Raw genomic sequence first — 55,671 nt, forward strand, 5'->3', positions numbered from 1 at the left:
ACCGTAGACCGACCGGAACCGAACCGCGTCGTGCGCGGCCGTAACAGCCCCACCTGGACACCGATATCCCGGAAAGGACAGCACCCGCCCGACCGAAGGAATACGGATGTCGACGCAACCTCCCCCCGATGGGTATGGGTACGGGTACGGACCGCCCCCGTTCGAGCAGCCACCCCGGCGGCCGAAGTGGCCGTGGGTTGTGGGCGGAGTGATCGTCGCTGCGCTCATCGCGACTGTCGCCGGCCTCGCCGTCGTGCTCGTTCGCGACTCGAACTCCGCGGGCGATGAGACGGTGGCCGCCGCTTCGCCGGCACGCACGGTCACCGTCACCGCAGACTCGCCCACCGCATCCGCGCCACCGCCGGCAGCGACCGAATCCACGACTGCGGAGCCGCAGACCCTGCCGACCGACGGGATCTTGAAAGTCGGGGTGGACATCGCACCGGGCGAATACGCAGTACGTCCCACCCGGTCCTACGGCGGTTACTGGGAGCGCCTGTCGTGCTTGACGGGGGACTTCACGTGCCTCCTGGCCAACGACAACGTGGAGGGCGACAGCTACGTGGTCGTCCTTCCGGAAGATGTCGCATTGCGGATCGACGGCCTCGAACTCGTTCCGACGGGCAATCCCGCCCCCGGCACGGCGCCCCCGGCTGCGGGAGCCGCGCCCTCGAGTCCCACGCTCGACAACACGGACGCCCAGGGGTTCGTCGGTGTCCCTCAGGCACGCTGCAACCACACCAATGCCGCTGTCGCCGCCGGGCAGACCACCGAGTCGCTCGTCGTGGTGTGCGAGACCGGAGTGGGACGGCTGTACTACAAAGGGGTGCGTGTCGCCGACGGAGCATCGATAGAGATCGACGACCCCGTCGCTTCCGGAAACGGTTTCACAGCGACCAACGGTGCTGTGCAATACCAGCTTTCGCCTGATGCGCTCGCCATCACCGAGGGCTCCACACTGCTCGGGGAGGAGCCTGTGCTCCAGTACTGGATTCGCTAGGCGCCCGCCACGTATTCGTTCTCACATACACGAATCCGGTCATGGCCGGAGGAAACAGACGGCATGCGCCGGTCGGTGAAGTAGATTTTCTCGCATGGCGAAGAACGAAATACCGCACCAAGATCTCAACCTTTCCCACATCGGCAAGTACGTGCGCGTAGACCTGAAGAACACGGTCACGGACCACGAGACCCTGGCGGCAGGTGTTCTCACGCGCATCACCCATCACCTGAGCATCGAAGAAGACAACGCGCTGATCACCCGGATCTCCGTCGAACTCGCCGGTACCGACGTGGACTTCGCGCTGCGCGACGACTGCCCCGTCCGGATCGCGGACACTCTGAAAGAGTTGTTCGGCAACACCTGAGCCGCCGTAGTGCACGGTCCCGGGGTTCCGCAGACGGCCGCCCCGGGACCGTGCCGGACGGGCACGACGTCGGCGAACCGCGTGGTTTCCGGATGCGACCGCTGGTTTCTTCTTGGATCCCGGGCGCCGCTAGGAGCGTGCGCGGGAGGGCAGTCGAGACGCGACCGCGGCAGTCGACCTGCCGAGGAGAACCGCGCCGGTGATCGCTCGTCGCATCAGGTTCGCGGCCCCTCGGTGAGGAAGCCCGGCGATGTAGCGCTCCATCCCTACCAGGGATCCGGACTTGTTGTCCGCCATCATCTTTGTCACATACACCGCGGCGAGCTGATGCGAATCCAGCGCACTGTGCCCCATGTCGGCGATCGGTACCAGCACCGCGTTCGGTACGAGATCTACGATCTTTTCCGCGGTCGGACGTGGCGTCCGCAAGTCGCGACCACCGGAGATCACCGCCGTCGGCCACGAGAATGACGAAATCTGCGAGGGAAAGTCGAACGGTTCCGCCACGAAGTGAGGATGTCGCGCGGCGGCAGCGACGAACATCGCCTGCGGGTCGAGCAGTTCACCGTCGGGCGGCAGCCCGTATCCGAGCTCGCGAAAGGCAATGCGAGAGACAAGATCGGGTTCGTAGTAGAACGGCGCTCCCCTGCCGTCTATCTCGGCCGATCCTGCCGTCGCCACCTTGTTCCAGATGCGCCGCGACCGCCCGTTGCTCCGCTGGGTGAGCAACTGCCGGAGAATCTCCGGACCCGCATACTCGTATGCGATCTGAACGACCACGCTGATCTCCTCCGCCGGCACGCCGCGCGCGAGTGCGGTACGCACCGCTTCGGAGACCGGTTCCAGGTCGCGGTCGGTGCCCTCGAGGAACAGACCACGCCGGTACGCGCGCGCTGCCTCGATATCTTCCGCCACGGACAGCATCGGCGAATCGAGGATCATTCCCGCCACCCGATCGGGGTAGCGGACCCCGAGGCCCTGCGCGAGGTACGTGCCGTAGGACGACCCGTAGACGATCGCACGCTCGACCCCTGCATGGTCGAGGACGGCCTCGAGGTCGTCGACGGCGTTGTCGATCGTGATGCCTTCGCTCGGCAGATCGTTGCCGTGCTCGTCGAGGCGCGACAACCCGACGCCGCGATGCTCCACCATCAGGACGTCGAGACCGTCACGCTCTGCTCGACGCCGCAGACGCTGATAAGGCACGACGGAAGCAAGGCCCGGCCCACCCGGCACGATGAGCACGGGCACTCCCCCGCTCGGCCCGATCCGGATATAGGTGAGGGGGAACTGCGTATCGGCACCGTCGCCGACAGGTCGCAGCACCACGTGTCCGTCGCGCTCGGCGTTCTTGCGCGCCGACCTCTTCAGCAAGGCCGCCTGGAGTGAAGCCATGCGCCCACTCAACCACGGTGGGCCGTCCTGCGACCAGAGGTGCACGGAACCGATACTCGACATGTGCGATGGGGGACCAATACAGTGGCGCCGTGAAGCCGTGCCTGGAACTTCTCTCGTACGCGGACCCTGCGGCGACGTCGCGTAACTCGTATTCGGCTCGGGGACAGCACTATAGCGGGACGGATCTCGTCCAGTGACCGGATCTGACCACTGGGGTCTGGAACACGGCACTCGAACAGGCGAGACGATCGTCCTACTCCACGGCAACAATGCCGGGGGCTGGATGTGGGGCCCGCAGATCGAACGCCTCCCAGATCGTCATGTGCTGACCCCGGATCTGCCGGCGCTCGGCGAGCGCTACGGTTGCCGGTGGCCCGGGATGCGCGGTGCGGCCGACGACATCGCCGAGATCATCCGTGAGCACGCGATCGGCGGTACCGCACACGTCGCCGGACTGTCACTCGGCGGGTTCGTCGCGGTCCATCTCGTTCACCGGCATCCTCGAGTCGTTCGGAGTTGCATGATCACGGGCGTCGCCCTCACCGGACTGACGCCGCTCGAGCGGTTCCTCATTCCGCCCCAGATCCCGTTGTGGCGCAGGCGATGGTACTGGCGAGCACAGGCTGCGGCCTTCGGCATTCCGGCCGAAGACCGGGATCTGTACGTCGATTCTGCCGTCCGTGTCGCCCCGGACACCAACCGTCGCATATTCCGGGAGGTCGCCGAAAGCGGGCTTCCTTCCGAGCCTTTCGCGTACTCCGGACCGATGTTGGCCCTCGCGGGCGAGAAGGAGCAGCGTTCCGTACGCGATTCCTTCGCTGCGCTGGGACAGGCGTTACCTCAACTGCAGACCTGGGTCGCACCCGGGATGCATCATCCGTGGAACATCGAGGATCCAGACCTGTTCACCTCGGTGCTCCGGACGTTCGCCGACACCGGCGTGCGGAACGAGGCGGACGGACCCACGCCCGGGCATATCTGACGAATCCGTCGCCCATCCGGAGAGGACCCGCAGCGCGGCGACGCCGGTCGACGGTGGGATGATGTTCGTGTGCCGATGCCCTCACCACTGCCCGTCAGAGACGGTGTGGGACCGACGCGGCTGCACGTCCCGATGTCAGGGCCGTGGGAGACGATCGCCGAGTACACGGTGACGAGATTCGGCCATCTGGACCCCGACGAGCTGTACCGGCGGTTCGATGCCGGCGAGATCGTGGGCCGCGACGGACACCCGATCCGCCGCCACACGGCGCTGGGTACACACCCGTTCATCTGGTACTACCGCGACCTCCCGGTCGAGGAGCCGATTCCGTTTCGCGAGGAAATCCTGCATCGCGACGACGACCTCGTCGTGATCGACAAGCCGCACTTTCTTCCGACCACTCCGGGTGGTCGGTACCTGCAAGAGTCCACACTCGTCCGGCTGCGGGTCCGTCTCGACAACCCGGACCTGACCCCCATCCATCGTCTCGACCGCGCCACGGCCGGTGTGGTGATGTTCTCTGCCCGGCCCGACACTCGCGGTGCGTACCAATCACTGTTCGAGAAGCGGCAGGTCACGAAGGTCTACGAGGCGGTGTCGGCCCAGCCGGCGGCGTGGGATCCCAGCGCACCGGTACTCGGCGAACACACGCTTCCTCTCCTCTACCGCAACCACATCGCCGTCCGGCGCGGAGAACTCCGGTGCGTGGTCGACGACGCCCGTGAACCCAACGCGGAGACGCTGATCGACGTGCTCGGGTCCGGCGTGAGCGTCTCCGGACGCGCTGTGCTGCATACGATCCTGCGTCCCCGCACAGGGCGGATGCACCAGTTGAGGGTGCATCTCGCGGCGCTCGGCATCGGGATTCTGGGCGATCGCTGGTATCCCGAACTGTTGCCCGAGGCGCCGGACGACTATTCCCTGCCCCTCCAACTGCTCGCGCGGGAAGTGGAGTTCACAGATCCCCTGACCGGCGTACCGCGTCGATTCGTCACGCGACGCACCTTGGATGAAGCACCGATTTCCTAGGCCCTGTCTGCCGACTCTGCTCCACGCGGCCTTTGTCGCGATATGAAACGCAACAGCTGCGTAGTCCGAAATTCCCCTGACAGCACCCGGCACCGGACGAAGAGGGCGGTCAGTGAAAGAGTTCCTGGGGCTTCTCCTCATCATCGTGGTCATCGGCCAGATCGTCGAACACTGGCACTATTGCCGACTGCACGAGGCAGCACTCGATCTGCCTGCAACCACAGCCGGTGTCAACCCGTAGCGGGGCCGATCCCCGCCACAGGTCGAAGCGGAGTGTCCACCGCATTTCAAAGCCGGACAGCGTGTGAAGCGATGCTACCCAGCAACATTCGATCGGGAAGCAGCTTCACACGCCACCTTGGAGCTACGTCGTGCCTCGACTTTCGCCGAAGACGACCCGTGATATCGGTCGCCGTCAACGAGGGCAAGACCTCGCTTACTCGACCACCGAACGAACGATCTCGGCGATGCGTTTCGCGGTGTCCTCGTCGACGGTCTCGAAGTACCACGCAGCGGGCATCAGCGCCCCGTCCACCCCGCCTGCAGGTCGGAACGCAGCCTTCTCGGTGATCGCGAGGTTCAAGCGTTCGTCATTGCGCAGCGTCACGAGCGCGGGGGTGCCGGCCGTTTTCGCGTAGGCAGGCATTCCGTACCAGATCCGCGGCTTCAGGGTGGGGGCCGTGGCCACGATGATGTCGTGCACCTGCTGCACGGCCGCCCGCCGCGGCTCTTCCATCTTCGAGATCTTGTCGAGCACCTGCGTCAGGTTTTTCTCGTCCTTCGAAGACATGTCACGTCCTTTCGTCAGCCGATGCCGGGCATCGGCGAAATGAAGTTGGCGTATCGATACGCCGCACTCCATCCGGACATGTCCTGACTGCTCAGGCCTCTCCGCGATGATTCACGTGGTCGTCACGTGGAAGCGCACGGTGGAACGTGCCACCGGAATCAGGATAGCGGTCATGCAGACAAATGCCCCCGATACGACGGATTCCAGTCACATGTTCGACCAGAACCCCACCCACTTCCGGCACGGAACAACGTCACTGTCCTTCGTCGGATCGCGCAACTCACGAATGACGCGCAAATCTCAGAGGTCAGGAACTACACGTTGAAGCGGAACTCCACGACATCGCCGTCGGCCATGACATAGTCCTTGCCTTCCATCCGGACCTTGCCGCGGGCCTTGGCTTCAGCCATCGAACCGGCGGCGTCGAGGTCGTCGAACGAGACGATCTCAGCCTTGATGAAGCCGCGCTCGAAGTCGGAGTGGATGACGCCGGCGGCCTGCGGAGCGGTATCGCCCTGATGGATGGTCCACGCGCGCGCCTCCTTCGGACCCGCCGTGAGGTAGGTCTGGAGGCCGAGGGTGTGGAAGCCGACCCGCGCGAGGGAAGCCAGGCCCGGCTCGTCCTGACCGATCGAGTCGAGCAGTTCCTGAGCTTCTTCCGGCTCGAGTTCGATCAACTCGGACTCGACCTTGGCGTCGAGGAACACGCAGTCGGCGGGAGCAACCGCATCACGCAGTTCCTGCTTCTTTGCGTCGTCGGTGAGCACGGCCTCGTCGGCGTTGAAGACGTAGAGGAACGGCTTGGTGGTCATGAGGTTGAGCTCGCGCAGCAGCGCGTAGTCGAGGGTGTCCTTCTTCGAGAACAGCGTCGCGCCCTCGTCGAGGACTGCCTGCGCCTTGACGGCTTCCTCGTACTGCGGCTTGAGATCCTTGTTCTTCTTCGCTTCCTTCTCGAGACGCGGCAGCGCCTTCTCGAGGGTCTGGATGTCGGCGAGGATCAGCTCGGTCTCGATGATCTCGATGTCGGCGAGCGGGTCGACGCGACCGTCGACGTGGATCACGTCGTCGTCGGCGAACACGCGGACGACCTGGCAGATGGCGTCGGCTTCACGGATGTTTGCGAGGAACTTGTTACCCAGGCCCGCGCCCTCGGAAGCACCTTTGACGATGCCGGCGATGTCGACGAACGACACGGTGGCGGGCAGGATGCGCTGCGAACCGAAGATCTCCGCCAGGCGATTCAGCCGCGGATCGGGCAGTTCGACCACGCCCACATTGGGCTCGATGGTGGCGAACGGATAGTTCGCAGCCAGCACATCGTTCTTGGTCAGCGCGTTGAAAAGCGTCGACTTGCCGACGTTGGGAAGACCGACGATTCCGAGGGTAAGGCTCACGGGTTCAATATTCTACGCAGACCCCGCGCAGTCATCTCATCCGCACGCAACCCGCACCAACTGTGCGATCCGCGCGGCCTGCTCGTCGTCGGGCACGGACGACCCGTCGGCGGCGAGTTCGCCGACCTTCTTGTTGACTTCCTGATCAGTCGCCCCGTCGTCGATCAACGGACACGTCTCGGTGACGATGGACTCGATCGAGGAGGTTTCCCGGTCGGCGGCCAACTGCGGGTAGCCGGCACGGAAGGCGCCCACGAACGCATTCATCTTGGCGTCGTCGAACACTTCCCCGGCTTTGTCGGCGGCATCGGAGGCTGCCTGCTGAACCGAGGACAGGACCCCGCCTGCTTGCTCCTGCACATTCGTCGCAGCCTCGCTTGCCGAAGAACGCACCCCGTCCTCCATCGGCGCGTCGTCCGAGCTGCACGCGGTGAGAGCACCGGCAACAGCCACCGCGACCAGCATTATCGAAGCCCGAGTTCTCCGGGACATGCCCGTTCCATACGTCACGTTTCGAGACTGCCACGAACGGGGACTCTCGATCGGGCAAATCCGACAACCCGCTCATGCTCCGCTTCCGGGCGTGGTGACCGTAGATTTACGGACGTCGGGCACGTCGACTCGCACAGACATGTCGGAAGGACCAGCGTTGACCGAATCGAAACCCAGCCCATGGGGTACGAACCCCGCCTCGACGTCGTCGAAGAAACCCGACCGCGGCAGCCTCATCGGTGCCGGGGGAATGTGGCTCGCGAAGTGGTCCGCGATCCTGGTTGTGATCGCGGCGGGTGCCGTCGTGCTGGGCTGGATCATCCAGAAGATGTGGGTGATCGTGCTGCCGGTCGCCCTCGCCATCGTGGTCTCGACCATTCTGTGGCCCCCGACCCGGGCGATGACCAAACGCGGACTCCCGCCCGCACCGGCCGCGTCGATCACGCTCGTGCTGTTCTTCGCGATCGTAGGCGGCATCATCGCCGGCATCGTGCCGTCGGTGGTCAACCAGGTGCCCGATCTGGCCAACAAGGCCACCGAAGGCATCAGCACGGTCCAGGACTGGGTGAAGGGCCCGCCCATCAACCTGCAGGACGACCAACTCGACAACGCTGTCGACGCGGTGGTCGAACGTGTCCAGGGCAGCGCTGCCTCCATCGCCGGGGGCGTGTTCTCCGGGGTCACCACCGCCGGGTCGCTGCTCATCACGTTCGCACTCGTCCTGGTGCTCACGTTCTTCTTCATCAAGGACGGACCACGTTTCCTTCCCTGGCTGTACCGGGTGAGCGGCACCAACGCCGGACGGCACCTCGAAGAAGTGATGACACGCATGTGGGTCACGCTGGGCGGGTTCATTCGGACCCAGGCGGTCGTGAGCCTCATCGACGCGGTGTTCATCGGCATCGGCCTGGTGATCCTCGGCGTGCCGCTCGCGCCGGTGCTGGCGATCCTCACTTTCATCGGCGGATTCGTCCCGATCGTCGGTGCGTTCGTGGCCGGCGCGCTGGCCGTGCTGGTCGCGCTCGTGGCCAACGGGTTCACCACCGCGCTCATCGTGCTGGCGCTGATCATCGCCGTGCAGCAGATAGAGGGCAACGTCCTGCAGCCCGTACTCCAGTCGCGAAGCATGAACCTGCATGCGGCCGTGGTGCTGCTCGCGGTGACCGCCGGATCGTCGTTGTTCGGCATCGTCGGAGCGTTCCTGGCGGTGCCGGTGGCTGCGGTCTCCGCCGTCGTCATCCGCTACATCGGTGAACAGATCGACAGCCGGGCGGCCGACGGCGACCAGGACGACGACGAGACGAAGGCCCTGCCTGCCCCGGGCGACACGGCATTTGCCGATCCGAAGGCGTCCCACGACACGGCGCCCGACCCGGATCAAGACTGACGCGGATCACCGCCTGAGCCCGTCGAGGCTCAGGCGGGTCAGCTCGCGACCTGCACAGTGGATCCCGACCGGCCACGGATGACGTGGAGCCGGCTCGGGATCCGCTGGCGCATCTCGTCCACGTGGCTGACCACCCCGACGACACGGCCGCCTGCGCGCAATTCGTCGAGCACACCCATCACCGCGTCGAGCGAGTCCGCGTCGAGAGTCCCGAACCCCTCGTCGATGAACATCGTGTCGAGCACCAGCCCACCGGCTTCTGCCGCGACGACGTCGGCGAGGCCCAGCGCCAGCGCCAGCGACGCCTGAAAGGACTCACCGCCGGAGAGGGTTTTCGTCGACCGCACCACACCGGTGTATTCGTCGTGGATGTCGAGTCCCAGGCCACCGCGTCGGCCCCGGGTGTCGGCCGCGTCGGAGTGCACGAACTCGTACCGGCCACCGGACATCCTGCGCAGTCTCTCGGACGCCGCTTCGGCGACCTCCTCGAGACGCGCCGCGAGCACATAGGAGCGCAACGACATCTTCTTGGCATTGGAGCCGCCACCGGCCACGACGTCCGCGAGGTCGGCGAGTTCGGCCTGCTCGTCGCGGAGAGGGACGAGTTTCGCGTACGCCTGCTCGAGACGCGCCGTGTAGGCGTCGATGTCGAGGTACCGGCGCGCTGCCTCGGTGGCGGCCGCGTGCGCCTGGTCGAGCGCGGCAGCGCCCGCGGTGACCGCTGCCCGTGCCCCGGGCACATCGGCCGTCTCGTCTCCGGTGAGAACGGCTATCGCAGGCTCGGCGAGCGTGGCCTGCGCGACCGCTCGTTCGTTGTCGGCCGCTCGGAGCACACGATCGATCTCGTCGACCCGCTCCCCCGGCCGAAGCGCCGCCCGTGCAGCGTCGAGGTCGGCGAAACCGGCCTCTGTCGCGGCGGCGTGTGCCTCGGCGGACCGCTGCTCGGCGACCTTCCTGGCATGGGAGGCCGTCGAGCGCGCGTCGAGCAGCGCGGTCGCAGCGGCGGCGAGCCCAGCGGCCCGGCGACGCCGCGGCGCGAGGGAGTCGGCGTCACCGACCGCAGCGGTGATGCGGTTGCGAATCTCCCCGGCTTCAGCCGAGAGCACCGCAGTGCGGCGGTCCAGGTCTGCGAGTTCGACCTCGACGCGGCGAATTCGTTCGTCGAGGTCGGTGGCGAGACCGTGCAGTTCGTCGACCGCGGCACGACGCCGAACCAGTTGTGCAGCGGTCGCTTTCGCTGCGTCGTGTGCGCGAACCGCGTCGGCGTGGCTGACGGTGAGGTCCTCGCGCGGAACGTCGCCGCAACGCTGGCGCAGCACCGCAACGGCGCCGGAGATCTCGGTTGCCGCGGTTCGCGCATCGGCGAGCGCTCGCTCCGCGCGCTGTTCCGCAGCCTGTGCGGCGGTCTCGTCGTCCTTCGTGACAGTGTCCGGCGCCGGGACGGCGGGAGCGGGATGCTCTGTGGCACCGCAGACTTCGCACGGCTCGCCGGGCGTGAGCCGGGCCGCCAGTTCGGCGGCCATTCCCTCGATACGGCGACGCCGGATGTCGAGATGCCTGTCGCGGGCGTCGTTGAACGCCGAGTGCAACGTCAGCACCCGTTGCTGTGCTCGTTCGAGGTCGGTGCCGAGCGCGGCGAGTTCGACTGCGGCACCGAGAGAATCAGCGGCACGGTCGCGGGCGGCGAGAAGTCCCGGGACGGACGCGGCAGCCTGCTCCGACTCGCTGACCGCGGCGACCGCGGCAGCGAGCCGGTCGGGTAGTGCAGCGCGCTCGGCGACCAGTTTCGTGTGGTCGTCGCCGAGGGCACGGCGACGCTCGGCCACACGACCCAGGTCCGCCTCGATCGTTGCCACGCGCCGGTGCTGCTCGAGCAGATCGTCGAGCCGCGCAACCTCCGCCGACCACTGTTCGCACCGGGGCCGGATTACGGCGCGGTCGGTGTCTGCGGGAACGTCACCGACCTCGCCGAGCAGTGCCCGGCCTTCGTCGTGTTCCTCGAGCGGAGCGCGGGCTGCGCGCGCCGCCCGGGCAGCGGCCTCCGCGTCCGCGACGGCCCGCGCCGCATCGAGATCGACGACCGAGACCGGAACCGCGCGGCGCGCGGCGTCGCGCTCGCTGCGCAACCGCTGCCGATCGGGTTCGGAGGCCGCGAGCGTTTCGAGCACCGTGAGGGCGCCGGTGCGGCGATGCAGATTCTGTTCCAGCGCGACGGTGGTGTCGAGCGCGCGGCGGTTCTCTGCGTCGACTTCGCGGGCGCGTTCGAGGACTGCGGCGGCGGCATCGCGGGTGTCGGCGGCTTCGGCGGAGAGCCGGTGCGCCCACTCGACGGGGTCCGCGTCGGCTCCCGCCTCGATACCCGCGGCGGCGGCCACCTTCGCGGCCAGAAGATCGACCGTTTTCTGTTGTTCGGCAAGGAGTTTGCCGCCCGTGCCACGGCGGTCGCGGAACCATTGCTCGACATCCCCGAAGCGGGTCGTGTCGAACAGTCGCTCGAGCAGCTTGCCGCGCTCGTCGCTGCCCGCGCGCAGGAACTTCGCGAACTCACCCTGCGGCAGAAGCACAACCTGGAAGAACTGTTCGGCGCTCATCCCCAGCAAGCCTTTGACGGCCTCGCCGATGTCGGGGATCCGGGACAGATTCTCGCCCTGCCCGTCGAGCCAGGTCAGTGTCGCTTTGGCCTGCTGCTTGACGGTGCCGGTGCCCCGCATCTTCGGACGTTCGTATTCGGGACTGCGTTCGAGGAGGATCCGCCGGCCCGAGATGGTGGCTTCGAGCCGGACCCGCGGTGCGACACCGGCCGGAGCGTGGTCGGAGAGGAGGCGCCGGCCGTCGGCGCGCGCCCCGGGGACAGTGCCGTACAGGGCGAAGGCCACGGCGTCGAGGATCGACGTCTTGCCCGCGCCCGTCTGTCCGTGGAGCAGAAACAAGCCGTCGGAGCCGAGTTCGTCGAAGTCGATCTCGACGGTGCCGGCAAACGGGCCGAACGCCGTGACCTCGAGCGTGTGGAGTCTCACGCGGGCACATCCGTCCGGGCGCGGTCGGCGCCGGGCAGTGAGTCGCCGACGCCCTGCTTGCGGTCGGCGTCGCGCAACGCCTGGTCGATCCACCCGAGTTCGCGAGGCGACGGTGCGGACCGCACGTCGCCCAGGAACGCCTCGGCGATCTGCACGTCGCTGCGACCGCGCACCTTGTCTCGGTAGGTGCCTTCGGAGAAGGACGCTGGGCGCTGCCACTCGACGTGTACGGCGTGCGGGAAACGTTCCTGCAGTTTGCGCATCGAGTCGAGCGGACGGACCTGGTCGGTGAGCGTGGCGGACACGTAGTGCTCGGTCGCCTCGGCGTGGGCGGGATCGCCGAGCAGCGTGTCGAGCGTGCCGGTCAACTTGGTCAACGGCCGGACCACCGGCAGGTCGATGCGTTCGACGGACCGGAGACCGGTCTCGTCGAGATCGGCAATCCACACCGCTTTGCGGTGGGTGCGCTCACCGAAGGAATAGGGCAGCGGCGATCCGGAGTACCGCACGTGCTCGGCAACGGTCTGCGGGGAATGCAGATGCCCGAGTGCCACGTAATCGGCGCCGGCGAACGACGCGGCCGAGACCGTCTCGACACCTCCGACGGAGATCGATCGTTCCGACCCGGTCGGCTCGGCACCGACCACGAACGCGTGCGCGAGCACCACGGTGCGGCCCCCGCGCCGAGCGGCGTCCTCCCGCACGCGGCGCATCGCGGCATCCAGGATTTCCTGGTGTGAACGCGCTGTGGGCACACCGAGTTCGGCGCGGGTGATCTCGGGCTCGAGATACGGAAGGCCGTAGAATGCGACGGCCCCGTGCCGGTCCTCCAGGACGACGGGGTGCTCGATCTGCGACACCCGGGTGATCAGGTGCAGACCGCCGTGCGCGGCGAACGCTGCTCCGGCTCCGAGCCGCACCGGCGAGTCGTGATTGCCCGAGGTCGCGACGATGACCGCACCGGCCGCGCGGATGGCCTCGAAGCCCGCATTGCACACCGCGACCGCGTCGGAACTCGGGATCGAACGGTCGTAGACGTCGCCGGGTACGACGACCACATCGATGTCCTGCTCGGCGACGAGGCCGGCGATCGCGTCGAGCGCACGACGCTGGTCGGCGAGAAGGTCGACACCGTGGAAGGTGCGCCCGATGTGCCAGTCGGAGGTGTGCAGGATGCGCATGGACACCGACGGTAGAGGAGCGTTCCGACACCTCCGGGTTCCGGGCGGGTGTCGGACGGATGCGGCATCATGCGCCACATGACCGCACTCACGGCACTCGGACTGCTCGTGGCCCTCGTTCTCGGCGCCGTTCTCGGGTGGCTTGCCCGCGCCTCGCACGACGGTGAACGCGCGGCGCGGGCCGAGTCCGAGCTCGCCGCGTTGCGCGGGAACGAAGCACAGCTGAGGCAGTCGCTGGCCGCGGTGAGCGAGGACGCCGCACGACGGCAGTCCGGCGCGATCGGCGAGCAGGTGTCACGCCTGGTGGATCCGCTGCACGACGCGGTGGGCGCCCTCGCCCGGCAGGTCGAGCAGGTCGAGCGGAGCCGCGTGCACGCGTACGCCGGACTCACCGAGCAGGTCGAAGGGATGCACCGGGTGTCGCAGTTGCTCTCCACCCGGACGCAACAGCTCGTCACTGCGCTCCGGGCACCGCAGGTTCGCGGACGCTGGGGTGAGATCCAGCTCGAGCGCGTCGTCGAACTCGCCGGGATGGTCCGGCACTGTGACTTCGACACGCAGGTCGGCAAAGACGGTGTGCGGCCCGACCTCGTCGTCTACCTGGCGGGCGGCAAACAGATCGTGGTCGACGCGAAGGTGCCGTTCGCCGCCTACCTCGATGCCGCCGAAGCCGATGATCCCGCCGAGCGCACCAAGCACCTGACCCGCCACGCACGGCAGCTACGCACCCACGTCGACCAGTTGTCCGCCAAGGCCTACTGGGAGTCGTTCGACCCGAGCCCCGAGTTCGTGGTGCTGTTCGTCCCGGGCGATCCGTTTCTCGATGCCGCGTTGGGTGCCGATCCCGATCTGCTCGAGTACGCCTTCGCGCGGAACGTCATCCTCTCGACCCCCACGACGCTCGTGGCGCTGTTACGCACCATCGCGCACACCTGGAGGCAGGAAGCGCTGTCCCGCGACGCGGCGACGATCCACCGGCTGGGCCGCGAGTTGTATCAGCGTCTCGGCGCGGTCGGTTCCCATCTCGACCGCCTCGGGTCACAACTGGGCAAGGCCGTCGAGTCCTTCAACGTGACGGTGTCGTCGATGGAGACAAGAGTGGGAGTCACAGCCCGCAAGCTCCACGACTTGGAGATCTTCGACGGCGACGTACCCGAGGTGCGACGCGTCGACGCCTGGCCTCGCCGGAGCACGCAGCAAGACAGAACGGAATCCGACGGTCCTGTCGACGAAGCAAGCTGACGCCGCCGCGCTAGTGTTTAGCTCGTGTCTGCAACCCAACGTGCCCGCTCGGCGGTGCCGCTCGACACGCGGTCGTTGATTTCGACGGTGCCGGGCGTGCCGTGGTGGGGTGCGCTCGCCATCGCGGCGGGGTCCACCGCCGTCGGGATTCTGATCGACGCCGCGCGTGGTAACGAACTCACTTCCGCGTTCACCGCGTTCTACGTGCTCGGGTGCATCGCGGCAGTGGTCGCGGTGCGCCATAGTGGGCTGTTCACCGCTATGGCACAACCGCCGCTGCTTCTCATGGTGGCGGTCCCGCTGGGCCAGGAGATCATTTCGACGGGAAGCTCGTCCGGGCTCAAAGACCTCCTGCTCAACGTCGCATACCCGCTGGTGAACAGGTTCCCGGCCATGCTTCTCGCCACGGTCGTGGCGCTCCTGATCGGCGGCTTCCGGATCTACGCCGCTCAGCAGAGCGCGGGGGGAGCACGTTCGCGTGCCCCGCGGCAGCGCGCACGTTCGGCATCGAGGACACGCGCCGCAGGTCGCAGGACGGCGGATCGGGACAGCGAGCCGAGACGGACACGCAGCACTCCGCGTGCGAATCCCAGGTCCGCGAAGCCCTCGGCTGCGGCGGGCGCCGCGCCCGTGCGCAAGGCACCGCCGCCGACCGCATCGGTACGCGACGTCACCGACACCCGGTCCGAACCCGCACCCAGACGCCGCCCGGCCCCGGTCAGCGACGGTGCTCGCGCCGTCGACCCCGCGCCGCACGTTGCACGCACGCCGCGGCGCCCGCGTCCGCCTCGCACAGATTTCGTGCCGCCGGTCGACGAGCGCGCACCGCGCCGCCGTCCGCCGGCACCCGAGGCAGTCCGCAGGGAGCCGCGTCCGGCCGTCGCACCGCACCCCGCGCCGACGTACGAGCCGCCGCAAGTGCGGTACCGCGACCGCTACGAGGACTGACCGGCGGTCACCGGCGCGCCGCGCGCAGCTCGCGCGGCAGGGCGAACACCAAGGTCTCGTTGGCGGTGGTGACCGACCGCACGTCGTGGAAACCGTGCTCGTCGAGCAGATCGACGACGCCCTGCACCAGGATCTCGGGCACCGACGCACCCGAGGTGATGCCCACCGTCTCGACACCCTCCAGCCACGCCGGGTCGACTTCGCGGGCGTAGTCGACCAGGTAGGACGCACGCGCACCGGCATTGAGCGCCACTTCGACGAGACGCACCGAGTTCGACGAGTTGCGTGACCCGACGACGATGACGAGGTCGCACTCGGGAGCCATGGCCTTCACCGCGACCTGCCGGTTCTGAGTGGCGTAGCAGATGTCGTCGCTCGGCGGATCCTGCAGCTGAGGGAACTTCTCCCGGAGTCGCTGCACGGTCTGCATCGTCTCGTCCACGCTGAGCGTGGTCTGGGAGAGCCAGATGACCTTCTCCGGGTCACGGATCGTCACAGAATCCACGGCGTCGGGTCCGTCGACGAGCTGAACATGCTCGGGGGCCTCGCCGGCGGTGCCTTCGACCTCTTCGTGGCCTTCGTGACCGATGAGCAGGATGTCGTAGTCGTCGCGCGCGAAGCGCTTGGCTTCCTGGTGGACCTTGGTCACCAACGGGCAGGTCGCGTCGATGGTGCGGAGTTCACGTTCTGCGGCGGACTGGTGAACTGCCGGTGACACACCGTGCGCCGAGAACACCAGCACCGATCCCGGCGGAACCTCGTCGGTTTCGTCGACGAAGACCACACCACGCTCGGCGAGAGTCTCGACGACGTGCCGATTGTGCACGATTTCCTTGCGGACGTAGAGGGGTGCTCCGTACTTGTCGAGGGCCTTCTCGACCGTTTCGACAGCCCTGTCTACACCGGCGCAGTAACCGCGCGGTTCGGCGAGGAGCACTCGTTTGCCCGAGGCCGCGCTATGGGCCGATCGAGTGATCCCGACTTCCAGTGGAACAGACGCAGACATACCACCAGAGTACGGGCCGGGCGATCCCCGGGCCCGGCTCGGCTACCAATCATGCGGTTCATCGGGCAGGCTTGAGGGATGATCCGTCCACCGTTCATGGCACGGGTGGCCGCCGGCATGGCCGTCACCGCCTACGAAGAGACCCTCAAACTGCCGAGCACCGCTGTCTCGCTACCGATGACGACGGTGAGCCAGATCCTTCAGACGACGATGCGGTTTCAGCAGGTGCTGACGTCGCTGGCGATCAAGGGCGATCATCTTTTCGAGTCTCTCGGCGCACGCCCCGAGGAAAACCCGGAGTGGGCGGTGTTCGACGAGTCCACTCCATCGGACACGAGCACCGACACGAACGGTGAGGGGTCGGCCACCCCCGGCCGCTTCGCCCTGTATTCGACACCGCCGCCGGCTGCCGACGAACCGGGCCCCTCCACCGCGGAGAAGCCCGCACCCGATGTGGCGGCACCGGCGCCGAAGAAGCGTGCGGCGAAGAAGGCCGCCGGTAAGTCTGCGGCTGCGAAATCCACCGCCACGAAGACCGCCGACGTTCCCGAGATCGTCGAGTATCTCGACTACGACTCGTTGACGCTCGCGCAGTTGCGCGCGCGTCTTCGTAGCCTCTCGGCCGAGGATCTCACCGCTCTGCTCGACTACGAGACCGCACACGCGGCGCGCGCCCCGTTCATGACGATGCTGTCGAACCGGGTCACGTCCGTGCGTGACAAGTGACGGCGGCGCAATCCGCGGCGCGGCCCAATTCTCCGGAGAATCCGTGGCCGGTCCGCACCGTCTCGCAGAAGGTCGCCGGGTGGATCGATCGGCTCGGCACCATCTGGGTCGAAGGCCAGGTCACCCAGATCAATGCGCGCCCGGGCACCCGGACGGCGTTCCTGACCCTGCGCGATGCCTCCGTCGACATGTCGTTGCCGGTCACGTGCTCCCCTCAGTTGCTGCAGAACTCACCGGTGCCGGTCACCGAGGGCAGCCGCGTCATCATGTTCGGCAAGCTCACCTACTGGGCGGGTCGCGGCACCCTGTCGCTGCGGGTCACGGAGATCCGCGCCGTCGGGATCGGTGAACTGCTCGCCCGCATCGAACGGCTGCGGAGTCTGCTGGCAGCCGAGGGTCTGTTCGATCCGCGGCTCAAGCGGCCGCTGCCGTTCCTCCCCCGTCGTATCGGGCTGATTACCGGCAGGGCCAGCGCAGCCGAACGTGACGTGGTGTCGGTCGCTCAACGACGCTGGCCCGCGGTACAGATCGATGTACGGCACACCACCGTGCAGGGCCCGACCGCTGTCCCGCAGATCCTGGACGCACTGGAGGCACTGGACGCGGACCCTGCCGTCGACGTGATCATCCTTGCCCGCGGCGGAGGCAGCGTGGAAGATCTGCTGCCCTTCTCCGACGAGGCACTGTGCCGGGCCATCGTCGCCTGCACGACCCCCGTGGTCAGTGCCATCGGACACGAGCCGGACAGCCCGCTGTCCGATCACGTCGCCGATCTGCGAGCCGCGACACCCACCGACGCGGCCAAGCGTGTGGTCCCCGATGCCGTCGCGGAGCAAGTGCTGGTCGACGAACTGCGGGCCCGCTCCGCGTCGGCGCTGCGCAGCTGGGTGCGGCGGGAAGAACACGTGATCGCGCAACTGCGCGACAGGCCGGTGCTGGCCGACCCGTTCCGTGCGCTCGATCGCAGGCACGAGGAGATAGACAGGCTCCGGGAGGCCGGGCGGCGTGACATCGGGCGGACGATCGCGATGGCGTCGTCGACGCTCGAACACATGCGCGCCCGCTTGAGCACGCTCGGACCGGCTGCGACCCTGGCACGCGGGTACGCCGTCGTGCAGCGGATCGTGCCCGACGGAGCCCCCGAGGTGGTGCGTTCGCTGGGCGAGATGCCCATCGGCACCCAGCTCCGGGTGCGGGTGGCCGACGGCGCGGCCCGGGCCGCGGTCATGGGACACGAAAAATGACGAATACGAGAACTGAGGCAAGAACTGTGGACGACGCCAACGCCGACGTGCGGGAATTCGGCTACGAGCGGGCGCGGGACGAACTGGTCGGCGTCGTGAAGATGCTCGAGCAGGGCGGGCTCGACCTCGACGAATCCCTTCAGCTGTGGGAGCGCGGCGAAGCGCTCGCCAAGCGCTGCGAGGAGCATCTTGCCGGTGCCCGTGAGCGTGTCGAGAGTGCGCTCGCCCACGCGGACGACCTCGACTCGGACGAGGACGCCGACGAGTACGACGAGGAGTAAGCCCTCTCAGGGCACGATCGGCTCGGCCTGATCTGCGGCGGTTGCCAGGGCGGTCAACTCGGCCTCGTCGCCGGATCCGCCGATCAGGATGCGGACATCTCCGAAGTCGGACACCCACAGCGGTTCGACGCCCTCGCCGCCGTAGACGACCCATTCGCGCCCGTCGACCTCGCGGAGGTCGGTGACGGCGCGCGAGCCTCCGGCGACGAACGACACGAGTTCGGTCTGGCCCGCGTTCGACTGGGTGAACCTGACGTACCGGCCCGCCGGCGTGATGTACCCGACGGTGCTCGAGTCGCCACCCTCGGCGCCGGAGATGATGCTGCGGCTACCCGAGTTGGCCTGCCAGTCGTCCGGGACTTCCGGCTGACGGATCGGGAAGCCGAGTTCCTGCGCGTCGTACTGCAGACCTGCATCGACGTCGAACGACGGCACCGGACCGGCGGTCGGTCCACCCGGACTGAACGAGCACTGGCTGGCGATCGCAGCGATGAGAAGACACAGCGCGACCAACGGAATCAGCGACCAGGCCATGTCGCGGGAGTCGTTGAGGATGCGGGGTTTGTCGGATGCCACGCATCCAGTCTGACAGCCCGATGCTGGACGTGCCGACGCCGCCCGGGTCCGGCAGGCTGCGCGAGCGGCGGTGGTGAGACAATCAGGACGCGATACACGTATCGGATCGTGCGGGCGCCGAACGGCGGCCGCCCACGTGCCGGCGCCCCGCGTCGACCGAAAATCTTCAGGAGGCAGTAGCCCATGACGGCCAGCACCCCATCTCGTCGCGAAGCTCCGGACCGCAACCTCGCACTCGAGTTGGTGCGTGTGACAGAAGCAGCGGCGATGGCTGCGGGTCGCTGGGTGGGACGCGGCGACAAGGAAGGCGGCGACGGAGCCGCCGTCGACGCGATGCGTCACATGGTGAGCTCGGTATCCATGCAGGGCGTCGTCGTGATCGGCGAGGGCGAGAAGGACGAAGCGCCCATGCTCTACAACGGCGAAGAGGTCGGCAACGGCGACGGCCCGGATTGCGATGTCGCGGTCGACCCGATCGACGGCACCACCCTGATGGCGAAGGGCGCTCCGGGATCGATCGCGGTGCTCGCGGTCGCCGAGCGCGGCTCGATGTTCGATCCGTCCGCGGTGTTCTACATGAACAAGATCGCCGTGGGCCCCGAGGCTGCCGATGTGATCGATCTGTCCGCCGGCGTCGCGGAGAACATCCGCCGGGTCGCGAAGGCGAAGAACCGCGCGGTCTCCGACACCACCGTCATCATCCTGGACCGTCCGCGGCACGCCGAGATCATCCGTCAGACCCGTGAAACCGGCGCCCGTATCCGGCTCATCTCCGACGGCGACGTCGCCGGTGCGATCGCGACGGCACGTCCGGACTCCGGCGTCGACATGCTGCTCGGGATCGGTGGTACCCCCGAGGGCATCATCGCCGCGGCGGCGCTCCGCTGCATGGGCGGCGAACTGCACGGGCAGCTCGCTCCGACCGACGACGACGAGCGCCAGAAGGCCCTCGACGCCGGCCACGATCTCGACCGGGTCCTCACGACCCGCGAACTCGTCACGGGCGAGAACATCTTCTTCTGCGCGACCGGCGTGACCGACGGCGACCTGCTCAAGGGCGTCCGCTACTACGGTGGCGGCGCGACCACGCAGTCGATCGTCATGCGAAGCAAGTCCGGCACGGTGCGGATGGTCGAGGCGTACCACCGTCTCGAAAAGCTCGGTGAGTTCTCGTCCATCGACTTCCACGGAGTCGAGGGCGCTGCGCCTCCGATGCCCTGATCTCGTCTGTGGTGCGGGGCGGTTCGACGGATTGTGTCGTCGTGCCGCCCCGCATCGCGACTGTGCCGGGCATACGGTGGATTCATGACCGACACATCCGAACAGTCTTCCCAGCAGTTCCGCATCGAGCACGACACGATGGGTGAAGTCCGGGTTCCGGTGAATGCCCTGTGGCGGGCCCAGACTCAGCGTGCCGTCGAGAACTTCCCGATCTCGGGTCGGGCACTCGAACCGGCGCAGATCCATGCACTGGGCCTGCTCAAGGGCGCATGCGCCCAGGTCAACAAGGACCTGGGGTTGCTCGATCCCGCGAAGGCCGACGCGATCATCGCCGCCGCGAACGAGATCGCCGCGGGCAAGCACGACGACCAGTTCCCGATCGACGTGTTCCAGACCGGGTCCGGCACCAGTTCGAATATGAACACCAACGAGGTCATCGCGTCGCTGGCGAAGCGGGCCGGTGTGGACGTGCACGCCAACGACGACGTCAACATGTCGCAGTCTTCGAACGACACCTTCCCCACCGCGACGCATGTCGCCGCGACCGAAGCAGTCGTGAAGGATCTGATCCCCGCACTCGAACACCTCCGCGCTGCACTGGCCGCGAAATCCGAGGAGTGGCGCACCGTCGTCAAGTCCGGTCGCACGCACCTGATGGACGCCGTGCCCGTGACACTCGGACAGGAATTCGGCGGCTACGCCCGCCAGATCGAAGCGGGAATCGAGCGACTCGGAGCGACGTTGCCGCGGCTCGGTGAACTGCCCATCGGCGGTACCGCCGTCGGCACCGGCCTCAACGCACCCGAGGACTTCGGTGTACGTGTGGTCGCGGAACTCGTGAAGGCCACGGGCGTCGAGGCGCTCCGGCCCGCACTCGACAGCTTCGAGGCGCAGGCGGCACGCGACGGACTCGTGGAGGCGTCGGGCGCGCTCCGCACCCTCGCGGTGTCACTCACCAAGATCGCGAACGATGTGCGCTGGATGGGGTCCGGCCCGCTGACCGGTCTCGGGGAAATCCGCCTTCCCGATCTGCAGCCGGGCAGCTCCATCATGCCGGGCAAGGTCAATCCGGTTCTGCCCGAAGCGGTTACGCAGGTAGCAGCGCAGGTGGTCGGCAACGATGTAGCAATCGCATGGGGCGGTGCGGGTGGCGCGTTCGAACTCAACGTCTACATCCCGGTGATGGCCCGTAACCTGCTCGAGTCGATCCGTTTGCTCGCCAACGTCTCCCGCCTGTTCGCCGACCGCTGCATCGAAGGACTCACCGCCAACGTCGAGCGTCTGCGCACCCTCGCCGAGTCGTCGCCGTCGATCGTGACGCCGCTCAACTCCGCGATCGGGTACGAGGAAGCCGCGGCCGTGGCGAAGGAGGCGCTGAAGGAAGGCAAGACCATCCGGCAGACCGTGGTGGACCGGGGCCTGATCGGTGAGAACCTCAGCGAGGAAGAACTCGACCGCCGCCTCGACGTACTCGCCATGGCGCGCGTCGAACCCGAGGACTGATCCCGTGGGCGCGGGCGCGCGTCATTCCTGGACGACCTCGGTGGCACCGTCGATGTAGGTGATGTAGCCGAATTGGAAGTTGCTGCGGAAGCCTCCGGGAACGACTTCCTCGTCACTGATCGGGAAGCCGAGCACGCCGCCCGCGCCGCCATCCGCCTCCCACGCGACACGGATCTCGCCCCACACGATGTGGGCATCGGTGTCCGGGCTCCAGGCGATGATGCCGCCGTCGAACTCGGCGACATAGCCGTCACCGACCTCCTCCTGGTTGCCGGTGGCGTTGCCGAGCGGACTGTCCGCGCCCCCGACCTCCATGTACTTGGCAAGAATCGGGCCACTGAGCTCGACTTCCTCGCCGTTCGGCCCGGGCACGGCACTCGACTGGTCGGCCGCCGGCTCCGACGGTTCCGCCGCACCGGTACTCTCGGCGTCCTCACCGGCCGTGACCGACTCGACCGCGCTCTGCGCCTGCGACCCGACGCTTTCGGCCACCGATCCGACTGCACTGGTCGCGCTGCCCAACGCGTCTTGCGCCGAATTGCCGTCGTCGCCGCAACCGGCGGCCACCAGTCCGACCGCAGCCACTGCGGCTGCGATGGACGCACTTCGTCGTGGAATTCTCATGGCGTCGCTCCTCGAAGGCTCGCAGCCCCGACACTCGGCACTGCCGGAAGTTCGGACTCACACCGATTCCCAGAGTGCCCGATCTCGACGACGAAATTGGCGTTTCCGCCGATTCGACGAGCGGTCCCGATCGGCGGCGCGGGGTCTCGGCTCCCACTAGGATTCGACGCAACCCGACGCCCGGATGCCGGGACGCCTACGGATCGCGCCATCCGTACAAGGAGACACATGACCGAGAACACCACGACAATCCCGACCTCCGGCGGTTCGATCGTCACGGTACGGAGCTTCCTCGACGCGTTGGCATCGGCGGACCTCACGACCGCCTCGGATCTGATCACCGACGACATCGCGTGGCACAACACCTCCTTGCCGACCGTGCGCGGCAAGAGCTTGGTGCGGAAGATCCTTGCCGGGCTGGGACGCCCGTCGTTCGGGTTCGACGTCGTGATCCATCACATCGCGACGGACGGCGACGTGGTGCTCACCGAACGGACCGACATCCTGCGCGTGGGGCCGGTCGCGATCGACTTCTGGGTGTGCGGCACGTTCCATCTGCGCGACGGCCGGATCGCGGTGTGGGACGACCACTTCTCCCCCGGCAATGTCGCGCTGGGGGTGCTGCGAGGCACCGTCCGCGCTGTCACAGGATGGTAGCGGCATAGAATTCGGCCGTCGCCGAACCCGTCGGTGACGTCCGACGAGGGAGCAGTGCCATGTCCGACGCCGAGTACAGCCCGGGGTTCGCAGCGGGACTCGAGATCCGGCGCGAAGTGATGGGAGACGACTTCGTCGAGCGGGCCTTCGAGCGGGCACGTGGCACCGATTCGGAGGAGATGCAGGAGTTCGTCACAGAGCACGCGTGGGGCGCGGTGTGGTCGCGACCCGGTCTGGATCGACGTAGCCGCAGCCTGCTCAACCTCGGCATGCTCATCGCCCTGCGCGCGGAGAACGAGTTGCGCGGGCACGTCCGCGGCGCCCTGCGCAACGGCCTGACCCGCACCGAGATCGTCGAATCGGTCATCCACTGCAGCGCGTACTGCGGCGCTCCCGCGGGATTGGCCGCGATGCGTGTGGTCCAGGAAGTCCTCGAAGCCGAATTGGGACCGCTCACCGGTACCGACACGGGCGAGACCCGATAGCCGGATGCCCCGTTCCCTCGGCAGGAGGGAACGGGGCATCGGGCCGGTCACGCTGTGCGGCGCGCGGAAAGGCCACCGCACGCCGTCTTCACACTCCCGGCGCGAACTCCTCGAGCATGTCGGTCACGAGTGCCGCAATCGGCGACCGCTCGCTGCGCGTCAAGGTGACGTGGGCGAAAAGCGGGTGACCCTTGAGCTTTTCGATGACCGCGGCGACACCGTCGTGCCGTCCCACACGGAGGTTGTCGCGCTGGCCGACGTCGTGGGTGAGCACGACGCGTGATCCCGCCCCCAGCCGCGACAGCACCGTCAGCAGGACGTTCCGCTCGAGGGACTGGGCCTCGTCCACGATCACGAACGAGTCGTGCAGCGACCTGCCACGGATGTGGGTCAGGGGAAGCACTTCCAGCATGCCGCGGCTGATGACCTCGTCCATCACCGCGGGGCTCGCGAGACCCTCGAGGGTGTCGAACACCGCCTGACCCCACGGGTTCATCTTCTCGGCTTCCGTTCCCGGCAGGTATCCCAGTTCCTGACCGCCCACGGCGTACAGCGGCCGGAACACCACCACCTTGCGGTGCGAGCGACGCTCGAGCACCGCGTCGAGGCCTGCGGTCAGCGCGAGCGCGGACTTCCCGGTGCCTGCCTTGCCGCCGAGCGAGACGATGCCGATGGACTCGTCCAGCAGCAGGTCCAGCGCGACCCGCTGTTCCGCGGAACGCCCGTGCAACCCGAACGCCTCCCGATCGCCGCGCACCAATTGGACCCTCTTGTCCGCCGTCACCCTGCCCAGCGCACTCGACGAACCTCCCAGAAGGCGAATACCCGTGTGGCACGGTATGTCCCGAGCTTCATCGAGATCGACGACGCCCTCGGCGAACAACTCGTCGATCACCGGCCGATCCACGTCGAGTTCGGTCATGCCGGTCCACCCCGACGTGACGACATCTTGCGCTCGGTACTCGTCGGCCGTCAGACCCACTGCACCCGCCTTGACGCGGAGCGGTATGTCCTTGCTGACCAGCGTCACCTCGCGCCCGTCGCCCGCCAGATTGAGCGCGCACGCCAGGATCCGCGAATCGTTGGTGTCGGTGCGGAAGCCCGCGGGCAGGACCGCCTGATCGGTGTGGTTGAGCTCGACATGCAGGGTGCCGCCGGACTCCCCGATAGGGATCGGCTGGTCGAGTCGGCCGTATCGCTGTCGCAGGTCGTCGAGCAGGCGGAGCGATTCGCGGGCGAACCATCCCAGTTCGTGATGGTGACGTTTCCCTTCGAGTTCGCCGATCACGACGAGTGGAAGCACCACTTCGTGTTCGGCGAACCGGGCGACTGCCCACGGGTCGGAAAGCAACACCGATGTGTCCAGCACGTAGGTACGGACGAGGGGTTTCGTCGCTGCGGACGCACTCGGGCGTTCGGAACGGGGGGAGACGGAGCGTGTTGCATTCACGTGAGGCTCCTCGATCTGCACAGCACCGCGGCAGACTTCGTTCGGTGGGCCGGTAGTCCCTGGTGTCGTCACGACCACGAGAGCCTGGTGCCGGCCCCCTCGCTCGGACTGTGTCAGCCACACGATCAGGGACCTCCCGCGTACCCGGCACCTGCGCCGACTACACCCCCGACGCTAACCCCGACACGCCCCCTCCGCCGGGTAGCGGAGGGGGCGTGTCGATGAAAATTGCGTTAACGCGGAACCGCTCAGACGAGCTTCCAGTCTTCGAGTCCCTCGTACAGCGGCAGATCCTGCGCGAGCTTGCTCACGCGAGCCCGCAGAGCATCCTTGTCCGCGTCGCCGACGAGCGTCTGCGCGATGATGTCTGCCACCTCGGTGAACTGCGCGTCGCCGAAGCCCCGGGTCGCGAGAGCGGGGGTTCCGATGCGCAGGCCGGAGGTGACCATCGGGGGGCGCGGGTCGAACGGCACGGCGTTCCGGTTGACGGTGATGCCGACCTCGTGGAGGAGGTCCTCACCCTGCTGGCCGTCGATCTGCGAATTCCGCAGGTCCACGAGCACCAGGTGCACGTCGGTGCCTCCGGTGAGCACGGAGATGCCCTTGTCCGCGACGTCGGGCTGGGACAGGCGATCGGCGAGGATCCGCGCGCCGGACAGGGTGCGCTGCTGGCGGTCCTTGAACTCGTCGCTCGCGGCGATCTTCAAGGAGACGGCCTTCGCGGCGATGGCGTGCATGAGCGGTCCGCCCTGCTGACCGGGGAACACCGCGGAGTTGAGCTTCTTGGCCCACTCCTTCTTGGCGAGGATCAGGCCCGAACGCGGACCGCCGAGCGTCTTGTGGACGGTCGTGGAGACGACGTCCGCGTAGGGCACGGGCGACGGGTGCAGGCCCGCGGCGACCAGTCCCGCGAAGTGCGCCATGTCCACCCACAGGTAGGCACCGACTTCGTCGGCGATCGCGCGGAACGCGGCGAAGTCTTCGTGGCGGGGGTAGGCGGACCAGCCGGCGACGATGACCTTCGGCTTTTCCCGCAGGGCGATGTCGCGCACCTCGTCCATGTCGATGCGGTGGTCTTCCTTGCTGACCCCGTAGGACGCGACGTCGTACAGCTTCCCGGAGAAGTTCAGCTTCATGCCGTGCGTGAGGTGACCGCCGTGCGCGAGATCGAGCCCGAGCAGCTTCTCGCCGGGGGTCATCAAGGCCATGAGCACCGCGGCGTTGGCCTGGGCGCCCGAGTGGGGCTGCACGTTGGCGAATTCCGCACCGAAGAGTTCCTTGGCGCGGGTGCGGGCGAGGTCTTCGATGATGTCGACGTTCTCGCAGCCACCGTAGTAACGCCGGCCCGGGTAGCCCTCGGCGTACTTGTTGGTCAGGACGCTGCCCTGAGCCTGCAGTACGGCGCGCGGCACGAAGTTCTCCGACGCGATCATCTCGAGCGTGTCGCGCTGGCGCGACAACTCCCCTGCCATTGCCTCGGCGACCTCGGGATCGAGGTCGGCGAGTGCGGCGGTGTTCATGTCGTTGCCGGGCACAGCGGTCATCGAGAATTCTCCAAGCGAAGGGCGGCGGGATACGTATTCCAGTCTACGAACCCCGTCGACCCCACCGGACGGCGGACCCCGGTCGGGAGGCAGGTCATCGCAGGCTGCTGGGCACGAGAGGTTCGTCGAGAAGCCGGCGGAACCGCTCGGCGCGGTCCGCTCCGGCAGGTGCCCGGTCGAGCCACCCGCCGAGCAGGCGGTATCCCTCGACATACGTACTGATGTACGCGCGCCACAGCGGAGACGACAGGAATCGCAGCGCCTGCCGGGCACGTTGCGGGCTGGACAGCGACCAGCGCTCGAGGAATCCCGCGACCTCGTCGGCGTCGCGGCCACGGTCGTGCAGGAGAAGTGCCGCGTCCTGCCGCACCGACAGCAGGCCCGCCGACGCGTCGTGCAGTTGTTCGGCGAGTTCCCCGTCGAACCGCAGTCCGAGGTCGGCGTAGATGTCCTGCGCCCACTTGCCCCAGCCCGGTCCGACGATCGCGTCGAGCGCGAGGTCGGCGAGGCCTTCCGCCATCAGGCACTGAGGGGTGTTGACGAGGAACAGCGTCTGCTCGGCCTGGCCGGCCGCGACGAGTCCGGCCTCCTTGCGGCAGTGCTCGGTGTGGTGCCCCGGGTACGACTCGTGGGCGATCAGATGCGGCAGGTGCGGCATATGTTGCTCGAGGTCGGAGTTGATCGCCACCCGCGACCGGAAGTCGCCGAGGTAGTAGTTGAAGCCCGACCACGGCTTGTCGCCGACGACCTCGTACTCGACTCGTTCGGTGTCGGGCAGGGGATACACCGCGCGCACCTTCTCGCGCAGCGCACCCGAGAAGGCTTCGACACACTCTGCGAGGCGGTCGGCGGGCACTACCTCGGATGCGCGGTGGGCCTGAAGACGTTCGGCCAGTGGTCCCGGCCCGGGGAGCAACGAGTCGAGGCGCCGGTGCGCGTCGCGGTAGTCGTCCTCGTTGCCGGGGGCGATACGCACGTCGAAGTACGCCTCGACTTCGTCGACGAATCCGATGTCCTCACCTGCGAACTTGCGGGCGGAACACTCCATCGCGCGCAGGTGCACGTCGAGAAATCGCGTGCGCTCCTCGGACAGCGAGGCCGACGGAAGTTCCTCGCGCAGACGACGTGCCGTGTGGGATAGGTCACGAGGGTCGGGCCTGGGCGCGTTCTCTATCCGCCGGCGCAGTTCCGGATTTCCGGTGTACGCATCGACGAATCCCTCCTCGAGGCGGTCGAAAGACAGCCCGAGCAGCAGGTATTCGGTAACGACGTCGTCCGCTCGCATAACGTGCAACCCTAGTCCCCCACTCGTCCTCCGGGGGTAGTCCGGGGCACGCGACGGGACCCCGACGAGGCATCGCGCTGTGTCTGCGAGCACAATTCGTTCCATGGACATGCATCGCCGCTCCCGCTCCGTGGGAGGTGCCGACGAGTCATCCGTCGTCGAGGGACGGTGCCGATGGCTCGCCTGAGCGAACCCAGCCCCTACATCGAGTTCGATCGGAAGCAGTGGCGCACACTGCGGAAGTCGACGCCGCTCGTCCTCACCGAGGACGAATTGGTGGGGCTCCGGGGACTCGGCGAGCAGATCGACCTCGCCGAGGTCGCGGAGGTGTATCTGCCCCTCGCCCGCCTGATCCACCTACAGGTGGCCGCGCGTCAGCGGTTGTTCGCCGCGACCGCCACCTTCCTCGGCGAGAAGCACCCGGACCAGCAGGTGCCCTTCGTGATCGGTGTTGCGGGATCGGTCGCGGTCGGCAAGTCCACCACCGCGCGCGTGCTGCAGGCACTGCTTGCGCGCTGGGAACACCATCCGCGGGTGGACCTGGTGACCACCGATGGATTCCTGTATTCGTCGAAAGAACTGATGCGACGCAACATCATGCATCGCAAGGGTTTTCCCGAGAGCTACGACCGCCGGAAGCTCCTTCGCTTCGTCACCGAGGTCAAGTCCGGTGCCGAGGAAGTCACGGCGCCGATCTATTCACACATCTCGTACGACATCATTCCCGGCCAGTACCACATCGTGCGGCAGCCCGACATTCTCATCATCGAGGGCCTCAACGTGCTGCAGACCGGTCCTCGGCTGATGGTCTCCGACCTCTTCGATTTCTCGATCTATGTCGACGCCCGTCTCGAAGACATCGAACAGTGGTACGTAGAGCGGTTTCTCGCGCTCCGGAAGACGTCGTTCGCCGATCCCCAGGCGCACTTCCACCACTACGCGAACTTCTCCGATCGCGATGCGATCAGCGCCGCGAAAGAGATCTGGCACTCGATCAACCTGCCGAACCTGGTGGAGAACATCCTGCCGACCCGTCCCCGCGCAACGCTGGTGCTGCGCAAGGATTCCGACCACTCGATCAACAGGCTGCGGTTGCGCAAGCTCTGACGGCCCCGGGGCGCCGGCTCAGATGCCGAAGCGCCTGTGCCGGGCCGCGTAGTCGCGCAGTGCACGAAGGAAATCGACGCGCCGGAACTCCGGCCAGTACGCCTCGGTGAACCAGATCTCGGAATAGGCGCTCTGCCACAGCAGGAAGCCCGACAACCGCTGCTCCCCGGAGGTGCGGATCACGAGATCGGGATCGGGTTGCCCGGAGGTGTAGAGGTGGTCGTCTACCGCTTCGACGGTCACCGATTCGATGAGGTCGGTACCGGTGAGACCCTCGGCATTCTTCGTGCGCAGCAGAGACTGCACTGCGTCCACGATCTCCTGCCGGCCGCCGTATCCGACGGCCACGTTGACATGCGTCCCGGTACGCCCGGCGGTACCGGCGGCCGCGTCGCGCAACCTCTTCGCGTGGTCCTCCGGCAGCAGATCGGGCGCGCCGACGATCTTCACGCTCCAGTTCTGGCCCGGCGCCGAGATCTCCTCGACGACGTCGGCGATGATTTCCAGAAGGACGTCGAGTTCTTCCGGCGCGCGTCGCAGGTTCTCGGTCGAGAGCAGGTAGATCGTCGCGGTGTCGATCCCGGCGGCGTCACACCAGCCGAGCAGTTCGGCGATCTTCTTCGCGCCTTCACGGTGACCGTGACTGACGTCGGTGAACCCGTTCTCGCGGGCCCACCGGCGGTTCCCGTCGCACATCACCGCGACATGGCACGGGCGCTGTGCGCCCTCCAGTTGCCTGAGCAACCGGCGCTCGTAGAGTCGGTACAACACGCCTCGAGCGCTCACCCCGTCATCACCACGTGGGTCACATTACGCCCACCCGAATGATGGTTCGCGGCGGTGGTCACACTGCCGGTCGCGACGCTTCACCAAGCGGTATCGTGACCTCGAACTCGACCTACGGGACCGTAGGTTACCTGCGAGTAAAGAAGGTGGGGCGTCCTCATGACGGCTTTCGGCATCGAAGAATTGCCGGTCAAACCCCGTATGCGGGGATGGATTCACCTGTGGGCTTTCATGATCGCCGTGGTAGCAGGGATCACCCTCGTCCTCGCGTCGGCCTTCCTGGCCGATCGTCCGGACGCGGTGTGGCCGACCGCGATCTACAGCGCGACGGTCTGCGGCGTCTTCGGCGTGAGCGCGCTCTATCACCGGGTCAATTGGGCCGATCCCCGCGCGCGCATGTGGATGAAGCGGGCTGACCACTCGATGATCTTCGTCTTCATCGCCGGGAGTTACACGCCGTTCGCCGTGCTGGCGTTACCCGCCGAGACCGGCCGGACCCTCCTCGTCGTGGTGTGGGCGGGAGCGCTCGCGGGCGTGACACTGAAGATGCTCTGGCCCACCGCGCCCCGATGGGTCGGCGTTCCCCTCTACCTCCTGCTCGGGTGGGCCATCGTGCCCGTCGCCGGCGATCTCGTCGCCGAGGCGGGGCTGGTGCCGATGTTGCTGCTGCTGGCGGGCGGTCTGCTCTACAGCGTCGGCGCCATCCTGTATGCCACGAAATGGCCGGACCCCTGGCCCTCGACCTTCGGTTACCACGAGTTCTTTCATGCCGCGACAGTGCTCGCCGCGCTGTGTCATGCCGTCGCGGTCTGGCTCGTCGTGTTCGGTTGAGCACGCCCCGAACATGCCGGTGTCACATCGCATACCATCTGCCCCACCGGTCACAGATTTGTACACTCGCGAACAATGTCTATGCCGAATCTGCCTTCCCCGAGCCTTGCTTTCGAACTGACCGAGACCAACCGCGAGTGGCTCATCGAACGCCCGTTGGCGATCGCAAGCTATATCGCCGCGGCGATCGTGCTGCGGTTCGTGCTGCACCGTTTGATCGACCGGATGACCAGGCCCCGCGACCCCTCCAAGGGGCCCCGGCTCTCGATCCTCAAGCCGCTCCAGCAACGAGCGGGCAAGACCCCGGGCGACCCACACGCGCGCGAACGCCGAATGCAGCGCGCCCAGACCATCGGCTCGGTCTTCAAATCGGGTGTGTCGATCATCGTGCTGGTCTGGGCCGTGTTGCAGACGCTCGACAGTCTCGGGTTCAACGTCGCACCGTTCATCGCCTCCGCCGGCATCGCGGGTGTTGCGCTCGGTTTCGGTGCACAGAACCTGGTCCGGGACTTCATCTCGGGAATGTTCATGCTTCTCGAAGACCAGTACGGGGTGGGTGATGTCGTGGATGTGGGCGATGCCGTGGGCACGGTGGAATCGGTGGGTCTGCGTGTGACCACGATCCGCGACATCGACGGGACCCTGTGGTTCTGCCGCAACGGCGAAATCCTCAGGGTGGGCAACATGAGCCAGGGACACGCGGTCGCCGTGGTCGACATCCCGATCGCCCCGACGGCCAACGTGCACCGGGCCTGCCAGGTGGCGTTGCGTGCGGTGCTCGACCGGGTCGAGGGCGACGACATCGTGGCCGACGTGCTCGACAAGCCCGAGTTGCTCGGGGTCAACTCCGTGAGCGCCGGGGTAGTGACACTGCGACTGACGGTACGTGTGCGTGCCGGCAAGCAGTGGGGTGTGCGTCGCTCGCTCACCCGTGCCGTACTCGAGGCGTTCGACAAGGAGGACATCGACTCGGCCTCGATGATGATCACGCCCGCACACACCTGACCGGCGACGCGCGGGTGCGCATCGCCGGCCGGGGTGGGACAACCCGGGGTCAGGCCTCGACGGCCTGCTTCCGTGCGGCCGACCGCGCCCGTACGGCGTCGATCACGACGAGGCACACGAGCGAGACCGCGCCCCAGATCGCGAAGGTCACGAGGTGGCTTCCGACCGTGTCGCCGCCGAAGTAGAGAATCGACCGGACGGACTCCACGGCAGCAGGCATCGGCAGCACGTCGTGCAGCGTCTTGAAGATCTCCGGTGTCATGTACATCGACATCGCACCGTTGGATGCGGGGACGCCCACGAACATGAGGATGGCGACCACCGGAAGCACCGCGAGCAGACCGAACAGCCGTGCGGGTACCGCGGTGAACATGGCAGTCGAGAAGATCGCGACGATTCCCGTGCCGAACAGCGGCCAGAAGTGACCGTCGAGGGCTCCGACGATCGGGTCCGCGATCACCCAGATCACGGCCGACATGAACACCGACCATCCGGTCGCGATGGGCAGGAACCGACGCAGACGCATCGCCGCGGGCTGGGCGTTGCTGCCGACGACGACGAGCATGAACCCGGACATGATCCAGCCCATGGCGACGTAGAGCGTCACCGTTCCCATGGAGTCTGCGCCCGGCAGCGGCGTGAGATTCTCGGTGGTGAGTGGCATCTGTGAACCGGCGGCGACCTGCCCGAAGACGGTCGACACCACTTGCTGCTGGCTCACACCAGCGGCCTCGTTGGTGATCAGAGTCGCGGTGGGCGAAGCCTGGGACGGGAGCACGTACGCGGCGACGGCGGTGCGGTCCTGGACGGCGGCACGCGCCTCGTCGACCGAGTCGGACGCCTGCAGATCGAAGAGGCCGGTCATGTTCTCCTCGAGACCCGCGACCGCCTGCTGGGCCTGCTCGGTCGTCGCGGCGACCACGGTGACGGGCATGTCGCGCGGGGCAGGCTGGTACATCCCACCGAGCATGAACGACAGCATCATCACGACCATGCCGAGCGGGAAGAACGCCAACGTCACGTACCGCACGCGGTTGCTCGTGGGACGCGGTCCTGCGGTCAGCGACGGCAACGTGATCTCGGGATCGCCCGCGTCGGGATTGCGACGACGCTTAAACGCGTCGACACCCACCGTCGCGGCAAGCGCGAGCACGGCTCCGACAGCGAGTACCAGCAGGTGACCGCCGAGGCCATCGCCTCCGAAGTACAGGACCGAACGCAGCGCTTCGCCGGTGGCCGCGGTCGGAAGGAAACCGTGCAGAGTCGCATACAGCGACGGCAGCGCGTGCACCGACATTCCCATGTTGGACGCGGGAACGCCGAGAACCATCAGGAACAACATGCCGGCGACCACGGCCATCGGGCCGAGAATGCGGGTGAGGAACAACTGCACCGCGCCGACGGCGAAGACGGACAGCCAGGAGATACCCAGGACTGCGGCGGTGTTGCCCTCGACCGCGCCGAGGACCGGGCCGGCCACGAGCCACACGAGGAAGGCGATGAGGGCCGACCATCCCGCCAGCAGCGGGACCACACGTCGGATCCGCAGGAGTTCCGGCGAGTTCGACAGCATGACGCTCAACGGCATGTAGCCCGCGAGCATGAGTGCCGTGGCCATGAACATCGCCGCCAGTCCGGCAGTGTCGTGCGCAGGCAGCGGGGCGAGATCCTCCACCACGAGATCGAGGCCCTGTCCCAGCACCGGCGGTGCGAGCAGGCCGCTGACCATGGACGACTGTGAGGCACCGGCAGCACCGGCCGTGTACACCGTCGCGGTGCCGTTCTCGGCGAGTGACACCGCGCCCGATACCTCACGGGCGAGGACGAGATCACGAGCGGCGGCGGCGCCGGAGACGACACGGACGTCCACGGCGTCGGGATCGGCGTCCTCGAGGGCGCGAGCGAACTGCTCCGCTTGCTGGGAGGGCCCGGCCACAGCGATCGGCATGTTGTTGGGGGCAGGCGAGTGCATCGCGGCCAGGTAGCCCGTGATCATCATCGAGACCATCACGAACGGCAGCAGGATCATCGCGACGTAGCGGCCGATGTGTTCCTTGCGAGCACGTGCGAGGTCGGCCTCGTCGGCGTCACCTCCCGGCGGGCCGCTCTTCTCGGGCGCGAGTGTGTCGGTCAATTCGTATCTCCTCGGGTGTCCAGGCTGACGCGGCTCCCGGTGTGCTCCAGAAAATACGCTGCCCGACTTAAAAAGTTACGCGGCATGTCTTAAACTCGACAAGCCGGACGTTGGTGACCTTCGTCCCATGGGCACTGGGCACACTGGTGACCCGAAACAGAAAGGCGGCGGCAACGACCGTGGGCACGTACGGCGACCAGGTACGACAGGCACTCCTCGATTCGGCCGAGGAGCTCTTCGCCACGTTCGGAGTGGACGCGGTATCGAACCGGCGCATCGCCGAGCACGCCGGCAACGCGAACCATTCCGCCGTCAGCTACCACTTCGGCAGCCGCGACGCGCTCGTGCGCGCGACGATGATGCGGTATTCCGAGGACGCGCGGCGCCGGCGGCGGGAACTGGTCGAGATGCTCGGTCCCGAGCCGGGACTACGTGACCTGTTGAGCTGCCTCATCGTTCCGTTGACGGACCAGCTGGCCGCGCTTCCCGTCCCGAGTTGGCGAGCGCGTTTTCTCCGGCAACTGCGTACGGTGCCCTCGATGGTCGCCACCGTGGCTGCGAACACTACGGCGGACCCGGACATCGTCCACCTCATCGGTCGGGCACGGGCCACGGTGTCGGATCTTCCCGAGTCGGTCATCACCGGCCGGTCGTGGCTTCTCGGTCACATGGTGATCGACGCGTGCGCCGAGTACGAAGAACGTCTCGAGCGCGAACCCGTCGAGCCGGACTGGACCGGCTTCGCCTACTTCCTCGTCGACGCGTGCGCGGGCATGCTCGAGGCACCCGTGACCAGCGAAGGCGACTTTCTCAGCTCCCGGGCCGAGTCCACCTGGGCATGACGACCGCGTCGCGCCTCGGTCACGAGGCCGCGAGCACGTCCAGGAGATCGGGCACCGACGTCACCGGACGGTCGCACACGAAGCCCCGGCACACATAGGCAGTGGGTACGCCGTCGACGAGCGGCCTGTCCGCGAGCAGCGGCGACGAGCCCGGATCGCCGCCCACGACGATCGCGCCACCGGGTGCGACGTGCCGCGCGACCTGCAGGAGATCACCCCCACCGGCGACGGCGATCTGAAGGGGCCCTCGAACGGCCGCCTCCGCCACGGTCAGCCAATGGCCTGCCGACCGGGGGGCGCGCTCGAGCAGTATCGACGCGGCGGCCAGGGACGCATGGGCAGCGGGGGCGTACCGGCCGTCACCGTCCTCGAGTGCCGACAGCGACAACAACGCCTCGGTGATCAGCGACGCACCCGCCGGAGTCGCGCCGTCCATCGGATCTCGCGGCCGCGCGACGAGTGTCGTCGCGTCGTGTGCGGTGTCGAACCAGCTACCCGGTTTCTCCGGGTCGGCGAAGGCGGCCAGAGCGGTGTCGGCGAGCCCGCGGGCAGGAACGAGCCAGCTCGCGTCGCCGGTTGCCTGGTGCAGGGCGACGAGCGCGGTGACGAATGCGCCGTAATCCTCGAGCACCCCGGCAGGCTCACCCACCACCCCACCGAGCGACGCCCGTCGCAGGCGGTCGCCCACGAGGTGCCGGTCGAGCAGCGTCCGGGCGCACGTCGCGGCGGCCTCGATCCACTCCGTGACGCCGAAGGCCACCCCCGCCTCGGCGAGCGCGGTGACGGCGAAACCGTTCCAGACGGTGACGACCTTGTCGTCGCGGGCAGGTTGCGGCCTGGTCTGCCTCGACAGGAACAGCCGTTCGCGTACACGCGCGAACCGCTCCGCGTCGTCGGGATCGGCGCGCAACTGCAGCACAGAGGTGCCGGCTTCGAAGGTTCCCTCCCGAGTCACGGAGAAGACGTGCGCCGCCCAGTCGCCGTCGTCCGGCCCGAGCACCTCGGTGAGCTGCGCGGGTGCCCACGCGTAGGTGAGGCCTTCGACGCCCTCGGTGTCGGCATCGAGCGCCGAGGCGAAGCCGCCTTCGGCGGTCAGCAGGTCGCGCAGGAGAAAGGTGGCGGTCTCCTCCGCCACCCGCCGGAAGAGCACCGCACCGGTAACCCGTCCGAGGTGCGCATAAAGCCGCAGCAGCAACGCATTGTCGTAGAGCATCTTCTCGAAGTGCGGCACCACCCAGCCGGCGTCGACGCTGTAGCGCGCGAAGCCGCCCCCGAGCTGGTCGTAGATTCCTCCGCGTGCCATCGCCTCCGCGGTACGGGAGACGAGGTCGAGCGTGTCGGTGCGGCGCGTGCGCTCGTACCCGCGCAGGAGACCTTCGAGCAGATTCGACGGCGGAAACTTCGGCGCTCCCCCGAATCCACCGTGTTCGCGGTCCTCGTCGCGCGCGACCGCCGGCGCGGCGGCGTCGAGAAGTGCGGCGTCGACTCTGCCCGCGCCGGGCGGCAGTCCACCGCTGCTGCGCTGCAACTCCTCGACGATGGCTGCTGCGGCCTTTCCGACGTCGTCGCGTCGCTGGCGCCACGTGTCGGTGATCGCGTGGAGCACCTGCTGGAAGGACGGCATCCCCGCGCGCGGCGTGTTCGGGTAGTAGGTGCCGCAGTAGAACGGCGCACCGTCGGGAGTGAGAAAGCACGTCATCGGCCATCCGCCCTGACCGGTGGTCGCGACGGTCGCGTTCATGTAGATCGCGTCGAGGTCGGGGCGTTCCTCCCGGTCGACCTTGATGCACACGAAATGCTCGTTCATGACCGCGGCGGTCGCCTCGTCCTCGAAGGACTCGTGCGCCATGACGTGACACCAGTGGCACGCGGCGTAGCCGATGGACAGGAGAATCGGCACGTCGCGCTCACGCGCTTCCGCCAGTGCCGCCTCGCCCCACTCGTGCCAGTCGACCGGGTTACCGGCGTGCTGCCGCAGGTAGGGACTCAGTGAATCCGCAAGGAGATTCGCCATTCCCCCACGTTACGTCGAAGCGCGGGCGACGACGTCAGTTCGACGCGGTGGGAGGCGTGCGCTCCGGATCCGCCGGCGGCTCCGTCTTTCCGAGCTCGACGGCGGTGGCTCCCGTCGTGGGGGTCCCCGTCGCAGCGGACGGAGACGCCGCATCGCCGGCCTGCACGACGCCCGGCAGGGTGCCGTCGTCCACCAGCTGGTCGGGCTCGGGATTCTCCGGTTCGAAGGTCTCGGGCAGCTTGCCGAGACGCTTGTTCATGTTCCAGATCAGCAGGGCCGTCGCGATCAGCAGAACTACGACCAGCGCGAGACCGAAAGGCGACGCCTTGCCGAACTCGGGACCGGTCGGGTCCTGTGCCAGGACCTCGACCGCCAGCGTGTCTACCGTCATTTCACCCGTCCGTCCTCGATGCCCGCGAACAGATCCGTCTCGGGAATCTGCGTGACCACGCGGGTCTTGGCCAATTCGAACTCCTCCGTCGGCCAGACCTTCTGCTGGATGTCCAACGGCACCGCGAAGAAGGAGCCGTTGGGATCGATCTGCGTGGCGTGTGCCCGCAGCGCATCGTCACGCTGTGGGAAGTAGTCACCACAGGTTATCTGGGTTGTCACCCGGGCCATGAGGTCACCCTGCTCGGTCTTCCACCGGCTGAGCCATTCGTCCATCGGGAACTTCTCGCCGCGACGCACGTACTCGTCGCGGAACAACTCGATCCGCTTGCGGATGAAGCCGTGCGAGTAGTAGAGCTTGGCCACTTCCCACGGCTCACCGAGCTCGGGATGGAACTCCGGGTCGGCGGCGGCGTCGAACGCAGCGACCGAGACCTCGTGGCACCGGATGTGGTCCGGGTGCGGGTAGCCGCCGTTCTCGTCGTAGGTGGTCATCACGTGGGGCCGGAACTCGCGGATGACCTTGACGAGCCTGCGTACCGGTTCGTCGAGCGGGATCGCAGCGAAGCTGCCTTCGGGTACCGGGGGCTTGGGGTCTCCCTCGGGCAACCCGGAGTCGACGAAACCGAGCCAGAGTTGCTCAACGCCCAGGATGCGGGCCGCTTCGGCCATTTCCTCGCGTCGCACTTCGCTCATCCGGTCGCGGACGCCGGCGACGTCCATCGCCGGATTGAGGATGTCACCACGTTCGCCGCCTGTGAGCGTGACGACGAGAACATCGTGACCCTCTGCCGCGTAACGCGCCATCGTGGCCGCACCCTTGCTCGACTCGTCATCGGGATGGGCATGCACGGCCATGAGCCGTAGTCCGCTCACGTGTTTTCCTCCACCTCACGTCTTGTGCATGGTCGTGACCGCATCGGCGACCGCCTCGCGGGCCGTTCGGGTCCTTCCCCTATAGTTCCACCTGATAATCCCTCCGTCAGCCGTGACCCCGCGGCATCGCCCGCCCGCCTGCACGGGCTCGAAGGCAAAGTGATGAGCAACACCACCACGACCGACCGTTACCCCTCCGATCGCTACCCCTCGAAGAAGGGGTCGATGCGGGGCAGACGCTGGGGCTTCACCGCGGCGGGTCTCGTCGCGGGTCTGCTGCTCGCGTTCGTGTTGTTCCAGAACAACTCGGCGCCGATCGAGTCGGAGATCGTGGCGTTCGATGTCGTCGACGATCACGCCATCGATGTGCAACTCAAGGTCACCCGGGACGACCCCACGCAAGACGCGGTGTGCGTCATCCGCGCGCGGTCGAAAGACGGCAGCGAGACGGGCCGGCGCGAGGTTCTGATCCCCGCATCCGATTCCCCCACCGTCGTCCTCACGTCGCGGATCACGACCACGCAACGCCCCGGAATGGCCGACGAGTACGGCTGCAGCACGGACGCCCCGGACTACCTGCGCGCGCCCTGAGTTTTATCGCTCTCAGCAGCGGTTTTCCCGGCACCTCTCTGCGATGGTGCTAGAATATCGGGATACACGGTTCCACCCATTGGGGCCGTGTATTGCTGCATAGAAGCACAGTGCGGCCCTGCTCACCTGCATACCAGGGGGGATTGCGGGGGTCGTGCTCGTAGTCGTTGCACGTGCACGACTTGTCCACGGAGCCGGGGGCTCCAACCCGAAGGAAGTGATCGAGATGACCGAGACCCAGGTGACCTGGCTGACCCAGGAGTCGTACGACCGACTCAAGGCCGAACTTGACCAGCTCATCGCCAATCGTCCCGTCATCGCGGCCGAGATCAACGAGCGTCGTGAAGAGGGTGACCTCAAGGAGAACGGCGGCTACCACGCGGCGCGCGAAGATCAAGGCCAGCAGGAAGCCCGCATCCGTCAGCTCCAGGAGTTGCTCAGCGCCGCCAAGGTGGGAGTGGCACCGACTCAGTCCGGTGTCGCACTCCCCGGTTCGGTCGTCACCGTCTACTACGACGGTGACGAGACCGACACGGAAACGTTCCTGATCGCGACGCGCGAAGAAGGCGCCCGCAACGGCGACCTCGAGACCTACTCCCCCGGTTCGCCCATCGGTGGCGCGCTGATCTCGGCGAAGGTCGGCGAGACCCGCGAGTACACGCTGCCCAACGGCAACACCATGAAGGTGACGCTCGTCAGCGCGGAGCCGTACCAGGGCTGATCCCCGAGTCGCACGACAAGGACCAGGCCGGATTTCCGGCCTGGTCCTTGTCGTTCCGGCGAGCTGCCGAACTGTCAGATGATGCGGCGCGCCTTCATATCCGGGAAGACCGCGCCGACGCGGACGACGTCTCCGGTGGTGGGTGCGTGCACCATCTGTCCTCCACCGATGTAGATCGCCACGTGTCCCGGACCACCCGCCTGCCAGTTGCCGAACAGCAGGTCGCCCGGCTGCGCGAGCTGGAGCGGAATCTCGGTGCCGACGCGCCACTGCGTCTCGGACGTGCGCGGGAGCGTCATTCCGGTCGCCGCAAACACCGCGTGCGACGTCAGTCCCGAGCAGTCGAACCCGCCGCCCGACGGGCCGTGGATGTTCCCGCCGCCCCAAACGTACGGGAGGCCGAGGAACTTGAACGCGAGGTCGACGATGCGATTGCCGGTGTCGGTCGAGCCACCGATCCCCAGCCCCAGGAACGGCGAGAGCATGCGTGCGAATACCGGTTCCGACGCGCGGATCTTCGCGACGTAGGGCTTGGTCTGGTTCTCGTAGTCGGGATGCCCGGACGGCATACCCCCGGATCGGCGCACGGCACCGACCCCCGCGTTGTAGGCGGCGAGCGTCAGGTCGAGGGTGTCACCCTGGACGAGTCCGCGCCGCTTCCAGTCGTCGATGAGCTTGTAGTTGTCGCAGAGCAGATTGCCCGAGGCCATCACGGGATCGGCGATGCCGAGAACGTCGGCTCTGCCGTCGCCGTCGACGTCTTTGCCGTACTGATCCCAGGTTCCGGGCATGAACTGTCCGGGACCCTTGGCTCCCACCGGTGAGACGGGCGCGGTGGACCCGTACCGGAATCCGTTCTCCGCCGAGTACAGCGCGGCCAGCACCGGTGCGGTGACACCGTCACAGAGCGCCCCGGCTTTCTTCAGCCACGGAGCGAACACCGCGATCGCGCCGATCGGGGCGAGCGTCGTGCCGGGAAGGGTCGCCGGCATCGACGGCAGCGTGACGCCGCCGCCTCCGGGAACCGCGGATCCCGTGCCCGGACCGGGATTCGGCGCGAGAGGCGGAAGGGACGGCGTCACCCCGAACGGCGTCGGCCGAGCGGCAGGCGGTGCCGGCACGAGCGGGGGTGCGGGTTCCAGTGCGGCTGCGGCCTCGGCGGGAAGGTGCGGTTCGATCATCTCCGCGACCGACTGAGCGGCGTCGGCGACGGCCTGTTGCGCGCTCTCCTGCACAGGCTCGGGCAGCGCGGCCACAAAGTCCTGAACACCGGTATCCGTTGCCGGAGCCGCAGCTTCGAAAGACTCGATTACCTGTGTGGCCTGGTCCTTTACTTCCGCTGGTATGTCGGCTCCCTGCACGAGTGCGCTCGCTGCCGTGGCCACCGCCACGATGACCGCAGACGGGTCGACTGACATCCACAACCCCCACATCCCGATGACCGAACACCCTTACCGTACTTGTGACGCCCGTCACCGGTACGAATACTGCTACTTCATATCACATATATTCGAGAACAGGTTTCAGTTTTGGGGCTGGTGAGATCGTTGGGGCCGGAGGGTCGTAAGTTACTCGTCCACGGAGGCGAAAAAGTCGGCCGCGTCAGCTCCCGTGAGGGCCTCGACGAGGTCCGTCGCGTCCACCGGATCGTCGCCGAGTATCTCGAGAAGCACCTCGCGTTGCTCCTCCGTGACGACCTCCGCGCCACCCGGCATCACATGCAGATCGCCGGCAGGCAGGACCCGCGCGCACAGCAGCGTCCCGGCCGGGAGTTCGCCGGTGATCGTCGGCACGTGGACCTCGGATACGGTGTCGCTCCGGACATCTCGCAAGGCCATTCCCTCGCCCGGACGGACGTCGAGCACTTCGAACACCGACCGTGCGACACCGGTCCACCGCCGCGCCAACTCCGCCTCGTCCTCGGGAAGAAGCACGCCTCGGCGCTCGACGAAATCGGCGAAGGCTCCCGCCTCGTGGAGGAGCACGTCGTCGACCAACGGGTCGTGGACGGCATCGGCGACCGCGTCGTCGTCTCCGTATCCGGCGCGCGCCTCCGCCAGCGCGACCCGTTCGTCGGCCCACGACGGATCGAGCGCGTGCATGGTCGCCTTGACGTACAGCCACTCCGCCCGCTCCGAGAGCGGATGATCCGCCTTGCCGAGATGGCACACCTTGTACTTCCGCCCCGACCCGCACCAGCACCGGTCGTTGCGCCCGAGGCCGGGTCGCTCGACAGGCTGAAAGTGCTGCAGCACGTTGTAGAGCGGATGCTCGTCCCCACCCGGAATCCGGGAGAGCAACGACAGGCCACGTACCGCGTCACCCCGGTCCGACGCATAGCGAGCCAGATCGAACAACGCGAGGTCGAACTCGCCGCCCTCGTCGGCTGACTTCTCGAAAAGTCGCTCGGCCTCCACGATCCTGCCGTCGGCCTCGGCCGCACGCGCTGCGAACCAGTACGCTGCAGCGGCCGATCGCCGGGGCGCATGGTCGAGCAGCCACAACGCGGCCTGTTCGATGGACGCGGGAGCGAACTCCTCGCCGATCAACTCGTCCAGTACGGTCTCGGCGATCTCGGGGTCTGCCAGGACCGCGAACAACCCGGATTTGCCCTCTGCGAAACGTTCTTCGAGATCTGCATCGTCACCGGAGTCGATCGCGTCGACGAGCGATGCGAACAGAGCGACCCCCGGGACCGCGTCGACTGGGATACCGAGTTGTTCGGCGTACTCGTCGAACATCGTCCTGCTGATGTACCCCTCGAAATCGAACCCTTCAGGTGCGACGAGATCACCCGACCGCTCCAGACCGGCCGCTTCGATCGCCTCGGTCAACGGCGGGGCCGGTTCGGTGAACGCCGACGGGGTGTCGGCCAGCAACTGGAGAAGCTCGTCGTCGAGACTCGCGGCGTCGCCGTCGGCGCTCCGTCGTCCGAGGACGGCGAACAGAGCGGGCACGGGGGTGGGGTCGGCGACGACCGGCACCAGCGAAAGCCTGCCACTACCGGCGGTGAGCGCCACGACATCGCCCGGGGACCGACCGGCGAACGTCCCGCGCGGAAACAGCAGAACTTCGGGCGGCAGCGGATCGTCGTAGGTCACGCCGCGCTCGGCGAGGCGATCACGATGCTCGTCCACCGCGACGAGTTCGAACTCGTCGTCCTCGGAGACGAGCAGCAGCAACGGTTCGACGTCGTCGACGGCGATGAGGTCACGGGCGATCTCGTCGGCCGACAGCCGATGAGTGAAGATTCGCCCTTCGAACAACGCATCGAGGGCTGCGAACCGGCCGTCGGGCAGAGACAGGACCAGGGGGTGCGGGGGCAGCTCTTCGAGGTCCTGAACCAGCGCGTCGGCCGGGCCCAGGCCCGCATCCTCGAGGTGCTCGGCCAGCTCTTCGGTTGCGAGGGGACCGTTCATCCTCAGCACCTCGAGAGCGGCGTGCATCAGGGCGTCTTCGGGGGCTGCGCTGTCCGTCACGTTCGTGATCGTACGGGGTTCGCCACCTGGTCGGCGCCACGTCGGTATCGACGGCGAAAGGCGCCCCGAGGGGCGCCTTTCGTCGTGGTGATGCCGGGAGATGCCGGATCAGCCGAGGGCCTGCTCGACGTCGGCCAGCAGGTCGGCGGCGTCTTCGATACCGACCGAGAGACGGACGAGATCGTCCGGCACCTCGAGCGCCGAACCGGCGGTCGACGCATGCGTCATCGCACCCGGGTGCTCGATGAGCGATTCCACCCCGCCGAGCGACTCGGCGAGCGTGAAGATCTCGGTGCGCTTGCAGAAGTCCAGCGCCGCCTGCCGGCCGCCGGTGAGGCGTACGGAGATCATGCCGCCGAAACGGCGCATCTGAGCGGCCGCGTACTCGTGACCCGGATGGTCGTCGAGACCGGGGTAGAGCACCTTGGTGACGGCCTTGTGACCCGACAGCAGTTCGACGATCTTCTCGGCGTTGTCGCAGTGCCGCTCCATGCGGACGGCGAGGGTCTTGATGCCCCGCAGGGTCAGGAACGCGTCGAACGGACCGGGTACCGCGCCCGCACCGTTCTGCAGGAACGCGAACGCGGTGTCGAGCTCCTCGTCGTTCGTGACCAGAGCGCCGCCGACCACATCGGAGTGACCGCCGATGTACTTGGTGGTCGAGTGGAGCACGACGTCGGCACCGAGCGTGAGCGGCTGCTGCAGGTACGGCGAGGCGAAGGTGTTGTCCACGACGAGCTTGGCGCCGCCCTCGTGTGCGACGCCCGCGAGAGCCTCGATGTCACCGATGTTGAGCAGCGGGTTGGTCGGGGTCTCGAGCCACACCAGCTTCGTTTCGGGACGGAGTGCGGCCCGGACGCCGTCCGCGTCGTTGACGGAGACCGGCGTGTACTCGATGCCCCACTGCGTGAACACCTTGTCGATCAGCCGGAACGTGCCGCCGTACGCGTCGTTCGGGATCACGAGGTGATCGCCGGGGCGCAGCACCGACCGCAGGAGGCAGTCGGTGGCGGCCATACCCGAGCCGAAAGCCCGCCCGTACGTGCCGCTTTCGAGCGCCGCCAGATTGGCTTCGAGAGGACGACGGGTGGGGTTACCGGTGCGCGCGTACTCGAAACCGTTCCGCATCTCGCCGACGCCGTCCTGGGCGAAGGTCGACGACGCGTAGATCGGGACGTTGACGGCACCGGTCTGCGGGTCGGGTTCGAAGCCCGCATGGATGGCGCGGGTGGCGAAACCGTGCTGATTCTGATCGGTCATGAAGTATCTGTGTCCTATCGGCCTTGGGAGATGAATCCGAGGAGGTCGTGCCGCGTGATGACGCCGACGGGCTTGCCGTCGTCGATGACCATGAGCGCATCGGTGTCGCCGAACGCCTTCGTCGCGTCGGCAACGGACTCGCCGACGCCGATGTTGGGCAGCGGCGCACTCATGTGCTTCGCAACCGGGTCCGCGAGATTCGCACGACCCTCGAAGACGGCGCTGAGCAACTCCCGCTCGCTGACGGACCCGGCGACCTCACCGGCGGTGACGGGCGGCTCCGCGCCGACGACAGGCATCTGGGACACGCCGTACTCGCGCAGGATCTCGATCGCGTCGCGGACCGTCTCGGAGGGGTGGGTGTGGACGAGGTCGGGCAGGTCACCGGACTTGCCCCGCAGCACGTCGCCGACAGTGGAGTCGTCGGGCTTGCCGTCGAGCGGCGCGCGCAGGAAGCCGTAGCTGGCCATCCACTTGTCGTTGAAGATCTTCGCCAGGTAACCGCGGCCGCCGTCGGGCAGCAGCACGACCACCACCGCGTCGGGGCCTTCCCGCTCGGCGACCTGCAGCGCAGCGACCATGGCCATGCCGCACGAGCCACCGACGAGCATGCCCTCTTCCCGGGCGAGCCGGCGAGTCATCTCGAACGAGTCGGCGTCGGAGACGGCGATGATCTCGTCGGGGATGGACGCGTCGTACGCGCTGGGCCAGAAATCTTCACCCACGCCTTCGACGAGGTAGGGGCGCCCGGTTCCGCCCGAGTACACCGAACCCTCGGGGTCGACGCCGACGACCTTGACCTTGCCGCCCGACACCTCTTTGAGGTAGCGGCCCGCACCGGAGATGGTGCCACCGGTACCGACGCCCGCGACGAAGTGCGTGATCTTGCCGTCGGTGTCGGCCCAGATCTCGGGGCCGGTGCTCTCGTAGTGGCTTTCCGGGCCGGCGGGGTTGGAGTACTGGTTGGGCTTCCAGCCGCCCGGCAGTTCGGCAGCGAGCCGGTCGGAGACGTTGTAGTAGCTGTCGGGATGCTCCGGCGGCACAGCGGTCGGGCACACGACCACTTCTGCGCCGTACGCGCGGAGCACGTTGCGCTTCTCCTCGCCTACCTTGTCGGGGCACACGAACACGCACTTGTATCCGCGCTGCTGGGCGACGAGGGCAAGACCGATGCCGGTGTTACCGGAGGTGGGCTCGACGATGGTGCCGCCCGGCTTCAGTTCGCCCGAGGCTTCGGCAGCGTCGATCATCTTCACCGCGATGCGGTCCTTGGAGCTACCGCCGGGGTTGAGGTATTCGACTTTCGCTGCCACCAGGCCCGACCCCGGTTTCACCACGGAGTTGAGTTTGACGAGTGGGGTGTTTCCGATGAGGTCGACGACCGAATCCGCAATGCGCATGTCCTCATGATCCCACGACTGCCTCCGGCGCTGCGGGGACGGTCGCGGGGATGCTCTGTACGAACGAAGGCCCCGGGCGCATCGCCCGGGGCCTTCGTTGGTCGTTGTTGCTAGTCGTTCTGGAAGTAGCTCAGCAGACGCAGGATCTCGACGTAGAGCCACACCAGGGTCACGGTGAGGCCGAGGGCGACGCCCCACGCGGCCTTCTCCGGAGCCTGGGCGCGGATCAGCTGATCGGCGGAGTCGAAGTCCAGCAGGAAGCTGAACGCCGCGATGCCGATGCACACGAGGCTGAAGATGATGGCCAGCGGGCCACCGTCACGCAGTCCGAGGCCGCCCTCGATGAAGAAGCCCGCGATGATGTTGCCGAGCGCGAGGATCAGCACACCGACGAGAGCGCCGACGATCATCCTGGTCAGACGCGGCGTGACGCGGATCGCGCCGGTGCGGTACACGACGAGCATGCCGAAGAAGACGCCGAACGTGCCGAGCACGGCCTGAGCGATCAGCGTCGAGCCGCCGGCGCCACCGAACGTGATGTCGGTGAACATGAACGACAGCGCGCCGAGGAAGAAGCCCTCCGCGACGGCGTACGCGAGCACGATCGCCGGATTGTCCATCTTGCGGCCGAAGGTCGCCACGAGCACCAGGACGAGACCGATGAGACCGCCGCCGATGACGAACGGTGCGGCCAGGCCGGTGTTCATGGTGACGAGGACGTAGGAGATCAGCGCGGAGACCGTGAGCACGCCGAGCGTGATGCCGGTCTTCGTGACGACGTCGTCGATGGTCATCGATCGCTCGGTCGTGGGCCGCGCCCACGGGTCCGTAGGCGAGTACTGCGGCTGACCGAATTGCTGGGTGGCCTGCGCGCCGCCTGCCGTCGCAGAGCCGAAACTGGCGTATCCGCCGCCCTCTTGCTTGGGCAGATTGCGGAACACCGGGTTACTGGTGGTGCGCACCGTGCACTTCCCTTCTGGTGGTCGCTTCTGTCCGCTCAACGCATAAGCCGGGGCAGAAGTTCCCTTCCCTCCGACCGCCGTGACGGTCGCCGCAGAGCAGACCCCGGACGAATCGGACTCTACCGGGTGCGCACCGATCGAGTCACGGTGAACTTGGGGTTGCGGCCCTCGACACTCGTGGCGCCGACTACCCGTTTCAGGATCGGGCGGTAACGCAGGTGCGAGTTGTACACCGTCCACATCTCTCCTCCCGGACGCAGAATGCGACCCGCCGAGGCGAACATCTTTTCCGCGGCGCCGGTGTGGACGGCCGCGCCGATATGGAAGGGCGGGTTGCACACCACGAGGTCGACGGAGGCGTCGGGCAGCGAGCCTGCGACGTCGTCACGGAGCGCATCGACGCGGTCGGCGACGCCGTTCGCGGATGCGGTCGCCGCGGCCGAGGCCACCGCTGCGGCCGACTGATCGGTGGCGATCACCCGGATGTCCGGGTGCTGCCGCGCGAGCATGGCAGCCAGGATGCCGGTGCCGCATCCGAGGTCAACGGCGACGGATGCGCCCGGTGCCGTCCGCGGCAGGAAGTCGAGGAGGAAGCGGGTGCCGATATCGAGTCGCGGGCCGGCGAACGCGGCACCGTGCGCGACGACGACGAGGCCGAGTTCGGGGAGGGTTTCCCGGACCGGGTAGGTGTTCGGACCCGGAATCGGTCCGCGCGCGGTCACCACGCGCGACTTCTGTCTCCCCCGCGATGCCCGGACCTCGGCGAAAGATCGTGCGAGCACGTCGTTCATGGCGACGGTGATGTGCTTGTCCCTGCCACCCGCGAAGACGACGACCTCGGGGTCGGCGTGCCGGGCGATCGCTTCGGCTGTCTCGGTGAGCGAGCCGAGCGAACGCGGCAGGCGCAGGAGCACGACGCGGGCGCCGCGGAGGAGGTGGTCGTCCAGTCCGTGTGACGCGTACCGGTCTGCGAGGTTCTCGCGGGACGCGTTGGCGGCCAGGGCGCGCTCGGCCACGATCGAGTCCTGATGGACACGCAGGCCGGATGCCTCGTAGCGGACCGCCGCGCCGAGGGTCAGCGCACCGTACTGGTCGTCGATCACGACGACGGTGCCGTCGGGAGCCGCGTCGAGGGCCGGGCCTGCTTCGTCGAGGATGAGCCGGTCCGCCGCATCGACGGCGAACAGATTGGGCGCTTCCACATCCGGGAAGCGCCGCAACCTGTCGAACAGCGGGTCTGTCAGCACTCGCCCTTGCCGGCGTTCTCGATGGCGCGGAGCGTGTCTGCCTGCTGCTCTACGTCGAGCTCCTGCCACTGCGGGAGCTGCTGCTGCGCATCCGCGACGGCCTGCGCTGCCTGGGCACGATCCTGTCCCCATTCCTCGAGCTCGTCGAGGTACGGCACGAGAGCGTCGCAGTTCTCCTCGTAGCTGTTGCCGAGCTGCACGCCTGCACCACCTTGCGCCGACGACGCGCTCGTGGTGGTTGTGGTGGTCGTGGTGGTGGTCTCGTCGGCCGATGCGGTTCCGTCCGAGGATCCGCACGCCGACGCGAGCAGGACCACGCCTGCGCCGAACAGCGCCGCGACAGTCTTCTTCATTGATGTCCCACTTCTGATAGCAGTGTTGTTGGACCGGGCCGTTGGCATCGTTGCCAGGGTCCGGTCGGATCACGGTAAACGAGGGCGTCCGAACGATCCGCGTCGGGAGTGCACATTTCGGGACTACGCTGAAGAAACGGCCCGGCGAGGTGATCGAAACGATGCCCGATTACGAACTGATCTCCACTCAGCGCGCCCCGGCGCCGACCGTGGACACTGCCGAAATTGTGCGTTCCCTGGCCGATGCGGGATTCACCGACGCCGAAGAAATCGGCCGCGGCGGTTTCGGAATCGTCTTCCGCTGCCGACAGGACTCGCTGGACCGGACGGTCGCGGTGAAGGTGCTCCGCACGACCCTCGATCCCGACAACCTCGAACGATTCCTGCGGGAGCAGCGCGCGATGGGCCGGCTTTCGGGCCACCCGAACATTGTCAACGTGCTGCAGGCCGGGACCACGGAGTCGAACCAGCCGTATCTGGTGATGCACTACCACCCGCACGACTCGCTCGACACGCGGATCCGCAAACACGGCCCCTTGCCGTGGCCGGAGGCGGTGCGGATCGGAGTGAAGGTCGCAGGGGCACTCGAGACCGCCCACCGTGCGGACATCCTGCACCGGGACATCAAGCCGGGCAACATCCTCATCACCGAATACGGCGAGCCCCAGCTCACCGACTTCGGTATCGCGCACGTCGGCGACGGCTTCCGCACGACGCCCGGGATGATCACCGGATCGCCGGCATTCACCGCGCCCGAGATCCTGCGCGGCGAGCAGCCGACACCGGCATCGGATCTGTACGGGCTCGCCGCCACCCTGTTCTGCGCGATCACCGGTCACGCGGCCTTCGAACGCAAGGAGGGAGAACGGGTCGTCGCCCAGTTCGTGCGCATCACGTCCGAGCCCGTACCGGATCTTCGAGGCTCCGGTATCCCGGATGATCTGTGCGTCGCCCTCGAACGCGGCATGGCCCCGGATCCCGAGGACCGGCCTGCCTCCGCCGCGGAGTTCGGTGAGCTCCTCCGCGGAATCGAGTGGCGTCACGGTCTGAAGGTCGACGACATGGCGCTGCCCGGGTCGCCGCCTCCCGACCTCACCGACGCGCGGGCAGCCCCACCTCCGGAGGCGGGCCACCCGCCGACCGCTGCCGTCACTCCGCATTCCACCGCCCCCGCCACCCGTTTCCGTCCTCCGCCGCCTGCTCGGCCGCTCGTCCGCCGAACCCGGTTGCTTCGCCTGCTCCGCTCGGGCCAGCGTCGGCGGCTGACTGCCATCCACGCTCCGACCGGTTTCGGGAAGTCGACCCTCGCGGCGCAGTGGCGGGACGTGCTCACAGCCGAGGGTGTGCCCGTCGCCTGGCTCACCGTGGACAGCGACGACAACAAGGTCCTGTGGTTTCTGGCGCACCTGATCGAAGCCGTCAAGCAACTCCGCCCCGCGCTCGCCCGCGACCTCGAACAGATTCTGCAGTCGCACGGTGACGAGGCGACCCGGTACGTCGTGAGTACGCTCATCGACGAGATCTTCCGGACCGGCGAGCCGATGACGCTCGTGGTCGACGACTGGCATCGGGTCACCTCGCAGGAAACCGTTGCGGCTCTCGACTTCCTGATCGAGCAAGGGCCACCGAATCTGCACGTCGTCGTCACCAGCCGCAACCGGGCCGGGTTACCGCTCAGCCGCATGCGCGTGCGCGACGAGTTACTGGAAATCGACTCGGCCGCATTGCGTTTCGATGACCAGGAGTCCGAGGCCTTTCTCCGCGACGTCGGGGGCCTGCAACTGACTCCCGACGACGTACAGCAACTGAACAACACCACCGAAGGCTGGGCCGCTGCCCTGCAGCTCGCGTCTTTGTCGTTGCGGGACAGCGACGATCCGTCGGCCATGATCGAGAATTTGAGCGGGCGGCACCACGCGATCGGGGAATACCTTGCCGAGAACGTGCTTTCCACGCTCGAGCCGGAGATGTACGAGTTCCTCACGGCGATTTCGATCACGCACTCCATCTGCGCCGGACTCGCCACAGCCCTGACCGGCGAGCCTCGAAGCCAGGCGATGCTCGAGGACGCGGAACAACGCGACCTGTTCCTGCGCCCGGTCGACGACGAACGCGTCTGGTTCCGCTTCCACCACCTGTTCCGCGAATTCCTGCGCCGGCGCCTCGAAGCCGACCATCCCGAGCGCGTCCCCGAACTGCACCGCGCCGCCGCGCAGTGGTGCGCGCGCCATCACCTGATCCGTGAGTCCGTCGACCACGCGCTCGCCGCCGGTGACACGGCATCAGCGGTGGACCTGGTCGCCACGGACGGCATGTACCTGGTGGAGCAGGGGCACATGGGCACCCTCCTGGCCCAGATCGACAAACTGCCGCCCCGCGCGGTCGCCGACGATCCCCGATTGCTCCTGAGCCGCATCTGGGCCGACGCGGCGCTGCAACGGTTCTCGGAGGCGCGGGCGGCGCTTGCTGCCATTCCGGCCGCATGCGCCCGAAGCACTCTCCCGTCGTCCGAAATCGATGCGCTCCTCGTCGAGACCCGTGTTGCCGAAGCGGCGATCCTGATGAACACCGATCAGGTCCGCGGCATCGCGGAGTTGGTGGAACCTGTCCTCACCGAACCCCAGGACGTGCGCCCCTGGGTGGTGGGCTCCGCGTCCGTCTTCGCGTCCTACGCGGACCTCCTGTGTTTCGAATTCGACAATGCGCGGCGGCGGCAGGAGTGGGCGCGGCCATACCACGAGCGCACACGCGGGCAGTTCGCGTCGATCTACGGGTTGTGCCTGTGCGGAATCGCCGCGAACGAACAACTCGACGTCGCGGGGGCCGAGGAGTACTTCCGCAGAGCATTGCGCGCTGCTCGGAACAGCGGCGGAATCCACACCCATGCGGGCCGCCTCTCGGCTGCGATGCTCGGCGAAATGATGTACGAGCAGGGACGAATCGCTGAGGCGGAGGCATTGCTCGACGAGAGCAAACTACTCGGAATCGAAGGTGGCATAGCCGATTTCATGATGGCTCGCTTTGCCACCGCGGCTCGGCTGAAGTTGCTGCGGGGAGACAGGGATGCCGCGCTCGAACTGCTCGACGAGGGACTTCGTGCCGCGTCCACCCACGATCTTCCGCGGCTGCGAGCACGAATCGAGAACGAGCGGCTGCGACTGGGTTTCGACCCCGAGGTACCGCCGCACCGAACGAGGCCGGATCCCGATACACCCCTCGCGGTGGGACCGGAAGAGGTCACCGCGCAACTCGAGGACGCCACCGCCATCCGTCTGCTCTACCGCACCGGTGAGCCGGCCGCCGTGGCCGAATCCGTCGAGTGGGCACGGTGGTGGCAGCGCCGGACCGCAGACCGTCGCCCGCGAACTCACATGAGTTTCACCCGGCTCGTCGTCGCATGTCTCCACGCGGCCGGACGGTACGAGGAAGCGGAGCGAACCGTTGCGCCGCTCGTCGCGCTGTGCGGGGAACGCGGCTTGGTGCGGCATCTCATCGACGGTGGCCCACACGTGGTTGCGGTGCTCCAGTCGTTGCAGGACAGGGTCAACACCGGCACCGTGCCCGGCGGGTGGCCCATCGTCGACGGGGCCTTCCTCGCCGAAATGCTCCGACTGGCCGACGCCGAAGGTGTCGGCACCCGAATGTGACGGCCGGGGCGGTGGCGCCCAGAGATACGCCCCGCCCTGCCATCACCCGGGACGAACCGTTCGAGAACACGTGCTCGACCCGGCACGCACCGCGAGCGAGTCGGGCAGACTGCGAGGATGACCACCATCCACGACGGACAGGTCCGCACGCGGGTGTGGCGGAACGGAAAAGTCGAGGATGAAGATTTCCCGTTCGCCGACATCTCGGACCACCTGCAAGACCCGGACTGTCTCCTGTGGGTGGACCTCCTCGATCCGAAACCCGAGAGACTGCTCGCGCTGGCGGAGGAACTGAGCTTCGACCCCCATGCGGTGGAAGATGCGCTCGCGCGCGGCGAACGCACCAAAGCCACGCGCTACACGACGCACACCTTCCTTACCGTCTATTCCACGCACCTCGCGACCGCCCCTGATCCGACGGTCGAGGCGTACGAATCCCGTCTGAACACGACACGGATTTCGGCGTTCCTTCTGCCCGGGTGCCTGGTCACCGTCCGTAGCCGCGGCCTGTTCGACATGGACGATGTGGTGACCCGCTGGGACGCAAACCCCGACCTGCTGAAATTCGGCACCGCTGCGTTGCTGCACGGCCTGCTCGACGTGGTCGTCGACGGGCAGTTCGACACCATCCGTGACCTCGACGATGCGATCGAGGAGATCGAGGACGGGTTGTTCGCCGACGACGCCCGGCCGAAGCAGATCCAGCGGGATGTCTACAGGCTCCGCAAGGAACTGGTTCAGCTGCGAAGGGTCGTGCTGCCGATGCGAGAGGTCGTCAATGCGGTGCTGCACTTTCGCGCCGAGCACGGAATCGCGGCCGGACTGGACAGTTGGTACACCGATCTCTACGACCACGTTCTCCGTGCCACGGAGTGGACCGAATCGCTACGCGACATGGTGACTTCCGTCTTCGAGACGAATCTGTCGCTGCAGGATGCCCGCCTCAACACCGTCATGAAGAAGCTGACCGGTTGGGCCGCGATCATCGCGGTGCCGACCGCGGTGACCGGATGGTTCGGAATGAACGTGCCGTTCCCCGGATCGGGCGAGGAAATGGGCGTCCTCGCGGTCTCGGTCATCGTTCTCTTCTCCGCGACCGGGCTGTACGTGCTGTTCAAACGCCGCGACTGGCTCTAGGTTCGAGCGCTCCTTGTCCGGGCGATCGCTAGAGGAAGACCATGATCAGCGCGATGATCAGCGCCACGATCACCAGCACCGTGACCACGCGCCACACCCCCGCTGCGCCGCCACCGGATCGGTTGCGCGTCAGTTCGGGATCGGCATCGGGGGCATCGCCGATAGGGTCGCCGCTGTTCGGGTCGGACATTGCTCCTCCTCATGGGTCTACCCAGGCAGTGTGACACGGTCGGCGGCATTCGGCGCCGGTTGCGAGTTCGCGGTTTCGCTGCGTGCCGTCCGGGTACCCGGAGAGAGAACCGTCCGTCAAACAAGGAGGACCGACCGATGGCCGATTTCATCGACAAGGCAAAGCACAAGGCAGAAGAACTGGCCGGTAAGGCCAAGGAGCACGGCGGCAAGGCCACGAACGATCGTGACCTCGAAGCCGAAGGTAAGGGCCAGCAGACGAAGGGCGGCGTGAAGCAGGCCGGAGACAAGGTCAGCGACGCCGCAGACGACGTCAAGCGGGCGTTCAAGCAGGACTGAGAACTCTGATACTCAGGCCGGGGGCCGCGCACATTGTGCGCGGCCCCCGGCCGTGTCGAGTGGGACAACCTCAGGACGCGCCCTCGGTGTCGTCGAAGAAGTGCCAGGTTCCGTCTTCGTCGTTCTGGGCCTCCATTCGCCAGCCGAGTTCGCTGTTGTCGGCTCGCTGGTCGACGAACCACGCGTGCGCGTCGTCGGCACTGGCGATTTCCTTGGTCTCGACTATGTCGCCCTTGGGATCGATCACTCTGTAATTAGCCATGCCCGAGTACTTCCCGGCAGGGCCCCGGCCCTAAACCTCCTTTTCCGACCGCTCGCGCCGCGCCGCCCCCGCCGTGTCGCACAGCGGGCGCGCGGCCCAGGGGTGTAGGGTGGAGAAATCGCACGGCTCGCAGCCTCCGAGCTATCTTCTTCGGACGGGCCTCGATGATCTTCTTCGATCTGCACCCGAGTACCCGCGCATACACCGCGCGACCTCGCTGTTTGCACCTCGTCGCTCCCCTTCGGCCGGAGTTGTCCGCGCCGAACCCGAAAGGACCACCATGAGTAGCTACACCGAAGCAAACAATCCCTTGTTCCTGCAGCCGGTCAACCCGAACGAGCCCGAGCAGGCCGAGCCCGTCGCGCCTGCCGCGCAGGTCGGTCCCTACGACTACAGCTCGATCTTCTCCGGTCGCCCCTGACGGCCTACGGTGTCGCGAACTCCACGAGAGCTCGCGACACCGGTTCGCCGCGCCCGTCGTTTTGATCGGCTGCCGCGGTGAGAACGTCGATGTGGTTGTACCCGGGAAGGGTGATCGCCACCGCGTTCGGATGGTCCGACGCCGGGAGCGTGATTCCACCGCTCCCGCGCAACGTGAGGACCGGGTTCCTCGTCACCCCGTCGCGGTACAGATGATGCGCCGCAAACGACGGCGCCGTACTCTGCGCGAGATCCGACGGTAAGCGCATCGGGAAGTACCACTCGGTGAAGTCCAACGGGGGCTCGGACAGGTTGCGCGCCAACTCGTTTATCGATGTCACCTCACCGGACCGAGAGGTGTACCGGCCCTCCTCCGGCAACGACGCTTCGGTACCCACCTCGTCGTAATCGAGCCACCGGTAGATCACTTCGGGGTCGCCGTATACCGCCGGCGACGCCTTCGGGGCGTCCCCGAAGGATCCCGATTCGAGTATCTCCGGAGTGGACGGCACCGGGAACACCTTGTCCTGCACGGGCCCTCCGGTCATGAACCCGACACTGGCCTGCAAGAACCCCAGCGGCTGTGAGTTGTCGTCGAGGAGGGCGCCGAGCACGGCTTCGTTGGTGGCGTTGAGCGTCCGCACATCGGGCACACCCGTTGCGAACATCTCCGGATCCTTCGCCAGCAAGGTGCGCAGCGTCCAGTTCACATTCGCGTTGTCGGGCATCCGCGACACGATGTCGTTGACCCCGTCGGGGTCCAGCCGAGCCGCAAGTCCTGCCAGCGCAAGGGTGTTCGTGGTTTCGGGGTTTATGACGGCGGGAAGTTGCAGCACCGGACTCGCGGTGGACGCCGCCCCGAGGAAGACCTCGAGCGGTGCGGCCAATGCTTCGGGTACGTCGGGCTGCTGCCCGGAACTCGGGAACGGCGCGCCCGCACGAATGACGGTGTCGAGCGCAAAATAGCCCGAGCACTGGTTGTAACCGGCGTCGTCGGTAGTGGCGGGGTCGGCGTCGAAATCCCATTCCGCGAAGTAGCCGGTGATGAAACCGCCCATCGAGTGGCCACCGCAGAGCACCTTCTCCTTGCGGACCTTCTGGTCCGGAAACTCGTGTCGCAGTATGTCGTACTGGTCCCGCAGGGTCTGCTCGAGACCGACATGTGCGAGCCAGGCGACATCGGAACCTGTCGCATGTCCTTCGAAGCGTGCGCCGTCGATCTCTGCGTCGTGGAAGTAGTAGTCGGTGGCGGTATCCAGATCGCCCGTCTCGAGCGCGGCGCGCATCCCGACGTGGTCCTCGAGACAGTTGGAGCGCCGGTCGAGTGCCCAGAACTCGACGTGCAGGCCGCGCTCGGATGCCGCGACCACCGTATTGCGTGCCACGCTCTCGAATGCCCCTGCGCCCTCGAAGATTCCGGGCTGTGCGACGAAGATGCGATCGGCATCCGTGGACTCCGCCGGACCGTCGACCGACCGCCACCGCAGATACGACACTCGGTCGCACTCCGGCGGGCGCGGTCCCACCTCCGGCGGTAACGGCACGGCGATGGACACAACCGAACCCGCAACCTTCGCGGCGAGCGGCGCTGTAGAGAGGTAGGGAACCTCGGTCCGGTCTCCGGCCTGAGCGTGGGCCACGCCGGGAAGAACCACCATCCCGGCACCAGCAGTCGCCGCAACCAGCACCGACATCGACGCCCGCGCGACCGCATCCACAATCTTCATGTGTCCCCCCACCCGATTCCCTCGGATCGAACCGCACCGGGTGGCGTATGGCAAGCCCGCCGTCCGGATTTTGTCGATTCCACCACGGTGGCTGCAACGGTGACGTGAAATACCACGTTCGGG

Annotated in this window: 53 protein-coding genes (1 of these 53 running past the window's edge); 26 read left to right on the forward strand and 27 right to left on the reverse strand. The window is 67.3% G+C overall.

The genetic code is table 11. From position 1 onward, the window contains the following. From ACFWU2_RS07845 to ACFWU2_RS07855, 3 genes are all read left to right on the forward strand, one after another. A protein-coding gene (locus tag ACFWU2_RS07845) for a LysR family transcriptional regulator (protein WP_378603481.1) crosses the window boundary here: on the forward strand, positions 1 to 7 show its 3' end. 899 nt of this gene lie to the left of the window's left edge; only the last 7 of its 906 coding nucleotides appear in the window; the start codon falls outside the window, past its left edge; the stop codon is at positions 5 to 7. Between the two features lie 99 nt (positions 8 to 106). Beyond that, complete coding sequence (locus ACFWU2_RS07850) at positions 107 to 1,000, forward strand: hypothetical protein (RefSeq protein WP_378603484.1); 894 nt, start codon at positions 107 to 109, stop codon at positions 998 to 1,000. A gap of 94 nt (positions 1,001 to 1,094) precedes the next feature. After that, entirely contained in the window at positions 1,095 to 1,367 is a 273-nt protein-coding gene (locus ACFWU2_RS07855) for a hypothetical protein (RefSeq protein ID WP_378603487.1), read from the forward strand. Between the two features lie 129 nt (positions 1,368 to 1,496). On the opposite strand, the gene ACFWU2_RS07860 is transcribed toward ACFWU2_RS07855, so the two are convergent. Next, on the reverse strand, positions 1,497 to 2,762 hold the full coding sequence (locus tag ACFWU2_RS07860) for an alpha/beta hydrolase (RefSeq protein ID WP_378603490.1): 1,266 nt from the start codon (positions 2,760 to 2,762) through the stop codon (positions 1,497 to 1,499). A gap of 196 nt (positions 2,763 to 2,958) precedes the next feature. Here ACFWU2_RS07860 and ACFWU2_RS07865 point away from each other — a divergent pair, with 196 nt between their 5' ends. The 3 genes from ACFWU2_RS07865 to ACFWU2_RS07875 all read left to right on the forward strand — a co-directional run bounded on the left by ACFWU2_RS07865 (position 2,959) and on the right by ACFWU2_RS07875 (position 5,017). Next, entirely contained in the window at positions 2,959 to 3,747 is a 789-nt protein-coding gene (locus tag ACFWU2_RS07865; RefSeq protein WP_378603493.1) for an alpha/beta fold hydrolase, read from the forward strand. A gap of 75 nt (positions 3,748 to 3,822) precedes the next feature. Next, positions 3,823 to 4,776, forward strand: a complete 954-nt coding sequence (locus ACFWU2_RS07870; RefSeq protein WP_378603496.1) for a pseudouridine synthase — start codon at positions 3,823 to 3,825, stop codon at positions 4,774 to 4,776. Between the two features lie 112 nt (positions 4,777 to 4,888). Then, on the forward strand, positions 4,889 to 5,017 hold the full coding sequence (locus ACFWU2_RS07875; protein WP_378603499.1) for a hypothetical protein: 129 nt from the start codon (positions 4,889 to 4,891) through the stop codon (positions 5,015 to 5,017). 195 nt (positions 5,018 to 5,212) lie between these two features. Here ACFWU2_RS07875 and ACFWU2_RS07880 read toward each other — a convergent pair whose 3' ends face one another. The 3 genes from ACFWU2_RS07880 to ACFWU2_RS07890 all read right to left on the reverse strand — a co-directional run bounded on the left by ACFWU2_RS07880 (position 5,213) and on the right by ACFWU2_RS07890 (position 7,452). Beyond that, complete coding sequence (locus ACFWU2_RS07880; RefSeq protein WP_378603502.1) at positions 5,213 to 5,566, reverse strand: DUF1801 domain-containing protein; 354 nt, start codon at positions 5,564 to 5,566, stop codon at positions 5,213 to 5,215. 314 nt (positions 5,567 to 5,880) lie between these two features. Then, on the reverse strand, positions 5,881 to 6,960 hold the full coding sequence (gene ychF / locus ACFWU2_RS07885) for a redox-regulated ATPase YchF (RefSeq protein ID WP_378603505.1): 1,080 nt from the start codon (positions 6,958 to 6,960) through the stop codon (positions 5,881 to 5,883). Between the two features lie 36 nt (positions 6,961 to 6,996). Next, on the reverse strand, positions 6,997 to 7,452 hold the full coding sequence (locus ACFWU2_RS07890; protein WP_378603508.1) for a hypothetical protein: 456 nt from the start codon (positions 7,450 to 7,452) through the stop codon (positions 6,997 to 6,999). Between the two features lie 139 nt (positions 7,453 to 7,591). Between ACFWU2_RS07890 and ACFWU2_RS07895 the strand changes: the two genes are divergently transcribed. Next, positions 7,592 to 8,839 (forward strand): AI-2E family transporter, encoded by a 1,248-nt coding sequence (locus ACFWU2_RS07895; protein ID WP_378603517.1) that lies wholly within the window; start codon positions 7,592 to 7,594, stop codon positions 8,837 to 8,839. 38 nt (positions 8,840 to 8,877) lie between these two features. Here the strand turns inward: ACFWU2_RS07895 and ACFWU2_RS07900 are convergent, their stop codons facing one another. Together ACFWU2_RS07900 and ACFWU2_RS07905 are read right to left on the reverse strand one after the other, a co-directional pair. After that, a complete protein-coding gene (locus ACFWU2_RS07900; RefSeq protein ID WP_378603520.1) occupies positions 8,878 to 11,856 on the reverse strand; it encodes an AAA family ATPase in 2,979 nt (992 codons plus the stop codon). After that, positions 11,853 to 13,037 carry an exonuclease SbcCD subunit D gene (locus tag ACFWU2_RS07905; RefSeq protein ID WP_378603523.1) on the reverse strand — a complete coding sequence of 395 codons (1,185 nt, stop codon included), beginning with the start codon at positions 13,035 to 13,037 and terminating at the stop codon, positions 11,853 to 11,855. Before ACFWU2_RS07905 ends, ACFWU2_RS07900 begins: the two co-directional genes overlap by 4 nt. Before the next feature lie 78 nt (positions 13,038 to 13,115). On the opposite strand from ACFWU2_RS07905, the gene ACFWU2_RS07910 reads away from it, so the two are divergent. Both ACFWU2_RS07910 and ACFWU2_RS07915 read left to right on the forward strand, forming a co-directional pair. After that, positions 13,116 to 14,279: a DNA recombination protein RmuC gene (locus ACFWU2_RS07910; RefSeq protein WP_378603526.1), complete on the forward strand. Its 1,164-nt coding sequence runs from the start codon at positions 13,116 to 13,118 to the stop codon at positions 14,277 to 14,279. A 24-nt stretch (positions 14,280 to 14,303) separates the two neighbouring features. Beyond that, positions 14,304 to 15,227, forward strand: coding sequence for a DUF6542 domain-containing protein (locus tag ACFWU2_RS07915; protein ID WP_378603529.1), 924 nt, complete (start codon positions 14,304 to 14,306; stop codon positions 15,225 to 15,227). A 7-nt stretch (positions 15,228 to 15,234) separates the two neighbouring features. On the opposite strand, the gene ACFWU2_RS07920 is transcribed toward ACFWU2_RS07915, so the two are convergent. Beyond that, the gene (locus ACFWU2_RS07920) at positions 15,235 to 16,233 is read right to left on the reverse strand and encodes a 4-hydroxy-3-methylbut-2-enyl diphosphate reductase (RefSeq protein WP_378603533.1); all 999 of its coding nucleotides are present in this window, start codon (positions 16,231 to 16,233) and stop codon (positions 15,235 to 15,237) included. Between the two features lie 78 nt (positions 16,234 to 16,311). Between ACFWU2_RS07920 and ACFWU2_RS07925 the strand changes: the two genes are divergently transcribed. From ACFWU2_RS07925 to ACFWU2_RS07935, 3 genes are read left to right on the forward strand one after another with little or no spacing between them, the layout of a single operon-like run. Then, positions 16,312 to 16,959, forward strand: a complete 648-nt coding sequence (locus ACFWU2_RS07925) for a lipid droplet-associated protein (protein ID WP_378603536.1) — start codon at positions 16,312 to 16,314, stop codon at positions 16,957 to 16,959. After that, a complete protein-coding gene (xseA, locus tag ACFWU2_RS07930; protein ID WP_378603539.1) occupies positions 16,956 to 18,203 on the forward strand; it encodes an exodeoxyribonuclease VII large subunit in 1,248 nt (415 codons plus the stop codon). Before ACFWU2_RS07925 ends, xseA begins: the two co-directional genes overlap by 4 nt. After that, positions 18,200 to 18,484 (forward strand): exodeoxyribonuclease VII small subunit, encoded by a 285-nt coding sequence (locus ACFWU2_RS07935; protein WP_169621551.1) that lies wholly within the window; start codon positions 18,200 to 18,202, stop codon positions 18,482 to 18,484. The genes xseA and ACFWU2_RS07935 overlap by 4 nt, the downstream gene beginning before the upstream one ends. A gap of 6 nt (positions 18,485 to 18,490) precedes the next feature. Here ACFWU2_RS07935 and ACFWU2_RS07940 read toward each other — a convergent pair whose 3' ends face one another. Continuing rightward, positions 18,491 to 19,060, reverse strand: a complete 570-nt coding sequence (locus ACFWU2_RS07940; protein WP_378603542.1) for a DUF4245 domain-containing protein — start codon at positions 19,058 to 19,060, stop codon at positions 18,491 to 18,493. Positions 19,061 to 19,243: 183 nt separating this feature from the next. Between ACFWU2_RS07940 and glpX the strand changes: the two genes are divergently transcribed. Both glpX and ACFWU2_RS07950 read left to right on the forward strand, forming a co-directional pair. Beyond that, complete coding sequence (gene glpX / locus ACFWU2_RS07945; RefSeq protein WP_169621549.1) at positions 19,244 to 20,281, forward strand: class II fructose-bisphosphatase; 1,038 nt, start codon at positions 19,244 to 19,246, stop codon at positions 20,279 to 20,281. Positions 20,282 to 20,365: 84 nt separating this feature from the next. Continuing rightward, positions 20,366 to 21,784: a class II fumarate hydratase gene (locus ACFWU2_RS07950; RefSeq protein WP_378603545.1), complete on the forward strand. Its 1,419-nt coding sequence runs from the start codon at positions 20,366 to 20,368 to the stop codon at positions 21,782 to 21,784. A 21-nt stretch (positions 21,785 to 21,805) separates the two neighbouring features. Here the strand turns inward: ACFWU2_RS07950 and ACFWU2_RS07955 are convergent, their stop codons facing one another. Continuing rightward, entirely contained in the window at positions 21,806 to 22,408 is a 603-nt protein-coding gene (locus tag ACFWU2_RS07955; protein ID WP_378603548.1) for an LGFP repeat-containing protein, read from the reverse strand. 228 nt (positions 22,409 to 22,636) lie between these two features. Here ACFWU2_RS07955 and ACFWU2_RS07960 point away from each other — a divergent pair, with 228 nt between their 5' ends. Both ACFWU2_RS07960 and ACFWU2_RS07965 read left to right on the forward strand, forming a co-directional pair. Continuing rightward, complete coding sequence (locus ACFWU2_RS07960) at positions 22,637 to 23,065, forward strand: limonene-1,2-epoxide hydrolase family protein (protein WP_378603551.1); 429 nt, start codon at positions 22,637 to 22,639, stop codon at positions 23,063 to 23,065. A 59-nt stretch (positions 23,066 to 23,124) separates the two neighbouring features. Beyond that, complete coding sequence (locus ACFWU2_RS07965) at positions 23,125 to 23,550, forward strand: carboxymuconolactone decarboxylase family protein (RefSeq protein WP_378603554.1); 426 nt, start codon at positions 23,125 to 23,127, stop codon at positions 23,548 to 23,550. 88 nt (positions 23,551 to 23,638) lie between these two features. Here ACFWU2_RS07965 and ACFWU2_RS07970 read toward each other — a convergent pair whose 3' ends face one another. The 3 genes from ACFWU2_RS07970 to ACFWU2_RS07980 all read right to left on the reverse strand — a co-directional run bounded on the left by ACFWU2_RS07970 (position 23,639) and on the right by ACFWU2_RS07980 (position 27,829). After that, a complete protein-coding gene (locus ACFWU2_RS07970) occupies positions 23,639 to 25,000 on the reverse strand; it encodes a PhoH family protein (protein ID WP_378603557.1) in 1,362 nt (453 codons plus the stop codon). 248 nt (positions 25,001 to 25,248) lie between these two features. After that, positions 25,249 to 26,544: a serine hydroxymethyltransferase gene (gene glyA, locus ACFWU2_RS07975; RefSeq protein WP_378603560.1), complete on the reverse strand. Its 1,296-nt coding sequence runs from the start codon at positions 26,542 to 26,544 to the stop codon at positions 25,249 to 25,251. Between the two features lie 94 nt (positions 26,545 to 26,638). Then, the gene (locus ACFWU2_RS07980) at positions 26,639 to 27,829 is read right to left on the reverse strand and encodes a DUF885 domain-containing protein (RefSeq protein ID WP_378603563.1); all 1,191 of its coding nucleotides are present in this window, start codon (positions 27,827 to 27,829) and stop codon (positions 26,639 to 26,641) included. 174 nt (positions 27,830 to 28,003) lie between these two features. Between ACFWU2_RS07980 and coaA the strand changes: the two genes are divergently transcribed. Continuing rightward, positions 28,004 to 28,936, forward strand: coding sequence for a type I pantothenate kinase (coaA, locus tag ACFWU2_RS07985; RefSeq protein ID WP_378603566.1), 933 nt, complete (start codon positions 28,004 to 28,006; stop codon positions 28,934 to 28,936). An 18-nt stretch (positions 28,937 to 28,954) separates the two neighbouring features. On the opposite strand, the gene ACFWU2_RS07990 is transcribed toward coaA, so the two are convergent. Next, positions 28,955 to 29,722: an isoprenyl transferase gene (locus tag ACFWU2_RS07990; protein ID WP_378603569.1), complete on the reverse strand. Its 768-nt coding sequence runs from the start codon at positions 29,720 to 29,722 to the stop codon at positions 28,955 to 28,957. A gap of 159 nt (positions 29,723 to 29,881) precedes the next feature. On the opposite strand from ACFWU2_RS07990, the gene ACFWU2_RS07995 reads away from it, so the two are divergent. Continuing rightward, complete coding sequence (locus ACFWU2_RS07995) at positions 29,882 to 30,553, forward strand: hemolysin III family protein (RefSeq protein WP_378603572.1); 672 nt, start codon at positions 29,882 to 29,884, stop codon at positions 30,551 to 30,553. A gap of 75 nt (positions 30,554 to 30,628) precedes the next feature. Then, a complete protein-coding gene (locus ACFWU2_RS08000) occupies positions 30,629 to 31,558 on the forward strand; it encodes a mechanosensitive ion channel family protein (RefSeq protein WP_378603575.1) in 930 nt (309 codons plus the stop codon). Positions 31,559 to 31,607: 49 nt separating this feature from the next. Here ACFWU2_RS08000 and ACFWU2_RS08005 read toward each other — a convergent pair whose 3' ends face one another. Beyond that, a complete protein-coding gene (locus tag ACFWU2_RS08005; protein ID WP_378603578.1) occupies positions 31,608 to 33,692 on the reverse strand; it encodes an ABC transporter permease in 2,085 nt (694 codons plus the stop codon). Between the two features lie 113 nt (positions 33,693 to 33,805). Here ACFWU2_RS08005 and ACFWU2_RS08010 point away from each other — a divergent pair, with 113 nt between their 5' ends. Then, on the forward strand, positions 33,806 to 34,534 hold the full coding sequence (locus ACFWU2_RS08010; RefSeq protein WP_378603581.1) for a TetR/AcrR family transcriptional regulator: 729 nt from the start codon (positions 33,806 to 33,808) through the stop codon (positions 34,532 to 34,534). A 19-nt stretch (positions 34,535 to 34,553) separates the two neighbouring features. Here the strand turns inward: ACFWU2_RS08010 and ACFWU2_RS08015 are convergent, their stop codons facing one another. The 3 genes from ACFWU2_RS08015 to mca are packed head-to-tail and all read right to left on the reverse strand — an operon-like array spanning position 34,554 to position 37,796. Further along, entirely contained in the window at positions 34,554 to 36,548 is a 1,995-nt protein-coding gene (locus tag ACFWU2_RS08015) for a thioredoxin domain-containing protein (protein ID WP_378603584.1), read from the reverse strand. 34 nt (positions 36,549 to 36,582) lie between these two features. Next, on the reverse strand, positions 36,583 to 36,939 hold the full coding sequence (locus ACFWU2_RS08020) for a hypothetical protein (protein WP_378603587.1): 357 nt from the start codon (positions 36,937 to 36,939) through the stop codon (positions 36,583 to 36,585). Then, positions 36,936 to 37,796, reverse strand: a complete 861-nt coding sequence (mca, locus tag ACFWU2_RS08025) for a mycothiol conjugate amidase Mca (RefSeq protein ID WP_378603787.1) — start codon at positions 37,794 to 37,796, stop codon at positions 36,936 to 36,938. The genes ACFWU2_RS08020 and mca overlap by 4 nt, the downstream gene beginning before the upstream one ends. A gap of 180 nt (positions 37,797 to 37,976) precedes the next feature. Between mca and ACFWU2_RS08030 the strand changes: the two genes are divergently transcribed. Both ACFWU2_RS08030 and greA read left to right on the forward strand, forming a co-directional pair. Beyond that, complete coding sequence (locus tag ACFWU2_RS08030) at positions 37,977 to 38,405, forward strand: DUF4307 domain-containing protein (protein ID WP_169621536.1); 429 nt, start codon at positions 37,977 to 37,979, stop codon at positions 38,403 to 38,405. Between the two features lie 226 nt (positions 38,406 to 38,631). Beyond that, complete coding sequence (gene greA / locus ACFWU2_RS08035) at positions 38,632 to 39,126, forward strand: transcription elongation factor GreA (protein ID WP_378603590.1); 495 nt, start codon at positions 38,632 to 38,634, stop codon at positions 39,124 to 39,126. Positions 39,127 to 39,200: 74 nt separating this feature from the next. Here the strand turns inward: greA and ACFWU2_RS08040 are convergent, their stop codons facing one another. The 7 genes from ACFWU2_RS08040 to ACFWU2_RS08070 form a co-directional block, all read right to left on the reverse strand. Then, complete coding sequence (locus ACFWU2_RS08040) at positions 39,201 to 40,544, reverse strand: NlpC/P60 family protein (protein ID WP_378603593.1); 1,344 nt, start codon at positions 40,542 to 40,544, stop codon at positions 39,201 to 39,203. Between the two features lie 150 nt (positions 40,545 to 40,694). After that, positions 40,695 to 42,605 carry an SEC-C domain-containing protein gene (locus ACFWU2_RS08045; RefSeq protein WP_378603596.1) on the reverse strand — a complete coding sequence of 637 codons (1,911 nt, stop codon included), beginning with the start codon at positions 42,603 to 42,605 and terminating at the stop codon, positions 40,695 to 40,697. Positions 42,606 to 42,713: 108 nt separating this feature from the next. Beyond that, a complete protein-coding gene (locus ACFWU2_RS08050; RefSeq protein WP_378603599.1) occupies positions 42,714 to 43,865 on the reverse strand; it encodes a cystathionine gamma-synthase in 1,152 nt (383 codons plus the stop codon). 14 nt (positions 43,866 to 43,879) lie between these two features. After that, complete coding sequence (locus tag ACFWU2_RS08055) at positions 43,880 to 45,265, reverse strand: cystathionine beta-synthase (protein ID WP_378603602.1); 1,386 nt, start codon at positions 45,263 to 45,265, stop codon at positions 43,880 to 43,882. A 110-nt stretch (positions 45,266 to 45,375) separates the two neighbouring features. Beyond that, positions 45,376 to 46,227: a Bax inhibitor-1/YccA family protein gene (locus ACFWU2_RS08060; RefSeq protein ID WP_378603605.1), complete on the reverse strand. Its 852-nt coding sequence runs from the start codon at positions 46,225 to 46,227 to the stop codon at positions 45,376 to 45,378. A 119-nt stretch (positions 46,228 to 46,346) separates the two neighbouring features. Then, positions 46,347 to 47,474: a class I SAM-dependent methyltransferase gene (locus tag ACFWU2_RS08065; protein WP_378603607.1), complete on the reverse strand. Its 1,128-nt coding sequence runs from the start codon at positions 47,472 to 47,474 to the stop codon at positions 46,347 to 46,349. After that, the gene (locus tag ACFWU2_RS08070; protein WP_378603610.1) at positions 47,468 to 47,827 is read right to left on the reverse strand and encodes a hypothetical protein; all 360 of its coding nucleotides are present in this window, start codon (positions 47,825 to 47,827) and stop codon (positions 47,468 to 47,470) included. The genes ACFWU2_RS08065 and ACFWU2_RS08070 overlap by 7 nt, the downstream gene beginning before the upstream one ends. Positions 47,828 to 47,988: 161 nt before the next feature. Here ACFWU2_RS08070 and ACFWU2_RS08075 point away from each other — a divergent pair, with 161 nt between their 5' ends. Then, positions 47,989 to 51,474, forward strand: a complete 3,486-nt coding sequence (locus tag ACFWU2_RS08075; protein ID WP_378603613.1) for a protein kinase — start codon at positions 47,989 to 47,991, stop codon at positions 51,472 to 51,474. A gap of 117 nt (positions 51,475 to 51,591) precedes the next feature. Next, positions 51,592 to 52,611, forward strand: coding sequence for a magnesium transporter CorA family protein (locus ACFWU2_RS08080; protein ID WP_378603616.1), 1,020 nt, complete (start codon positions 51,592 to 51,594; stop codon positions 52,609 to 52,611). 28 nt (positions 52,612 to 52,639) lie between these two features. On the opposite strand, the gene ACFWU2_RS08085 is transcribed toward ACFWU2_RS08080, so the two are convergent. Next, positions 52,640 to 52,801 carry a hypothetical protein gene (locus ACFWU2_RS08085; protein ID WP_378603619.1) on the reverse strand — a complete coding sequence of 54 codons (162 nt, stop codon included), beginning with the start codon at positions 52,799 to 52,801 and terminating at the stop codon, positions 52,640 to 52,642. 137 nt (positions 52,802 to 52,938) lie between these two features. Here ACFWU2_RS08085 and ACFWU2_RS08090 point away from each other — a divergent pair, with 137 nt between their 5' ends. Then, the gene (locus ACFWU2_RS08090; protein WP_378603622.1) at positions 52,939 to 53,139 is read left to right on the forward strand and encodes a CsbD family protein; all 201 of its coding nucleotides are present in this window, start codon (positions 52,939 to 52,941) and stop codon (positions 53,137 to 53,139) included. Between the two features lie 70 nt (positions 53,140 to 53,209). Here the strand turns inward: ACFWU2_RS08090 and ACFWU2_RS08095 are convergent, their stop codons facing one another. Continuing rightward, the gene (locus ACFWU2_RS08095) at positions 53,210 to 53,401 is read right to left on the reverse strand and encodes a hypothetical protein (protein ID WP_378603625.1); all 192 of its coding nucleotides are present in this window, start codon (positions 53,399 to 53,401) and stop codon (positions 53,210 to 53,212) included. Positions 53,402 to 53,681: 280 nt separating this feature from the next. On the opposite strand from ACFWU2_RS08095, the gene ACFWU2_RS08100 reads away from it, so the two are divergent. Beyond that, positions 53,682 to 53,822 carry a hypothetical protein gene (locus ACFWU2_RS08100; RefSeq protein WP_169652516.1) on the forward strand — a complete coding sequence of 47 codons (141 nt, stop codon included), beginning with the start codon at positions 53,682 to 53,684 and terminating at the stop codon, positions 53,820 to 53,822. Between the two features lie 4 nt (positions 53,823 to 53,826). Here ACFWU2_RS08100 and ACFWU2_RS08105 read toward each other — a convergent pair whose 3' ends face one another. After that, positions 53,827 to 55,548, reverse strand: coding sequence for a hypothetical protein (locus ACFWU2_RS08105; RefSeq protein WP_378603628.1), 1,722 nt, complete (start codon positions 55,546 to 55,548; stop codon positions 53,827 to 53,829). Positions 55,549 to 55,671 lie beyond the last annotated feature (123 nt).

The organism is Rhodococcus sp. NPDC058639, from assembly GCF_042717545.1.
GTDB lineage: Bacteria > Actinomycetota > Actinomycetes > Mycobacteriales > Mycobacteriaceae > Rhodococcus.

Excerpts from the sequence above, each read along its gene's own strand:
- ACFWU2_RS07850 (WP_378603484.1), top strand. The coding sequence starts at position 107 with ATGTCGACGCAACCTCCCCCCGATGGGTATGGGTACGGGTACGGACCG.
- ACFWU2_RS07855 (WP_378603487.1), top strand. The coding sequence starts at position 1,095 with ATGGCGAAGAACGAAATACCGCACCAAGATCTCAACCTTTCCCACATC.
- ACFWU2_RS07860 (WP_378603490.1), bottom strand. The coding sequence starts at position 2,762 with ATGGCTTCACTCCAGGCGGCCTTGCTGAAGAGGTCGGCGCGCAAGAAC.
- ACFWU2_RS07870 (WP_378603496.1), top strand. The coding sequence starts at position 3,823 with ATGCCCTCACCACTGCCCGTCAGAGACGGTGTGGGACCGACGCGGCTG.
- ACFWU2_RS07880 (WP_378603502.1), bottom strand. The coding sequence starts at position 5,566 with ATGTCTTCGAAGGACGAGAAAAACCTGACGCAGGTGCTCGACAAGATC.
- ACFWU2_RS07890 (WP_378603508.1), bottom strand. The coding sequence starts at position 7,452 with ATGTCCCGGAGAACTCGGGCTTCGATAATGCTGGTCGCGGTGGCTGTT.
- ACFWU2_RS07895 (WP_378603517.1), top strand. The coding sequence starts at position 7,592 with ATGTCGGAAGGACCAGCGTTGACCGAATCGAAACCCAGCCCATGGGGT.
- ACFWU2_RS07905 (WP_378603523.1), bottom strand. The coding sequence starts at position 13,037 with ATGCGCATCCTGCACACCTCCGACTGGCACATCGGGCGCACCTTCCAC.
- ACFWU2_RS07910 (WP_378603526.1), top strand. The coding sequence starts at position 13,116 with ATGACCGCACTCACGGCACTCGGACTGCTCGTGGCCCTCGTTCTCGGC.
- ACFWU2_RS07920 (WP_378603533.1), bottom strand. The coding sequence starts at position 16,233 with ATGTCTGCGTCTGTTCCACTGGAAGTCGGGATCACTCGATCGGCCCAT.
- ACFWU2_RS07925 (WP_378603536.1), top strand. The coding sequence starts at position 16,312 with ATGATCCGTCCACCGTTCATGGCACGGGTGGCCGCCGGCATGGCCGTC.
- ACFWU2_RS07935 (WP_169621551.1), top strand. The coding sequence starts at position 18,200 with ATGACGAATACGAGAACTGAGGCAAGAACTGTGGACGACGCCAACGCC.
- glpX (WP_169621549.1), top strand. The coding sequence starts at position 19,244 with ATGACGGCCAGCACCCCATCTCGTCGCGAAGCTCCGGACCGCAACCTC.
- ACFWU2_RS07950 (WP_378603545.1), top strand. The coding sequence starts at position 20,366 with ATGACCGACACATCCGAACAGTCTTCCCAGCAGTTCCGCATCGAGCAC.
- ACFWU2_RS07955 (WP_378603548.1), bottom strand. The coding sequence starts at position 22,408 with ATGAGAATTCCACGACGAAGTGCGTCCATCGCAGCCGCAGTGGCTGCG.
- ACFWU2_RS07960 (WP_378603551.1), top strand. The coding sequence starts at position 22,637 with ATGACCGAGAACACCACGACAATCCCGACCTCCGGCGGTTCGATCGTC.
- ACFWU2_RS07965 (WP_378603554.1), top strand. The coding sequence starts at position 23,125 with ATGTCCGACGCCGAGTACAGCCCGGGGTTCGCAGCGGGACTCGAGATC.
- glyA (WP_378603560.1), bottom strand. The coding sequence starts at position 26,544 with ATGACCGCTGTGCCCGGCAACGACATGAACACCGCCGCACTCGCCGAC.
- ACFWU2_RS07980 (WP_378603563.1), bottom strand. The coding sequence starts at position 27,829 with ATGCGAGCGGACGACGTCGTTACCGAATACCTGCTGCTCGGGCTGTCT.
- coaA (WP_378603566.1), top strand. The coding sequence starts at position 28,004 with ATGGCTCGCCTGAGCGAACCCAGCCCCTACATCGAGTTCGATCGGAAG.
- ACFWU2_RS07995 (WP_378603572.1), top strand. The coding sequence starts at position 29,882 with ATGACGGCTTTCGGCATCGAAGAATTGCCGGTCAAACCCCGTATGCGG.
- ACFWU2_RS08000 (WP_378603575.1), top strand. The coding sequence starts at position 30,629 with ATGTCTATGCCGAATCTGCCTTCCCCGAGCCTTGCTTTCGAACTGACC.
- ACFWU2_RS08015 (WP_378603584.1), bottom strand. The coding sequence starts at position 36,548 with ATGGCGAATCTCCTTGCGGATTCACTGAGTCCCTACCTGCGGCAGCAC.
- ACFWU2_RS08020 (WP_378603587.1), bottom strand. The coding sequence starts at position 36,939 with ATGACGGTAGACACGCTGGCGGTCGAGGTCCTGGCACAGGACCCGACC.
- mca (WP_378603787.1), bottom strand. The coding sequence starts at position 37,796 with ATGGCCGTGCATGCCCATCCCGATGACGAGTCGAGCAAGGGTGCGGCC.
- ACFWU2_RS08030 (WP_169621536.1), top strand. The coding sequence starts at position 37,977 with ATGAGCAACACCACCACGACCGACCGTTACCCCTCCGATCGCTACCCC.
- greA (WP_378603590.1), top strand. The coding sequence starts at position 38,632 with ATGACCGAGACCCAGGTGACCTGGCTGACCCAGGAGTCGTACGACCGA.
- ACFWU2_RS08040 (WP_378603593.1), bottom strand. The coding sequence starts at position 40,544 with ATGTCAGTCGACCCGTCTGCGGTCATCGTGGCGGTGGCCACGGCAGCG.
- ACFWU2_RS08050 (WP_378603599.1), bottom strand. The coding sequence starts at position 43,865 with ATGACCGATCAGAATCAGCACGGTTTCGCCACCCGCGCCATCCATGCG.
- ACFWU2_RS08055 (WP_378603602.1), bottom strand. The coding sequence starts at position 45,265 with ATGCGCATTGCGGATTCGGTCGTCGACCTCATCGGAAACACCCCACTC.
- ACFWU2_RS08070 (WP_378603610.1), bottom strand. The coding sequence starts at position 47,827 with ATGAAGAAGACTGTCGCGGCGCTGTTCGGCGCAGGCGTGGTCCTGCTC.
- ACFWU2_RS08075 (WP_378603613.1), top strand. The coding sequence starts at position 47,989 with ATGCCCGATTACGAACTGATCTCCACTCAGCGCGCCCCGGCGCCGACC.
- ACFWU2_RS08080 (WP_378603616.1), top strand. The coding sequence starts at position 51,592 with ATGACCACCATCCACGACGGACAGGTCCGCACGCGGGTGTGGCGGAAC.
- ACFWU2_RS08085 (WP_378603619.1), bottom strand. The coding sequence starts at position 52,801 with ATGTCCGACCCGAACAGCGGCGACCCTATCGGCGATGCCCCCGATGCC.
- ACFWU2_RS08090 (WP_378603622.1), top strand. The coding sequence starts at position 52,939 with ATGGCCGATTTCATCGACAAGGCAAAGCACAAGGCAGAAGAACTGGCC.
- ACFWU2_RS08095 (WP_378603625.1), bottom strand. The coding sequence starts at position 53,401 with ATGGCTAATTACAGAGTGATCGATCCCAAGGGCGACATAGTCGAGACC.
- ACFWU2_RS08100 (WP_169652516.1), top strand. The coding sequence starts at position 53,682 with ATGAGTAGCTACACCGAAGCAAACAATCCCTTGTTCCTGCAGCCGGTC.
- ACFWU2_RS08105 (WP_378603628.1), bottom strand. The coding sequence starts at position 55,548 with ATGAAGATTGTGGATGCGGTCGCGCGGGCGTCGATGTCGGTGCTGGTT.